General features: G+C 38.1%; 49 protein-coding genes and 1 rRNA gene (1 of these 50 running past the window's edge). 29 read left to right on the top strand and 21 right to left on the bottom strand.

The genetic code is table 11. The annotated features are described in order from the left end of the window. Positions 1-103 (top strand): 5S ribosomal RNA (gene rrf / locus F0919_RS18315); the annotation flags it as partial. Positions 104-264: 161 nt separating this feature from the next. Continuing rightward, a complete protein-coding gene (locus F0919_RS18310) occupies positions 265-2055 on the top strand; it encodes a DUF885 domain-containing protein (protein ID WP_235903543.1) in 1791 nt (596 codons plus the stop codon). A 21-nt stretch (positions 2056-2076) separates the two neighbouring features. Here F0919_RS18310 and F0919_RS18305 read toward each other — a convergent pair whose 3' ends face one another. Then, positions 2077-2655 (bottom strand): Crp/Fnr family transcriptional regulator, encoded by a 579-nt coding sequence (locus F0919_RS18305; protein ID WP_150034367.1) that lies wholly within the window; start codon positions 2653-2655, stop codon positions 2077-2079. Positions 2656-2773: 118 nt separating this feature from the next. Here F0919_RS18305 and F0919_RS18300 point away from each other — a divergent pair, with 118 nt between their 5' ends. Further along, positions 2774-3055 (top strand): DUF6496 domain-containing protein, encoded by a 282-nt coding sequence (locus tag F0919_RS18300; RefSeq protein WP_150034365.1) that lies wholly within the window; start codon positions 2774-2776, stop codon positions 3053-3055. A 127-nt stretch (positions 3056-3182) separates the two neighbouring features. Here F0919_RS18300 and F0919_RS18295 read toward each other — a convergent pair whose 3' ends face one another. After that, positions 3183-3509, bottom strand: a complete 327-nt coding sequence (locus tag F0919_RS18295; protein WP_150034363.1) for a DUF6686 family protein — start codon at positions 3507-3509, stop codon at positions 3183-3185. Between the two features lie 110 nt (positions 3510-3619). Beyond that, the gene (locus F0919_RS18290) at positions 3620-4828 is read right to left on the bottom strand and encodes an NAD(P)/FAD-dependent oxidoreductase (protein ID WP_150034361.1); all 1209 of its coding nucleotides are present in this window, start codon (positions 4826-4828) and stop codon (positions 3620-3622) included. 535 nt (positions 4829-5363) lie between these two features. Between F0919_RS18290 and F0919_RS18285 the strand changes: the two genes are divergently transcribed. Then, positions 5364-5672 carry a hypothetical protein gene (locus F0919_RS18285; RefSeq protein ID WP_150034359.1) on the top strand — a complete coding sequence of 103 codons (309 nt, stop codon included), beginning with the start codon at positions 5364-5366 and terminating at the stop codon, positions 5670-5672. 89 nt (positions 5673-5761) lie between these two features. Next, positions 5762-7093, top strand: a complete 1332-nt coding sequence (locus F0919_RS18280; RefSeq protein WP_150034357.1) for a sigma-54-dependent transcriptional regulator — start codon at positions 5762-5764, stop codon at positions 7091-7093. 2 nt (positions 7094-7095) lie between these two features. Here F0919_RS18280 and F0919_RS18275 read toward each other — a convergent pair whose 3' ends face one another. The 12 genes from F0919_RS18275 to F0919_RS18220 form a co-directional block, all read right to left on the bottom strand. After that, positions 7096-9003 carry an AAA domain-containing protein gene (locus tag F0919_RS18275; protein WP_150034355.1) on the bottom strand — a complete coding sequence of 636 codons (1908 nt, stop codon included), beginning with the start codon at positions 9001-9003 and terminating at the stop codon, positions 7096-7098. A 42-nt stretch (positions 9004-9045) separates the two neighbouring features. Continuing rightward, on the bottom strand, positions 9046-10026 hold the full coding sequence (locus F0919_RS18270; protein WP_150034353.1) for an ABC transporter ATP-binding protein: 981 nt from the start codon (positions 10024-10026) through the stop codon (positions 9046-9048). Between the two features lie 87 nt (positions 10027-10113). Continuing rightward, entirely contained in the window at positions 10114-10827 is a 714-nt protein-coding gene (gene pgl / locus F0919_RS18265; RefSeq protein WP_150034351.1) for a 6-phosphogluconolactonase, read from the bottom strand. 2 nt (positions 10828-10829) lie between these two features. Beyond that, positions 10830-12353 (bottom strand): glucose-6-phosphate dehydrogenase, encoded by a 1524-nt coding sequence (gene zwf / locus F0919_RS18260; protein WP_150034349.1) that lies wholly within the window; start codon positions 12351-12353, stop codon positions 10830-10832. 25 nt (positions 12354-12378) lie between these two features. After that, entirely contained in the window at positions 12379-13815 is a 1437-nt protein-coding gene (gene gndA / locus F0919_RS18255; RefSeq protein ID WP_150034347.1) for an NADP-dependent phosphogluconate dehydrogenase, read from the bottom strand. 6 nt (positions 13816-13821) lie between these two features. Beyond that, positions 13822-15831: a transketolase gene (tkt, locus tag F0919_RS18250; RefSeq protein ID WP_150034345.1), complete on the bottom strand. Its 2010-nt coding sequence runs from the start codon at positions 15829-15831 to the stop codon at positions 13822-13824. 157 nt (positions 15832-15988) lie between these two features. Next, positions 15989-16567, bottom strand: a complete 579-nt coding sequence (locus F0919_RS18245) for a DUF4142 domain-containing protein (RefSeq protein ID WP_150034343.1) — start codon at positions 16565-16567, stop codon at positions 15989-15991. A gap of 226 nt (positions 16568-16793) precedes the next feature. Then, positions 16794-16976, bottom strand: a complete 183-nt coding sequence (locus tag F0919_RS18240; RefSeq protein WP_150034341.1) for a hypothetical protein — start codon at positions 16974-16976, stop codon at positions 16794-16796. 29 nt (positions 16977-17005) lie between these two features. Next, positions 17006-17278, bottom strand: a complete 273-nt coding sequence (locus tag F0919_RS18235; protein WP_150034339.1) for a hypothetical protein — start codon at positions 17276-17278, stop codon at positions 17006-17008. Between the two features lie 145 nt (positions 17279-17423). Then, the gene (locus F0919_RS18230; RefSeq protein WP_150034337.1) at positions 17424-21278 is read right to left on the bottom strand and encodes a T9SS type A sorting domain-containing protein; all 3855 of its coding nucleotides are present in this window, start codon (positions 21276-21278) and stop codon (positions 17424-17426) included. Positions 21279-22069: 791 nt separating this feature from the next. Further along, positions 22070-23575, bottom strand: a complete 1506-nt coding sequence (locus F0919_RS18225; protein WP_150034335.1) for a poly(R)-hydroxyalkanoic acid synthase subunit PhaE — start codon at positions 23573-23575, stop codon at positions 22070-22072. A gap of 753 nt (positions 23576-24328) precedes the next feature. Then, entirely contained in the window at positions 24329-25252 is a 924-nt protein-coding gene (locus tag F0919_RS18220) for a helix-turn-helix domain-containing protein (RefSeq protein ID WP_150034333.1), read from the bottom strand. A gap of 193 nt (positions 25253-25445) precedes the next feature. Here F0919_RS18220 and pgi point away from each other — a divergent pair, with 193 nt between their 5' ends. The 9 genes from pgi to F0919_RS18175 all read left to right on the top strand — a co-directional run bounded on the left by pgi (position 25446) and on the right by F0919_RS18175 (position 36040). Continuing rightward, the gene (gene pgi, locus F0919_RS18215; protein ID WP_150034331.1) at positions 25446-27095 is read left to right on the top strand and encodes a glucose-6-phosphate isomerase; all 1650 of its coding nucleotides are present in this window, start codon (positions 25446-25448) and stop codon (positions 27093-27095) included. Positions 27096-27269: 174 nt separating this feature from the next. Beyond that, positions 27270-27611: a PadR family transcriptional regulator gene (locus tag F0919_RS18210; protein WP_216629450.1), complete on the top strand. Its 342-nt coding sequence runs from the start codon at positions 27270-27272 to the stop codon at positions 27609-27611. Further along, a complete protein-coding gene (locus tag F0919_RS18205) occupies positions 27611-28756 on the top strand; it encodes a hypothetical protein (RefSeq protein ID WP_150034329.1) in 1146 nt (381 codons plus the stop codon). Before F0919_RS18210 ends, F0919_RS18205 begins: the two co-directional genes overlap by 1 nt. Positions 28757-28871: 115 nt before the next feature. Continuing rightward, a complete protein-coding gene (locus tag F0919_RS18200; RefSeq protein WP_150034327.1) occupies positions 28872-31409 on the top strand; it encodes a penicillin acylase family protein in 2538 nt (845 codons plus the stop codon). A 108-nt stretch (positions 31410-31517) separates the two neighbouring features. Further along, a complete protein-coding gene (locus tag F0919_RS18195; RefSeq protein ID WP_150034325.1) occupies positions 31518-31862 on the top strand; it encodes a four helix bundle protein in 345 nt (114 codons plus the stop codon). A 69-nt stretch (positions 31863-31931) separates the two neighbouring features. Beyond that, complete coding sequence (locus tag F0919_RS18190; protein WP_150034323.1) at positions 31932-32879, top strand: stage II sporulation protein M; 948 nt, start codon at positions 31932-31934, stop codon at positions 32877-32879. Positions 32880-32967: 88 nt separating this feature from the next. After that, entirely contained in the window at positions 32968-33840 is an 873-nt protein-coding gene (locus F0919_RS18185; protein ID WP_150034321.1) for an alpha/beta fold hydrolase, read from the top strand. A 16-nt stretch (positions 33841-33856) separates the two neighbouring features. Further along, positions 33857-35617, top strand: coding sequence for a DUF885 domain-containing protein (locus F0919_RS18180; protein WP_150034319.1), 1761 nt, complete (start codon positions 33857-33859; stop codon positions 35615-35617). A gap of 177 nt (positions 35618-35794) precedes the next feature. Further along, entirely contained in the window at positions 35795-36040 is a 246-nt protein-coding gene (locus tag F0919_RS18175) for a hypothetical protein (RefSeq protein ID WP_150034317.1), read from the top strand. Positions 36041-36101: 61 nt separating this feature from the next. Here the strand turns inward: F0919_RS18175 and F0919_RS18170 are convergent, their stop codons facing one another. Both F0919_RS18170 and F0919_RS18165 read right to left on the bottom strand, forming a co-directional pair. Further along, the gene (locus F0919_RS18170) at positions 36102-36809 is read right to left on the bottom strand and encodes a response regulator transcription factor (protein ID WP_150034315.1); all 708 of its coding nucleotides are present in this window, start codon (positions 36807-36809) and stop codon (positions 36102-36104) included. Positions 36810-36812: 3 nt separating this feature from the next. After that, entirely contained in the window at positions 36813-38225 is a 1413-nt protein-coding gene (locus F0919_RS18165) for a sensor histidine kinase (protein WP_150034313.1), read from the bottom strand. A gap of 286 nt (positions 38226-38511) precedes the next feature. Between F0919_RS18165 and F0919_RS18160 the strand changes: the two genes are divergently transcribed. Genes F0919_RS18160 through F0919_RS18150 form a run of 3 tightly spaced genes read left to right on the top strand, consistent with a single transcriptional unit; the run spans position 38512 to position 40887 of the window. Next, complete coding sequence (locus F0919_RS18160; RefSeq protein ID WP_150034311.1) at positions 38512-39162, top strand: TatD family hydrolase; 651 nt, start codon at positions 38512-38514, stop codon at positions 39160-39162. After that, positions 39162-39884 carry a tRNA threonylcarbamoyladenosine dehydratase gene (locus F0919_RS18155; protein ID WP_150034310.1) on the top strand — a complete coding sequence of 241 codons (723 nt, stop codon included), beginning with the start codon at positions 39162-39164 and terminating at the stop codon, positions 39882-39884. Before F0919_RS18160 ends, F0919_RS18155 begins: the two co-directional genes overlap by 1 nt. 10 nt (positions 39885-39894) lie before the next feature. Next, positions 39895-40887, top strand: coding sequence for a phosphotransferase enzyme family protein (locus F0919_RS18150; RefSeq protein ID WP_150034308.1), 993 nt, complete (start codon positions 39895-39897; stop codon positions 40885-40887). A gap of 217 nt (positions 40888-41104) precedes the next feature. On the opposite strand, the gene F0919_RS18145 is transcribed toward F0919_RS18150, so the two are convergent. The 4 genes from F0919_RS18145 to F0919_RS18130 all read right to left on the bottom strand — a co-directional run bounded on the left by F0919_RS18145 (position 41105) and on the right by F0919_RS18130 (position 43320). Further along, positions 41105-41485 carry a helix-turn-helix domain-containing protein gene (locus tag F0919_RS18145; protein WP_150034306.1) on the bottom strand — a complete coding sequence of 127 codons (381 nt, stop codon included), beginning with the start codon at positions 41483-41485 and terminating at the stop codon, positions 41105-41107. Positions 41486-41504: 19 nt separating this feature from the next. After that, complete coding sequence (locus F0919_RS18140; RefSeq protein ID WP_150034304.1) at positions 41505-42044, bottom strand: porin family protein; 540 nt, start codon at positions 42042-42044, stop codon at positions 41505-41507. A gap of 31 nt (positions 42045-42075) precedes the next feature. After that, complete coding sequence (locus tag F0919_RS18135) at positions 42076-42690, bottom strand: hypothetical protein (RefSeq protein ID WP_150034302.1); 615 nt, start codon at positions 42688-42690, stop codon at positions 42076-42078. Between the two features lie 111 nt (positions 42691-42801). Then, entirely contained in the window at positions 42802-43320 is a 519-nt protein-coding gene (locus tag F0919_RS18130) for a hypothetical protein (protein WP_150034300.1), read from the bottom strand. A 124-nt stretch (positions 43321-43444) separates the two neighbouring features. Between F0919_RS18130 and F0919_RS18125 the strand changes: the two genes are divergently transcribed. The 12 genes from F0919_RS18125 to F0919_RS18070 form a co-directional block, all read left to right on the top strand. After that, positions 43445-43726, top strand: a complete 282-nt coding sequence (locus F0919_RS18125; RefSeq protein ID WP_150034298.1) for a hypothetical protein — start codon at positions 43445-43447, stop codon at positions 43724-43726. A 442-nt stretch (positions 43727-44168) separates the two neighbouring features. Next, on the top strand, positions 44169-44369 hold the full coding sequence (locus F0919_RS18120; protein WP_150034296.1) for a hypothetical protein: 201 nt from the start codon (positions 44169-44171) through the stop codon (positions 44367-44369). Positions 44370-44426: 57 nt separating this feature from the next. Continuing rightward, on the top strand, positions 44427-44606 hold the full coding sequence (locus F0919_RS18115; protein ID WP_150034294.1) for a hypothetical protein: 180 nt from the start codon (positions 44427-44429) through the stop codon (positions 44604-44606). 71 nt (positions 44607-44677) lie between these two features. Continuing rightward, positions 44678-44989, top strand: a complete 312-nt coding sequence (locus F0919_RS18110; RefSeq protein WP_150034292.1) for a hypothetical protein — start codon at positions 44678-44680, stop codon at positions 44987-44989. An 84-nt stretch (positions 44990-45073) separates the two neighbouring features. Beyond that, positions 45074-45286 (top strand): hypothetical protein, encoded by a 213-nt coding sequence (locus tag F0919_RS18105; protein ID WP_150034290.1) that lies wholly within the window; start codon positions 45074-45076, stop codon positions 45284-45286. Positions 45287-45315: 29 nt separating this feature from the next. Continuing rightward, the gene (locus tag F0919_RS18100) at positions 45316-47403 is read left to right on the top strand and encodes an AAA family ATPase (RefSeq protein WP_150034288.1); all 2088 of its coding nucleotides are present in this window, start codon (positions 45316-45318) and stop codon (positions 47401-47403) included. Positions 47404-47491: 88 nt separating this feature from the next. Further along, entirely contained in the window at positions 47492-48331 is an 840-nt protein-coding gene (locus F0919_RS18095) for a recombinase RecT (RefSeq protein WP_150034286.1), read from the top strand. Beyond that, the gene (locus F0919_RS18090; protein WP_150034284.1) at positions 48328-49062 is read left to right on the top strand and encodes an MBL fold metallo-hydrolase; all 735 of its coding nucleotides are present in this window, start codon (positions 48328-48330) and stop codon (positions 49060-49062) included. The genes F0919_RS18095 and F0919_RS18090 overlap by 4 nt, the downstream gene beginning before the upstream one ends. A gap of 1 nt (position 49063) precedes the next feature. After that, positions 49064-49816: a 3'-5' exonuclease gene (locus F0919_RS18085; protein ID WP_150034282.1), complete on the top strand. Its 753-nt coding sequence runs from the start codon at positions 49064-49066 to the stop codon at positions 49814-49816. Then, on the top strand, positions 49816-50250 hold the full coding sequence (locus F0919_RS18080) for a hypothetical protein (RefSeq protein WP_150034280.1): 435 nt from the start codon (positions 49816-49818) through the stop codon (positions 50248-50250). The genes F0919_RS18085 and F0919_RS18080 overlap by 1 nt, the downstream gene beginning before the upstream one ends. A 389-nt stretch (positions 50251-50639) precedes the next feature. Beyond that, a complete protein-coding gene (locus F0919_RS18075; protein WP_150034278.1) occupies positions 50640-51383 on the top strand; it encodes a hypothetical protein in 744 nt (247 codons plus the stop codon). Next, positions 51380-51770, top strand: the 5' portion of a protein-coding gene (locus F0919_RS18070) for a DEAD/DEAH box helicase (RefSeq protein WP_216629449.1). It continues 770 nt past the right edge of the window; 391 of the gene's 1161 nt are visible here — the first part of the coding sequence; its start codon is at positions 51380-51382; the stop codon falls past the right edge of the window. Before F0919_RS18075 ends, F0919_RS18070 begins: the two co-directional genes overlap by 4 nt.

Genomic DNA, 51770 nt, shown 5'->3' with positions numbered 1-51770 from the left:
GTATTGCCGAGGGTGTTCACCTCTTCCCATTCCGAACAGAGAAGTTAAGCCCCTCATGGCCGATGGTACTGGTTAACTCCGGGAGAGTAGGTAGCTGCCATATTTATTACAAAACCTTCAACTTAAATAGTTGAAGGTTTTTTTGTGCACGAAACTTTGACCTATCGAATAAACGTACTGGAATTCAAAGAAGAAAGTAAATAATAATACCAATAAATTTATAAATTTGGTCTCCATTAAATCTTCACATCTCAACAGACCAAAATGTTCAAAGCAAAAAGTATGTTGCCGTTATTGTTAAGCTTATCACTTGGTTTTACGGCCTGTAATCAAAATGGGGCAACTTCTGAAAGGAAGGCAAGTCCTGCTTTGGAAGAAATATTTAAAAATTATTACCAGGAGCGTTTGGCCCTTTTTCCAATAGAAGCTACTTCGAATGGAGATAATCGTTTTAACGATAAACTATACGCGGATTTTACAGATAGTTACCGTGATAAACTTGCCGCTTTTTACAATAAATACAAACAAGAGATTGAAAAAGTTAATCGTGCTGAATTAAGTACGGAAGAACAAATCGATTACGATTGCTTTGTGTATGATGTAAATCAGAGCCTTGAATCTTTCAAATTTCATAGCAATTACATGCCTTTGGGGCAGATAGGCGGATTTCATTTATTGTTTGCTCAGATGGGCAGTGGTACTTCCATCCAGCCTTTTAAAACGGTTGCGGATTATGATAATTGGATGAAGCGTATGCAGGCTTTTGGCCCTTATATGGATAGTGTGATTGTTTATTTTAAGAAGGGCGTAAACACACATTGGGTATTGCCCAAAGCATTGGTGTCAAAGATGATTCCTCAAATGGAAAGCATGCAGGCAAGTGATATTACAACTTCCCTTTTTTACAAACCTATCCAGAATTTCCCTAAGGACTTTTCAGATGCAGATAAGCAAAGACTTCAAAAGGATTTTACTGCAACTATTACAGATGTAGTAATGCCTGCCTATAGAAAAGTAGGCGATTATCTGAAGAATGAATATCTGCCGCAGGCAAGGAATACAGCAGGCGTATGGGATTTACCTGATGGCGCGAATTTCTATAATTTCTGTGTGCATCAGGGTACATCAACTGATATGACTGCTGATGAAATTTATAATCTCGGCTTATCAGAGGTTGCACGTATTAAAGGTGAAATGGAGACAGTTAAAAATAATACCGGATTTAAAGGTGATTTAAAATCATTCTTCACTTATCTCGATACTGCAAAGAAATTTACTCCATATACCACTGATTCACAAATACTGAATGCTTATCACGATATTTATAACAAGATGCAGCCGCAACTTAAAAAGTTGTTTGTGAATACGCCTAAAACTCCATTTGAAATAAGACAGGTAGAAGCTTTCAGGGCTAAGAGCGCATCATCGGAATATAATCCGGGAAGTCCTGACGGAAGCCGTCCCGGTATATTTTACGTCCTGATTTTAGATCCTGCAAAATACAATGTTGTTGCAGAGCAAATGGAAAGTCTGTTTTTACATGAAGCTATTCCGGGTCACCATTACCAGATTTCATTGCAACAGGAGGATACGGGCTTACCTGATTTCAGGCGCTTTTCATTTGGCTATAATGCTTATATAGAAGGCTGGGCTTTGTATTGCGAAAGCCTTGGCAAAGAACTTGGATTATACACAGATCCGTATCAGCACATGGGTGCGCTTGGCGCAGAAATGCACCGAGCTATCAGATTGGTTGTGGATGCAGGTATGCATTCCAAAAAGATGACAAGGGAAGAGGCTATTAAGTATATGATGGACAATGAACAGATTAATGAAGAAGGTGCGACCATCGAAATTGAGAGATATATGAACTGGCCGGGGCAAGCTTTGGGTTACAAAATCGGTTCTATTACTATTGCACGTTTGCGTAAAGAATGTACCGAAAAAATGGGTAAGCATTTCAATATTTCAGCCTTCCATGACGAAGTGCTTAAATATGGTTGTATGCCGCTGAATGTATTAGAACAACATATTCATAGCTGGGAAGCAAAATAAAAAATCAGGTAAGAGCCAGGTTCATTGTTTAGCAAGCCTGGCTCTTACTTTACTAAGAAACTCCGGCGTAAAACCAAGAAAAGATGCTATATAATGCTGTGCCACGCGTTGCGGAATAGTAGGGTAGCGTTTCAGAAAATCCAGATACTTTTCTGTTGCGGTTGTTGCAATGGTTTTGAATAATCTTTGTTGCAGATTGGCAAGATTCTTTTGCACCATTAAACGAAATATTCTTTCAAATTTCGGGATCTCTTTTAATAATATTTCTTTGTTTTCAAGTGTAAGGGTCAATACTTCTACATCTTCCAAGGTTTCAATAAACATATGACTTGGCACACGATCATGGAAACTTGTAATGTCGCTTACCCACCAATTTTCTATGGCGAACTGTAAGGTAACTTCATCTCCTTTTTCATCGATATAATAGTTACGGATACAGCCTTTGTTTACAAAACTTTCAAAATGGCAAACATCGCCTTCCTTTAACAGCATTGTTTTTCGCGGGATTTCCTGAAGCAAAAGCAAATCGTTGAAACGATCTAATTCCTCATTGCTGAAGGCAGCGTATCTGAGTACGTATTGATTGATGGCTGTATACATGCTTTCAAATTTACTAAACAATATTTTTTATTTGAAAAATATTAACGCAGCTCATGCATCCTTAATATAGGTTGATTGTTTAGATAGAAAGATTTATTCACAACAATAAATTTATATCATGGTAAAGTACTCAGAAAAAGCAGGCAAGAAAGTAGAAAGGGCAATGCACGAAATGCATGAAGGCACATTAAAAAGTGGTTCCGGTAAAAAGGTTACGAGCAAAAAGCAGGCTATAGCTATCGGTCTTTCCGAGGCGAGAGATGCGGGTGCCAAAGTACCAAAGAAAGCTGCAGCGAAAAAATCTCCCGCAAAAAAGTCTGCTGCTAAAAAATCTGCTCCAAAAAAATCTGCAGTGAAGAAGTCGGCCCCAAAGAAATCTGCCCCTAAAAAGAAAGGATAAAAAACAATACCTGCAAAATATTTGCAGGTATTGTCTTTTTAGAATTGGTGCCGGTGCAAACCATTTTACAATTGAATCATGTTTGTGCGTTGTGATTAAGATTGTCAGTTTGCCCGGGCTTTATATTTTACAGATGGAACAGGGCCATCAATTGTTGTGCTTTTTCTTCGGTGTCGGCAGCTTCCAATATCCGGTGAAAGCTGTTGACTTCTTCTTTTGTAAGCAATATAAACAAACCTGCTGAAGGAGTTGGTATCACTATGTTCCGTGTATTTTCAAAAGAAGCATAATCAATATCATTACACTTCTTTTTAACAACTTTACGAAGTGTGATATAATCCTTTGTACTTAAAGAAAGCATTGTGTTTCCGAATGCCACCTGATAATAGCCACAATCTTTGCATTGTGCCACATAGCCATCATCGCTGTAATATAAAGATTGAAATTCGCACATAAGTTTATGTTTATGAATACAAACTTCAGCTTTGCATTGATAAAATGATGTCAGTTATGGGAAATATTTCTTCAAAAAAGGGAATAGATTTTGTGTGAGTTAAACAGATCTCACTTTCTGTCAAAGCCAAACACCATTTCTCTGCTATCGCTTTGCCCTTTTATTTTTTTGCGGATTATTTGTGCTGCTATCATGCTGAATGTAATGCCGTTTCCGCCATAGCCGAGGGCGAAATACATCTGCTTCATTCCGGGGTATTCTCCTATGTAGGGCAAACCATCTTTGGTGGCACTGAATGTTCCACACCATGACATGTCAACTTTGATTTTTTTATCAGGGAATAGTTTTTCAAAATTTGAAATCAGGTTGTTTGTTTTGCGGTCCAGTAAAGCGTCCCGTAAGTTTTCATTTTTGAATTTAATGTCTTCACCGCCCAACATGATTCTATTGTCTCTTGTTGTCCTCATATAAAAGTAAGGTCTTGCTGTTTCCCAGATAAGGCATTCATCTTTCCATAAGGCTTCCTTGGGTACTGGTTCTGATACTAATGCATAAGTGCTGAGCAAATCCATTATTTTCTTCGGAAGGAATTTGCCCGCTTCATATCCGGCGGCTATTACAAGGTATTTGCAATGGATTGTATGGCCTTGCTCTGTACTTAGCTCATATCCGTTGCTGTTTTGTGTATAACTCGTTACCGGAGTGTATGGATAAAGTTTGAGATCGTTGTGTTTACGATGATAATCCAAAAGCAGGATAGCAGATTTGTAGGCATCCATTTGTGCGGATTCGTAATTTCTTAAAGCACCGGGTTTGTCAATACTGTATTCGCTTTGCAAAAGAGTATGGTCAAGAAATTCAACGGGTAAGTCGTATTGTTTCCTTACTTTATATTCTTTCTCAATTTCTTTCAGCCCTTTTTTATCTGATGCTAAATATAAGGTTGGCTTACGTTCAAATTCGGCATCCAGTTTCGTTTGCTGAAATACTGCCTGTATATCCTTAATAGATTGCAAGCTTGACTGATAAGCGGTTACAGCAGTTTGTTCCGATATTTTTTTCAATAGCTGATATAAGGGAATGTCAATTTCATATTGTAATTGTGCTGTACTTGCGGCAGAACTTCCGGTACATAACGGGCGTTTGTCAATCACTGCACATTCTATTCCGTGACTGCATAATTCGTGCGCTACCAAAGCGCCCGTAATGCCTGAGCCGATTATTGCCACATCGATATTTATATTTTCCTTTAAAGCATGCTCACTATTAAACAATGGATTTTTGATAAGCCAATAAGGTAGTCCTGCGTATAAATCCATATTTTTTATTTGATTATGATTGTCTGTTAATTTTCAGCTTTATAACAGTATTAAGTGTTTTTAGTTGAAGGCAATAATGGCGAAAAGCAAGCAGCCGATCTTTTAACGCAATGATATACCGCTGGATAGTATTATGTATCGTTGAGGTTGTTATGTGTCGGACACCTTCGAGGTGTACGACACATAACAAATGTCCATGTATCGCTCCTGCAGGGTCATGTACCATTCTTACAGGGTCATGTATCGCTTGGACAGCATTCTGTATGGCTTGGACAGTATCGTTGAGTCAGTATGTGTCCATATATCGTTTGTCAGCAGCAAAATAACACATCGAAAGTGTCTAATATATTGTAAATTACTTTAAATTGTAGGATTTATTTGTAGGAAAATCCAACAGGTTGCAGGAGAATCCAACAGGTTGAAAATGATACGTGTTTTCTTAGTTTGTTGATAATGAGCTTTTTGCATTTAAATTTATTTTCTGGCACGATTTTTCGATATAGTATAGTATTACTTACTTAAAAAATATCGTTTTATGAAAAGAATCGTTTTAGCCACTTTGATTTTGGCATCTGTTTCGTTTGTTAGTGTAAATGCTCAACCATCTGCAACACAAGAAGTAACAGCTGTTGCTGCTACTACAGCAGACGAAACTCCGATTAAACCCGCCGATTTACCGGAAACAGTAAAGAAAACACTTGCATCCGATGCTTTTGCAAAATGGACTGTATCTGCAGCTTCAGTTGTAAAAGAGGGAGAAACTGAATATTTTAAAGTTGATTTGGTGAATGGTGAAGAAAAGCAAACCGTAAAGCTTGATAAAGAGGGGCAAATTATCAAGTAATTTTTTGGCATGCTTTTACAAAGGCTGTGGAATTTTCCACAGCCTTTTTTTATATTTTTGGATGCTTCAAATTAATTATGACCGAATCCATGCACCCAATACTTGTAGTAGATGATGACCATACGTTTGCCAAAATTCTGGAAAGCTTTTTAAGCAGAAAAGGTTATATAATTGATGTTTGCTATAATATAAAAGAAGCTGTCGCTGTTTTGGACAGTAAATTATATGCTTTGCATTTGTTGGATTATCGCCTGCCGGATGGTACAGGGCTTGATATATTGAATGCAGCACATAACAAAGGGATAAAGACGCCTTCTATTATCATGACGAGTTTCAATGATGTAAGGACAGCGGTAAAAGCCATGCATTCGGGGGCTTTCGATTATATTACGAAGCCTGTGAACCAGGATGAGCTGCTGATGCTGATAGAGCAGGCTATTGAAAAGGAAGATGTCGTAACGCCAGATGTATCTGTAAATGCACCGCCTCATTTTGTTGAGGGTGAAAGCGCTGAGTCAAAGCGGCTTCATGAACAGATAAGGCTGATTGCTCCAACGGATATGTCGGTTATTATCAATGGTGAAAGCGGAACGGGCAAGGAGTATGTGGCAAGGCTTATCCATACATTGAGTGACAGGAGCGATAAAACGTTTATTGCCGTAGATTGCGGCACACTTTCAACGGAACTGGCTGCCAGCGAGCTTTTCGGACATATGAAGGGGGCCTTTACGGGCGCTTTGCAAAATAAGACGGGTAAATTTGAAGATGCTAACGGGGGTACATTGTTCCTGGATGAAATAGGAAATCTTAGTTATGAGGTTCAGGTAAAGCTTTTGCGTGCTTTACAGGAACGTGTCATTACTCCTGTTGGCGGCAACAAGGAAATTAAATTTGACATAAGGGTCATTGTTGCGACAAATGAAGATTTGAATAACAGGATTAGCGAGGGCAAATTCCGCGAGGACTTATACCATCGTTTAAATGAATTTAAAGTGGTTGTACCGCCTTTAAGAAAGCGGGGGAATGATATTATATTGTTTATAGATTATTTCATCAGAGAGTCGAATGCTATCCTGAAAAGAAATGTAAGGCAGTTGTCGCCCGAGGTTTTGGATATTTTCAGGAAGTATGACTGGCCGGGCAATATAAGGGAGTTAAAGAATATTGTGAAGCGATTGGTATTGCTGGCTAAAGGGGATATGGCGGTTAAAGAAGATCTTCCGGAGGAAATGTTATTGGATATGGAACAATCCCAGCCAAAGGAGGGAACTGATTTAAAGGTATTGCAGGAGAACAAGGAACGGGAATTGATTTTACAAACGCTCAAAGAAACGAAACATAATAAGTCTAAAACAGCAAAGCTCCTGAACATTGACAGGAGCACGCTTTATGCCAAAATGCAGAAGTATAATATTGAGTAGGCTTACAAATCTGAAAATTCCCAACAGCTTTGCCATGCGTTATGGGCTTCGGCATAAGCAATGAAACCTTCATAAAAAGGAATGGAAGCCAGGGTGGAACTGTCGCCGATAACAATCAGCTTTTTTCTTGCGCGGGTCATGGCAACGTTCATTCTCCGTGTATCTGTAAGGAAGCCCACATTGTTATCTGTATTGCTTCTTGTCATGCTGATATAAACTATGTCACGCTCCTGTCCCTGAAAGCTGTCAATGGTATTTACTGAAATTTTATGCCTGTATTTAAGCATTAATTCATGTTCCCGCATGAGTTCCTGAAGCAATAATACTTGTTGCTTGTATGGTGATATAATACCGATTGTCGGGAAGTTATCCTGATTATAATGTGTTTCCAGCCCAGTAATAAATTGGGTAAAATGTTTTATCAGAAAGGCCGCTTCTTCCGGATTGCTGATGCTGCTACCTTCCTGTTTTTCTTCAAAGCCGCTTCCTGCGGTGTCTATAAAGGTTAATGGTAAATCTTCCGGGAACAATAGATGCTGAGCGACAGAGATGTGCGCTTTCAATGCATTGTTATAAAATACAGCAGAGGAATAACCCATAATCTGTTCATGCATTCTGTATTGTTCTTCCAGTAAAACAACCGCGTCAGGAAACAGTTCCACACATTTAGCCATTAAGGTATGTTCCAATCCTTTTTTTGCGGCTTCCTGCGATTTTATGGTAGGTGGCAATTGATTGTGATCACCTGCCATTATTAATCTTTGTGCTTTCAGAACCGGAATCCAGCAAGCAGGTTCAATGGCCTGTCCGGCTTCGTCAATAATAACGGTATGGTATTTCCTGTTTTTGATGGAATAATGATTGGAACCAACGAGTGTGGCTGTAATAACCTGTGCTTCGTTGAGCAATGCTTCGGTTATATATTGTTCTGTCTTCTCCGCTTCTTTCATCACTTTATGCGCCTCGTCGAATAATGCTTTGCGTTGTTCCCTTTCTGCTTTCCCGAAGTTGCGTTTATATTTATGTGCCATATCCCTGAAAGATTGCGCCTGTTTTTTTAAGCGTTTCACTTCTTTCATACGGGTGTCTTCGGCGGTTTTTCCGTCGAGGGTTAGGGATAATAACTTTTCGGTTACCCGGGCAGGATTGCCTGCGCGCACTACTTTCAGGCCTTCATCGGCCAGCTTTTCGCTTAACAAATCAACTGCTGCATTGCTGGGCGCAACAACCAGTATTTGTTTTTCTTCTTTTTGAAGAATGGCTTTTATGGCTGCTACCAGGGTGGTTGTTTTACCTGTTCCGGGAGGACCGTGCACTATAGCCAATTCATTTGAAGCGATGATTTTCTGAACTGCATTGTTTTGAGAGGCATTAAGCTTTGAGGAAGCAGGTGTGGTTACTGCATTATTAAATGTGGGGTGTTTGTTGCCAATCAATGTCTGAACCAGATGTCCTTCTTTGTCGTTGTCACTTAAATCTCCTGCTGCTTTAAGTGCAATAAACATTTCGTCATAACTGTTTTCATCAAACAGCAAATCTATACCGAGCTTGCCATTACGGCTCCATTCGGGCAATTCTTCCGTTCTTAATGCAAGTTTTAGTTTATTGCCATATACATGGGATACAATTCCTTCAACTCTGTCTTCTTTTGCATTATGATTGGAAAACAATGCAGCGGGCATTCCCGACCTGAACTGGTGTATAATATCCTGATGGGTGGTGCGCTCCAGTTCAACAGTTACGTAATCGCCTTTACCGGGTTCCACACCTTTAATAGCTAATGGATACCATGTAATGCCATTTGTTCTTCTTTCGGAAACAGATGCGGTAGCGTTCATTTTTATGAAGCTATTCTTGTCTTCTTCCTGTTCTATCTTTAATAAATCCTGTAATTCCTTAAAATAATTCATTGGATGAAAGCTATGCTGATAATGGGTTTGTTGTGGTATTTATTATAATGTCCAATAATTCTTTTCTTCCTTTAATTGTATTGCTATTTTTTGGCCGGCTTCAAAATCGCCGGAGGTTGTAATAAGGCTGATGATGTTTTCATGAATACGGATTTTTAATTCATGATAGTTGCCCCAGAAAACAATCTTTTCAATAATACCGGCTACTCCGTTATTTCCTTTTGTTGCAACAGCAAACTGTTCGGGCCTTACGAATAAATTTTTGCCGTTTAGGGTTAATGAAGCATCGAATAAGCGGGCTGTTGCTTCATTGAGCAAATTATATTTTCCGAGTAATGCACCTGCATAGACATCTACGGGTTTGAAGTAAATTTCCATCGGGCTGTCTTCCTGTAATAAGCTGCCTTCTTTTAAAATAATCATTTTATCTGCCCATGATAAAAGATCGAGCGGGTCATGAGAAGCTATTATACAGGTAAGACCGAGTTCGGTGCCAATATCTTCGAGTATGTTTTTCAATATAGATTTATGAATCAAGTCGAGATTGGAAAAGGGCTCGTCTAATATAAGCAATCGCGGAGCAGTCAACAGTAGTCTTGCCAAAGCTATTCTTTGTTTTTCTCCGCCTGAAAGCTGAAAGGTTGTGCGTTTTAACAGATGGCTTATTTTGCACAGATCAAACAATTGCATTGCTTTTTCTTCTGTCATGGTATTTGCATAGGACAGAATTTCTTCCATTCTCTGATGGTTGCGTAATTCGTAATGCTGCGACAAATAAGCTATGCCGGGCTGCCCGGGAATGAGCCTGTATTTTGGTCCTTTTACTTTTTTTGAATCAAAATAAACAACTCCTGCGTCGGCATCATCCAAGCCTGCAATTATTTTAAGCAAAGTACTTTTGCCGGAACCTGTAGCACCTGCAATGCCAAGTTTTTGGCCTGAATGGAGTTTAAATGAAATGTGCTTAAGAGAAAAAGATTCCGCGATATTTCTTCCGACTTCCGATACTTCTAAGATGGGCATGTGGTGCTGGTGCAATTGTATCAATCGTTTATTACAAATGGCAAAAGTAACGACTAAAGCAATAATAGCATAAAAAGCATCGGGGCATTATAAACCAGTACCGGCATCTTTATCTATAAACCAATGTACACGTGGGGTTTTAATAAGCTGTACGGGAAATGCGTCCGTATCTATCGGGCCTTTAAGCGCCTGCCGGATGGCGGATGCTTTGTTTTTACCTGAAACGAGAAAATAAATGCACTTTGCTTTATTGATTAGGGGGGCGTTCATTGTTATCCTGTATGCGTTTTTATCATCTGTTTTGACAGCCTTTACGGCGGGTTCTGTGTCATGTAGAATTGCGGTATGGGGAAACAGGGAGGCGACGTGCAGGTTCTCGCCAAGCCCTAATAATATCAGGTCAAAGGACATTTCACTGTTGCCAAAGAAACTTTTTAGTTTTTGCTGATAAAGTTCGGCAGCTTTATTTATTGCAACAGCGGTATCTATAAAGAAAATCTGTTCGGGAGGGATTTGCAAAGGGGTAAGTAGTGTTGCTGCAGCCATTCTGTAATTACTTTCTTCGTCTGTAGGGGGAACAAAGCGTTCATCGCCAAAAAAGAAAAATACTTTGGACCAGTTTACGGCTTCATTGAATGGCGGGGCAGCAAGCAACTTGTAGAGTTCTTCAGGCGTCTGGCCACCGGATAATACTAATGTGAAAGCATTCTTTTCTGCAATATTTTTTTTAGCAAGGGAGACAATATGCAATGCTATGGAATGGATTGCTTCTTTTTTTGTGGGTGATATACTCAGCATCATATTTATTCCTGTTTGCTGTCTTTTAAAGGAAGGGTGAACCAATGGAAACCATCTCTTGCTATCAAAGCTTCTGCTTCTTCGGGTCCCCAGGAATCGGCTGCATAATTGGGAAAATGTATGCTTTTTCTGCCCTGCCATGTATTAATGACAGGCATCAGCAAGGCCCATGCGGTTTCAACCTGATCGCCTCTCATAAACAAGGTCTGATCGCCTGACATAATATCGAGTAACAGGGTTTCGTAGGCTTCCGGAGTTTGTGTGGTATAAACACCATTGTAGTCAAATACCATATCTACGGTATTCAGCATCATATCCAGACCAGGGCGCTTGGCCTGTAGTTGCAGCCTGATACTCATTTCGGGCTGTATGCTTATTACCAACCGGTTTTGTTGCCAGCTTTCCATCGTTTCGCCGGGAAATACTTTATGGGGTACGTCTTTAAACTGAATGGATATAACAGAAGATGTCTGATGCATTCTTTTACCGCTGCGCACATAAAAAGGAACGCCTTGCCAACGCCAGTTATCGACATAGAATTTTAATGCTGCAAAGGTTTCGGTATTAGAGTCTTTGTCTACATCGGGCTCCTGTCTGTAACCGGGCACTTCATCGCCCTGTACCCAGCCTTCAGCATATTGACCCCGTACGGTGTTTAATCTTATTTCTTCTTTTTCAAAGGCCCTCATGGCATTGAGTACGGCTACTTTTTTATCTCTTATTTCATCGGCATTGAAACTGATAGGGGGCTCCATGGCCACAAGGCAAAGCAGCTGCAAGACATGATTCTGAATCATGTCTTTTAATGCGCCTGCATGTTCGTAGTAAGCCCCGCGGCTTTCCACGCCTAATTGTTCTGTTACTGATATCTGTACGTGCTCAATGAAATCGCGGTTCCATAAAGGTTCTATAATGCTGTTGGCAAAGCGGAATGCCAGGATGTTCTGAACGGTTTCTTTGCCTAAGTAATGATCAATGCGGTAAATCTGTTTTTCATCATACATTTTTTCCAGAAGCTGATTTAACTCCCTTGCGCTTTCAAAGTCATGGCCAAATGGTTTTTCCAAAACAATGCGGGTATGTGAGGTGTCTTTCATCAGGCCGGCTTTGTAGAGCTGCTGGCTTATAACGGGAAATAATTCGGGTGAGACGGCGAGATAGTAAATGACTTGTACAGATTTGCTTTTCCACTTTAGCTTTAAATCGTTAATCTGCTTACCTATTTTTTCATAAGATGAAATCTGCTTTACATCAGCAACTGCATAGGTGATATGTTGTGCAAAGGAGGTCCATTCTTTGGTGTCAACTTTGTTTCTTCTTGAAAATTTGCGGACGCTGTCTTTTAATGTTGCGGCAAATGATTTGTCCGTCATTTTGGTTCTGCCTGTTCCTATTATGCAGAAGGTTTCGGAAAGCCAGCTGTCGAGAAACAGATTATATAATGCAGGCGCGAGTTTGCGCTGGCTTAAATCTCCGGTGGCACCAAACAAAACGAATATTACCGGCTCGCGATTGAGGTTATTATTCATCACGGATTTTTTGAATGAAGAAAAATTATTTTGAAGATTTAATGCCGGTCCATTGTGTATGGAAAGTACCGGAAACATTTATCTTTTCATATTGATGCGCACCGAAAAAATCTCTTTGAGCCTGAATAAGATTACTGCCTGAAGATGCTTTTTTTAAACTGTCAAAATAGCCGAGCGAGGCTGCAAATGCGGGCATTCCCAAACCATTGCCTATTGCAGTTTGCAATATACTCCTGATGCCTGTTTCTGTCTCTTTCAGCTCGCTTTCAACATTTTTATTCATGAACAGGTGATCAAGTTCTTTATCATTGCTATAGGCTTTATAAATAGTGTTCAGAAATTCAGAGCGGATGATACAGCCGCCACGCCAGATCCTTGCGATGTCAGCAATATTCAAATCATATTTGTAAGCTTCAGAGGCTTTTGAAAGCAGGTGCATTCCCTGGGCATAAGTGCTTATCATGGCAAAATAAAATGCATCTTCCAATAGCTTTGTCTGATGGCCGATGTCCACTGCCTCTTCGGGATGTGTTTCAGTCTTATACTTATCTCCCAATAAGGTTCTCAGGGATTTATATATGCTGAGGTTGCGCATTGCAACCGCAGTATCTATTGTAGGTATAGGTACATCCAGATCCATAGCAATCTGTGACGTCCATTTGCCGGTGCCTTTTGCTTTTGCTTCATCTTTGATGTCATCAAGGAGGATATGATTTTCGCCTTTCTCTTTATAGGTGAAAATTTCAGAAGTTATTTCGATAAGGAAGGATTGCAATCTGCCGTTATTCCATTTCTCAAATAGTGCGGCAATAGCAGCATTGTCAAGTTTGAGAAAATATTTAAGGTATTCGTATGTTTCAGCAATGAGTTGCATGAGTCCATATTCAATGCCGTTGTGAACTGTTTTTACAAAGTGACCGGATGCTTCGGGTCCTATATAGGTTACGCAGGCTTCGCCATCTACTTTGGCTGCTATGGCTTCGAGTATTGGTTTCATGACTTCGTACGCGGTTTTATCGCCTCCGGGCATCATGCTGGGGCCATAGCGTGCGCCTTCTTCGCCTCCTGATATGCCCATTCCGAAAAAATGAAGTCCTTTGGATTGCAGATAAATATCCCTGCGTCTTGTATCCTGAAAAAAGGAGTTGCCACCGTCTATCAGAATGTCGCCTTTATCCAGTAGCGGTATCAGCTCTTCCAGCACATCGTCCACAATTTTTCCAGCAGGAACAAGCATCATGATGGCACGGGGCGGTTTGATACTTTTTATAAATGCTGTGATATCATCAAATCCTTTTGTGTTATGATCTTCGTCTTCTTGTTCCAGTAGTGGAATCTTGGTTGTGTCTTTGTCATATCCTGCGCCTTTTATGCCGTGTTCAGACATATTCAGCAGCAAATTACGCCCCATTGTACCGAGGCCTATCATTCCAAAATCAAAGCCTGCTTGTATTGTTTCCATTGATCGCTATTTTCGGGATAAAAGTTCTTTTGCTTTGTTTACTATGTTTTCAACTGTAAAGCCATATTCCTTAAAAAGGGCATCGGCGGGTGCGGATGAACCAAAGGTATCTATGCCGATTATTATACCATCATCTGTGGCATATTTTTGCCAGCCTAAGGATGTGCCTGCTTCAACAACCAATCTTTTCCTTATTGTTTTTGGCAAAATCTTTTCCTTATAAGTTTCCGGTTGTTTGTCGAAAAGTTCCCATGAAGGCATGCTGACAACATTTGCGTCTATTCCGTCTTTTGATAAAACGGTTTGTGCTTCTAAAAGTAAATGTACTTCAGAGCCTGTCCCGATCAAAATGAGTTGTGGTTTTTGAGCAGCCTCAGATAATGTGTAAGCGCCTTTTAAGAGCCCGGAAGCTTTTGCGTATTTTGACTGGCTGATTACGGGAAGATCCTGACGGGTCAATACCATTGCTACCGGGCCTCCTGTATGTTCCAACGCAGCCTGCCAGGCCGCAACTGTTTCATTTGCATCAGCGGGTCTTATAAGTGTCAGGTTAGGGATTGACCTTAATGATAATAGTTGTTCAACGGGTTGATGTGTTGTTCCGTCTTCTCCTAAACCTATGCTGTCATGTGTGAAAATGAAAATGGGTTTAATCTTCATAATTGCAGCAAGCCTTATGGGCGGCCGCATGTATTCGGAGAAAATAAGAAAGGTAGCTCCGTAAGGAATGATGCCGTTGGTGAGGGCCATTCCGTTTAAGATAGCTCCCATCGAATGTTCTCTTACGCCGAAATGAAAATTACGGCCGGATCTGTCTTCGGGGGAAAAGTCGTTGAATGCTTTAAGCTGAGTGTCTGTGGATGGAGCCAGATCTGCGGAACCGCCTATTAATCCTGGAAAATAAGAAGCTATTGCGTTGAGTACTTTACCGGAAGCTTTTCTGGTGGCAATCTTTTCAATGTCTTTAAAATCGGGCAATGCTTTATGCCAGTCGGGTTTTGGTTTTCCGTCACGCAGTTGTTCAAGTTCTTTTGATAACTCCGGAAATGCTTTTTGATAGTTCTTATATAATACGTTCCATTCTTTTTCTTTCCGGATGCCTTCTTCTTTTACTTTTTCGTAAAAGTCCTTTACGGACTTGGGTATTTGAAAATATTTATCAGGATCGAAGCCCAGGTTTGTTTTTGTTTTTTTTACTTCGTCTTCGCCAAGAGGTGAACCGTGAGCATCTGCTTTATCTATTTTATTGGGACTGCCATAACCGATTTGGGTACGGACTTTTATTAATGAAGGTCTTTGAATCTCTACTTTTGCATTTCTGATGGCATTGGAAATAGCTTCAAGGTCGTTGCCATTTTCTACGATTTGCACATGCCAGTTATAGGCTTCAAATCTTTTACCTACATCCTCGTTGAAAGCCAGGTCTGTGCTGCCTTCTATGGATATATGATTGTCATCGTAAAGGTATATAAGGTTGCCCAATTCAAGGTGACCTGCTATGGAAGCTGCTTCCGAAGTAATTCCTTCCATCATGTCGCCATCGCTGCAGATGGCATAAATATGGTAATCGATGATTGGGAATTCAGGCCGGTTGTAATGTGCTTTCAAATATTTTTGCGCTATGGCCATGCCTATTGCATTTGCAAAGCCCTGCCCCAAAGGTCCGGTGGTAACTTCCACTCCGGGTGTCAGGCCATATTCGGGATGACCGGGTGTTTTGCTATGCAATTGCCTGAAGTTTTTTATATCATCTAATGAAAGGTCATATCCTGTAAGATGTAGCAAACTATATTGAAGCATGCATCCGTGTCCTGCAGACAATACGAATCTGTCCCTGTTAGGCCAGTCGGGATTTTCCGGATTATAATTCATATACCTGGTCCATAAGACGTGTGCCATGGGCGCAGCACCCATGGGCATTCCTGGATGGCCTGAATTTGCTTTTTGTACTGCATCGGCTGCCAAAAGCCTTATTGTATTAATGCAGTGCTCTTCAATGTTTTGATCTGAAAGCATAAACTGTCTTTAATAATTGTATAACAACACAATATGGCTATAAGTTGTATTGGCCGGCATCAATAACAAACCAATAATATTTTCATGGATTGGGTGTAAATTAAAGAGAGGGCTTCAAACAGAAGCCCTCTCTAAGTTATTATTAACAAGCGATAATTTACATTTTAGACTGCCATGCTTTTGCATCATCCAAATGTTTTTGTAACACAGGAATTGTTTCTGCTGTAAAGGCTTTTAAATCACCATCTGTAGTATTTGTATTTTCTTTCTGGAAAGCATCAACTGCATCTTTATGATCGCTTACCATCATGTCGATATAAGCTTTGTCAAAGTCTTTTCCTGTTTTTTTACCAAGGTCATTGATTTTATCCTGGCTATCGGTGCTCAATACAGTTGGTACAGATATATTTTTTGAAGTAGCCAAGGCACCTAATTTTGAACCAGCTGCAGTATGTTCGTCAATAATCATCTGGGCATACTTTTTCACGTTTGCATTGGAAGAAGTATTTAGAGCAAGTTTGCTTGCTTCAATTTCGGTCATGCCTGCATTAGTAGCCATTACTGCAAAGTCTGCATCTTCTGTAGATGCGGCAGGAGCAGTGTTGTCTTGTGTGACTTCGTTCACTTTCTGAGCTGAATCGACTGAATCATTTTCGGGAGTTCCGCTGTTACAAGCCGTTAAACCACCGATTGTGAGTGCCATAAAGCCAAAAGCATAGATTGTGTTCTTTTTCATAATTGTTGTTTTTAAGTTTGATTAGGATAGTAACGTTCAAGGAAATCAATTGTTCATTCAAATCAAAAAATGTTGAGATTTTATTTGCATTCATTGCTGATACACAAAAGAAAATGTTTAAATAATAAGCAGCATTACTGCTGTACTTATCATTTAAACATCCGTAGTTATTTTTTTGTTTTGTTAAATCTTTATGCTAATACTGAGGTTAGCAAGATCCTGATATTTATTGACTGAAGCGATCAAAAATTGCTTTCGGGATATTGAAATATTTGAGCGCTTCTTTCTCGGTCATGATATTGCTGTCAATAAAAGATTGTGCAAGCTTGACTGTTGCCTTGATATCTTCATTTTCATCCTGTTCATCGCGCATGCGGCGATTGTTTTCATCATTCAGGTCTAATTCCATAAATCTTATAAAGCTGCAAAGATGTGCAATTATTTACCGACAACAAACAGGGTAGGAATGACAGTATTATTTTCCTGATTCCAGTGAATATCTACAATTTCCCAATGAGCAGGCAACTTAATAATATCGATATGCTCTTTTATTAAATCGGCAATGAAGCTAAATGCGATGAACTGACCTTTGCCGGGAAGGACGGGGTAACCCCATTCGAGCGAATAGGCATGGTTTTCATGAAACCAGTCGTCGTAATTGACTATAAGGGGCGCGTATTCGGGAGCTGTGAGACTGAGTTTTATTTTCATACATTGATATTTATAAATTTCAGAACAACGAAAAATACAGATTGTTGTATATAAACAGTGTAATGATATAAAGATATAAAGATTTAAAACATAAAAATGGGCTGCCAATGAAGGCAGCCCATTTTATAATTCCATTTTAACAGAATTATTGTTTGTTTAATTTAATTGTTTTGGTCAGATTATTATCAACGTATTTAAGGAAATATACACCATTCGCGACTTTTGTCAAGTCGATATTGATTTCATTGCCTTTTACTTTACTTTGATAAATAACGCGTCCTGCAATATCTGCCAAAGTAATGTCTCCATTCTGAGAGCCGAATACTTTTACGTTTACATTGTTTTTAGCAGGATTAGGATAAGCTTCTACAGTAAAGCTTCCTTTTACGTTTACTGTTGCTTCGACAACTTTTGAATAAATGAATTTACCATCTTTATTGATCAATTTTAAACGATAGTAATTTTCATTTTCAAACGGATTATTATCGTAGAAAGTATAATCAGAAGGTCTTCCTTTGGAATTTATCTTAGCAAGGAAACTGAAATTTTTTCCGTTGCTGCTTCTTTCCAGTTCAAAATAATCGCCTGTTTCTTCTTTAGCAGTAATCCAGTTTACTTGATTGGCATTTCCGATATTGGTTGCGCTTATAGATTTAAGATCGATAGCCAACGGTGTAATGCCTCCCATTAAATAGAAATTGGAGAAACTTGAGGTTGAAACCTGAATCCAGCTTACGCCATTAACAGAACCGTTTAAATTTTGCAAAAGAATAGAAGTTGCTCCGTTACCATCTGCGTAGTTAGCGTTACAGGTATTGCTTTCCTGCTTTGTTACATTCAGGTTTGAAAGATTGGTTGCATTAGATGTAACACCTGCCAAAGTCGCAATTTCACCCGGATGGAAATAGAATCTTACATCAACAGGTGTGCTGATGCCGGGATTGCTGATCATGTAATTTCTGCTCAGGTAATATCTGCCGTTTGCATCTTGTCTCGGTGTTCCGAACCCGTTACCGTCAACATTATAGGAACCACTGTATTCATTTGCCTGACCACCTGCTGTATTACGCACATTTGCTACAAGTGCCCCATCTTCATCCAATAATGTGATCCAGCCATTGTAAGCAGGATTATTGCCCACAGGTGTTTGTAAATCAGCACAAGAAGCGGTACTTGATAACATGGTAGGATTTATTTCTGTTACTTCCAGGCAGAAAGTTCCCTGGTCACTGTTACTATATCCGTCAACCTCAACATAATATGTCTGGCCACCAGTAAGAGCAGTTGTAAATATGGTTGAAGTATATCCGTCATCAATCACACCATTATCATCGTCACATGCAATCAGGTTAAAAGTCGAATAGTTGCTCGCTTCTCCTACAGAGAATAGTCCGATTTTAGTGTCGGTCAAAGTTCCCAAAGTGCCGATATCGGTAGATATTTTTACACCACCGCTTGTCGGAGCCACAAACTGAAACCAAACAGAGTGTTCTCCCTGACTTTGAATCTGACAGTTTGGATATGGTTCACCGGGATTATGATTGGCAAATTCGTTTGTAAAGGAATTGCCTGTACATGGCTGGCCTACATTTATTACAGTTGCACCTGTCGGCACATCGTTTGTCGGAGAAGGAACTACCGTAAAGGAATATACGGATGATTCGCAACCTGTGGCTGCACCTATTGAGTTTACAGGCTGCACATACCAGTAATAAGTACCTGGTGCCAATGCAGCGGAACCTGTGTATTGAGTTTGGGTTGTTGTAGTGCCATATAAAGTTGTCGGTGTTGTATTCATGTCCAGGTATATGTTATAGCTTTCAGTGTAGTCAGCTGCGCCCCAATTTAATGTAGGGAAATTACCGACGGTGCTGCCGTCATCCGGTGAATTCAAATAAGTACAGTTAGGAGGTAGTGTTGCCGCAGAGGTTGTAAATGAGAATTCATTGGATACGCATCCTGTTGCCGGTCCGCCAGGGCCAACCGGAACAACATACCAATAATAAGTAGTATCGATGGTCAGGCCGCTTATTGTTGTGGAAGTTCCTGTTACGTTTCCGATGTTGGTTTCTCCTCCTGCGGTTGTTCCCAGATAAACATCATAAGAAGTGGCTCCGCTTTCAGCATTCCAGCTAAAGGAAGGATCAGTTCCGGCGTCAACTATTATATTGGTTTCACCATTTGTAGGGGAAATATTTGTGACACAACCAGGAGGTGGTGGCGGTGAAGAAATAGAAATGCAATACTCACCTACGTCACCACTGTTACCATCAAGAACAATGTAATAGGTCTGGCCGGCTGTAAGGGTGCCTGAAAGTGAAGACGTTAATGAACCGTTTACACCATCAGAACCAGCCTGACAAGTATTTGCGCTGAAAGGAATTTGTGTGTATGCAGGCGAGCCACATGGATCAGTTACGCTATACATAAATACCCAAGCATATAATGGATCTCCTGCAGCAGGATCTTTAATATTTACCAATACAGGTCCGTTTGTAGCTGGCGTAAATTTGTACCATACCGTATTGTTGGGAGTACTGCAGTTATTAATATCACTCGGATCATTATTAGCAGTAGCGGTTGCCGTATTTTGGCAGTCAGTCGGCCCGTCAATAGTTAATGTTATAGCATCACAGATTAAATCATTAGGCACAGGAGTTACCGACTGCACGCAAACATCAAAATTGTAATCAGAGGTAACCTGGTTAAAATCAACATCTGCAGCAAAATCACTATGAACCCTGATTAAATAATCCTGTCCTACAGTTAAGCCAGACACTAATAATGGATCATCGCTAATATCTGTATCGAAATAGTATGAATAACCACAGTTAAGAGGGGTACCTAAAGCAGCGCAGTTCGCTTCATAAACGGAAAATCCCACTTCTCCGATGATGGCATCACTATTGGAAGGTTGCAAATTAGATACTTTGACACTTGCCAAAGCAGTAGTTGCAGTAAAACTAAACCAGACATCATTACCTGCTTCTGCATCTATACATCCCGGGTCAACAGACGGACTTGATACGGTAGCCCCAATAGTACTACCGCTTGTAGGAGTACAAGTTGTTGAAGGAGTAACCGAAGCAGCGTATTCACAATTGTCGTTTGGCAAGCTGCAGTTATAAGATATTTGAGACGATTCAAGATTACAATAAGCACTTGCATTGTGAATCAATGTGATAGTCTGAGTAGTACCACTTGAAAAAGGGCCGGCAGTATAAGTTCCCGTGGCTGTAATCGGAGAGCCATAAGTAGTAGTTCCATCGCTTAATGACAAGCTGGTTGCACTACCCATATTTGTAACGTTAACGCTTACAGAAAATTGACTGTTAGCACAATCAAGGGCAGCTGTAAAGGTTGCAGCAGGAGCTGTACAGGAAATAGCCGTAATCTTTACGTTGTCTATCGCCCACCAGTAATCCCAATCACCCTCGTAATGAAATCTTACTTTTGCAGCAGCGGAATTACCTGTTCCTGCTGTAATATTAATAGACCTGTGTACGGACGGATCTTCATCGCCATCGCCGTCGCCTGTTGATGGCTCTGAAAAAACGGTAGTCCATGTAGTTCCGTTAAAAACCTGTACTTGTCCAACAGCGCCACAGCATTGTTCCCAGTTGTCATCAAATTCCAAAACATAACTTTGTGTTGTATTTGATGCACTGAAGGCAGGTGTAACGAGGTTACTGTTTTGAGTATTACCATTACCTTCGTCATCAGAATCTATTATGGCAAACTGCCCGCTGAAGCCGGGAGTGCCTCCTGTAATATTTCTTCCCCCAGGATTATTAAATGTCCAGATTTGTTGTCCATCAGAACCGCCTGCATCCTGGTTAAGCCAATTGGAAGGAGGTACAAGACCATTTGCAGTACTAAAATCTTCATTAATCAGTATTTGTGCATTAATTTTTTCATTTGGCCCCAAAAGTGCACCGAGCAATAATAAGGAACCTGAAAGCATCCGGGTTTTTAAATGTGTAAAATTTAATTTTGGCATAGATTCGGTTATTTCGCCTACTCTTGAAAGGTTTTCGGCATTCCCCTATGTTTGGTTATTGGTATTATCGGTGCGTCGCAGTTTTTCAATCAGTGTAAGGCCGGTTAAATTGGATATCAATTTCGCTGGGTACGAAATATTTAGTTATTTTTCATGTCAAAGTACAAATTTGTCAGGGTAATGTTTAACGTCATATTTGTATTAAAAAAATAACCGCATATTTATGCGGTTATTTTTACTTTAAATAAAACAATTTAAACTACAATTATATTACTTTAAAAAACAATGTTAATATTATTTATTATTATTGACCATCAACGCTTTGGTATAAAATTTGATTAAATAAATGTTATTTAAAACAAAATAATGGCCAACTCAAAGGAATGGCCGTTACCAATTGTTTAATTAATTGTTAAAAAAATAACAATCAACATGGCATTAACATAATCACGACAATAAAGTACATTCCCTGGTTTATAACTATTGTTTGTTGACTTTAATCATTTCATTTAAAATTTTATTTACGTAATGCATGGAGTAAAATCTATCAGCCAGCAAATTCATATGTAATTGAATTTTATTTCCATTCATTTTTGAACAAAAATGACTTTCACGGAAATATCGGAGAGAGTGCATACGTTTCAGAACGGCATTTCTGTCATTGGGAGGGGGATGATTATTGCAAATTAAAAAGCATTGCATTTTTCAAGGTTCCTTTTAACATAAAAAAAATCCCGGCTCATTGAGCCGGGATTTTTTTACTCTTTAAAATATTTAATCGGATGACGCGATTATTTCTTAACAGTTGTTTTCTTCGCAGCAGTAGCTTCAGGCGCAACAGTTTCAGTTGAATCGATTTCCATCATTTTTTCCAGTTGACGTACTTCTTTTTTCAAATCATAGATAACTTTATAAAGTTCGTCCATTTCGCTGCGGGTAGCTACAGGCAAACCACCTAACATTTTTTCAGCCTGAAGATCCATTTCTTTACGTAGTTTCATTTGCAAAGCGCTTACTTCAGCCATTAGTTTGCTGTATTCATCGCTTTCAAATAATTCAACATAAACTTTATCGCTGATGTTCAACCACTCCTGATACAATGCAGTCATGCTGCTGATTTCAGTACCGTTTTCAACTTTGTTGGTAATGTTTTCAACTAATTTGTCCATTACCTTATTGCCTTGTTGGTACATCATGTATTGCAACTCGGAATTCTTGATGTTGAAGATTGCCATACGGTCAGCAATGTCAGACCATTGAGCAGCACTTTTTGTAAATTGGTTTGGAGTAACCATTTTAGCAATGGGAGCAACTGCATTCTGGAATGTTGATTGCAGTTGTTGGTAACCGTTCATCATGTTTTCAAAAACATTCTGACCTGCAAACGGGTTCATATTGTTCATGAATTCACGACCTTGGGCAAAACCGTTTTTACCAAAATCAGTAAAACCTTTTGTGCCGTTATTCATCCATTCAGTTGCTTGTTGCATGTACTGACGGCTATTTTCAGGCATAAAACCGAAAAATTTATCCATCATTTCTTTATATGCACCAGCATTGAAGGTTTTTTTGAATGCATCAGCATTAAAACTTTTGTCCTGGATAGACTTGAAGAATGGGGCCCAGATTTCGCTGAATTTACCAAAGCTGGAAGCTGCATTCATCATATTACCATAAACATCTTTAGAAGTACCGTTTTGCATATTCTTTTGCATTTCTGCGAAAGAATTGTTCAACATTTCAAAATATTGATTGAAAAGGCCGGTATAATTTTCTGTAGCTTGTTTGAAATTTTCAGAAGCATTAGCAGGAGAAAATTTTTGCATCATTTCCATCCATTGGTTAGCGTAATTTGTTGCTTCGTTTGCCTGATTCATCCAGCTTTGCATTTTGTTCCAATTGTTGCTCATTGTATTGAACATTTCCATTGGGTTAGCTGCAGTTTTGAAACTATCGGCGTTTGGTGTATTATTTTTAATGAAGTTCTGATTCATTTCCCAGGCTTGTTTAACCCAGTTGATTTGATTGTTCAACCAGTTTTGGTTAAACTCATTTACTTTATTGATGTTCTCTTTAGCAGTCTCCTGAACAGTTTCAGCTTTTTGGTTTACACCGCTCATCACATTTTTTTGTTGCTCCATCCACTTTTTGTAGGTTTCGGTGCTTTTATCAATTGCTTCATTGATAAAGTTGTTACCGTTGGTTACTTTTTTGGTATTTTCAACCATATTTTCAACCAAGTTTTTTTGTGCATCAAGTACTGATTCCACAAAGTTTTTGCCGTTTTGAGTAGCCATTTTTATTTTATTTAAAAGAATGTGTTCAATATTTGTTTTACAATGTCAAAATTAAGTTGCAATTCTAATTTACATTGTTACATTATTATCAATTAACCCGAGCAAGAATTCAACGCCTCCAAAAACCTGAATAAATTATCAATAGTTTTTCGCTTTCGGGCGCAAAGGTATGGAATAATTTAATTTTAAGCATAATTTTTTTTCACAAACTGTATTTTTTTTACAATTAACAGACTTGAGATAGTGTTATGCATGCCCAGTAAGCTTTTGGTATTTTGTTAAAAAATATTTTTACACGATTTGAGGCTGAAACGTCTATAATGGCAAAGATCCTATAGAATAAACTATAGGACCTAATTGAACCAATCTAATAAACAACGCAAAAACTTCTGTAATTCTGAATTCCTTTTCTTTTTTAATAACGCTATTTAGTAAGACTTTTCCGCAAGAAAGCGGGTAATTTTGGTTTGGTTTTGATGTCTGGTTTCGCTGTATCTTTAAATAATCTAAATTCCCCTGTTCAGATATATGCAAATGTCACACCAATCAGAGATTTAAAATCATGAATTCGCAACTAATAATGGTGAAAAATGACTAAATTTATCATCCTTTATTGTATGTACACGTATTGTTGATAAAAGTGCATTTTCAATGTGATAGAATAGCTTAAATTATCTTGATTTATGTTAAGGTAATTTAAATAAAAGAATGCCGATACTATGTACCGGCATTCTTTTATTATAAAAATTGTTTTTATAAATCACCATCCTCATCATCGCCACCTTTATATTCCAGTCCGGCAACACAATTATTGATCTTGAAATTTTTGGGAGAGATACCGGTATGTTGCTGGAAAAATTTTACAAAATTGGTTGTTTCAGAAAAGCCCAAATCATAGCTGAGTTCCTTAATGGACATTACATCAAAAAGCAATAGCCTCTTGGCTTCTCTCAATAATTTTTCCTGCATGATAGCCTTTGGAGACCAGCCTACACCTTTCTTGCAAATCAATACCAATTGCTTCATGGTCACATTCATCTGATCTGCATAAAATTGCAAAGAACTTTCTTTCTTGAAATATACGTTCAATAGTTGAATGAACTGTACAACCTGGCTTTTAGCCAATGGTTCCACCAAATCCATAGTCTGGCCTTCTCTTTCCAATTGTAACTTGTGCAGATAAAGAATGACACCAAGCAACATATTGTGCAGCAAATCAAATTTAAGAAAGACATCTTTACCAAACCTATATTCCCAGCCGAACATAGTTATTTGCGACTGTATGAAATTCAGCCCTGTTTCATTGCTATCCAGTTGGAAAAAGCAACGCATATTAGGGCCGTAAATAGTTTTGTAAAGCAGTTGTTCCTGAAGGTGGGTCCTGCAAAGAAATTCTTCGGTGAAGATTAATACAACTCCCTGAACCAATTGTGTGTCTTTCAATTGAAGAAAGGCAAAAGGGTTTACCATAAGTATGGACCCCGGCCTTAAGGGAATTTCATCTGTGTCAATCCTGCAATTGCCATTGCCCTGTTTGACATAGATAATCATGTAAGCAAATTTCTCTTCAGATAATCTCCTCGGTTCGGTACCAAAATCTGTGGTAAAATGGCTTATTGTCCTGTACTTAATAAGTTCATCTTTCTCCAAGATTTTTTCTTGAATTGTTACGCTCATTCTTAAATGTTTGGTAAAGTCTAACCATTGAAATGGTTATTTATGTCAAATATAATAAGATATAACTTATCGGCAACGATCGAAGAGATTAGGTATAGAAATAATTTATTGATTAATGGTGGAAAAATATTTTTACAGCGTTTTTAAAATGTGGATTCGTTAATTTCACATCTTCATTTTAAAAGACTGATACATGTTCCCTGCCATAAATTTTACCACAACAACGGCATATAAAAAGCTGCAAGCGCATTTCGGATTTCATAAAGAAAGAAGCATTAAAAGCTTGTTTGAAACGGACCCAGACAGAGCAATACATTTTGGTGTGGTTTTTAATGAAATCTACTTTGACTTTGCTAAAAACAATGTTGATAATGAAACGATAGCATTATTATTATCACTTGCAAAAGAATGTAAAGTTGCAGAAGCAATTGAAGCCATGTTTGCAGCCGAAAAGATAAATGCTACAGAGGACAGGGCAGTATTGCATACGGCACTAAGAAACAAAAGCAATAATCCTGTTTTATTGGACGGAAAAGATGTAATGCCTGAAATTAAAGCTGTGCAGGGTAAAATGAAAAGTTTTAGCAATGCAGTTATTAACGGCGAACATAAAGGTTATACCAATAAGAACATTACCGACGTAGTAAATATTGGCATCGGCGGTTCCGATCTTGGCCCGGTTATGGCTTATGAATCGTTGAAGGCTTACCGGAATCATTTGAATATACATTTTGTGTCGAATATTGATGGAACGCATATAGCAGAAACATTGAAGCCATTGAATCCTGAAACAACTTTGTTTCTGGTTGCGTCCAAAACATTTACGACGCAGGAAACAATGACTAATGCTAATACCGCAAGAAACTGGTTTCTTAAAAGCGGGGCAAAAGAAACAGACATTGCGAAACATTTTGCCGCGTTATCTACCAACAAAGAAGGTGTTACCAAGTTTGGTATTGACCCGAACAACATGTTTGTGTTTTGGGATTGGGTAGGAGGGCGTTATTCGCTTTGGAGCGCTATCGGCCTTTCTATTTGCCTCGGCATTGGTTACGATAATTATGATCAGTTATTGCAAGGTGCTTATGAAACCGATGTTCATTTCAGGAACACGGCGTTTGATAAAAATATACCCGTATTACAGGCTTTGATTGGTTTCTGGTATATGCAATTTTATGGAGCCGCTACACATGCTATCTTTCCATACGATCAATATATGCATCGTTTTGCGGCTTATTTCCAACAAGCCGATATGGAAAGTAACGGTAAGCATATGGACAGAAACGGTGCGTCTGTTACTTATAATACAGGGCCGGTTATATGGGGAGAGCCCGGTACCAATGGCCAGCATGCATTTTATCAATTAATACACCAGGGAACAAGATTGATACCCTGCGATTTCATAGCGCCTGCCATATCCCACAATCCGATAGGGCAACATCATCCAATATTGCTCTCCAATTTCTTTGCGCAAACGGAGGCTTTAATGAATGGTAAAACAGCGGAACAAGTAAGCAAAGAGATGATGGATGACGGAGTAAGTGAAACTGATATAAAAAAAGTGCTTCCCTACAGAACATTTGAAGGCAACAGACCAACCAATTCATTTCTGTTGAAAAAAATAACCCCGAAAAATCTGGGTTCTTTAATTGCTTTATACGAACACAAGATTTTTGTACAGGGTATTATCTGGAATATTTACAGCTTTGACCAATGGGGTGTTGAATTAGGTAAACAACTTGCAAAAGCCATATTGCCGGAATTGGAAAACGAAAAGGAAATTGATACACATGACAGCTCCACCAACGCGCTGATTAATAAATATAAAGATTGGAGGAAATAGGAGCAATAATATTTTCAGGGTTCTGAAAATGATAAAGCACATTCTTATTGCCCGGTAGTGATTTTAATAGCATCTTTTGGTGCTATTTTTTTTGTTTAAAAAAATATTTTATCATTTTTATACAATGCATCTGATTCAGATGTATCTTTGTCTTAGGTTATTAAAAATAAGCTCATGATCTTCTCTACAGAATTAATTAAAGGAACTCTTAAGACTATAGTATTAAAGCTGCTTTCAGACAATAAAAAGATGTATGGTTACGAAATTACGCAACGCGTAAAAGAACTTACAATGGACAGGATACAGATATCGGAAGGAGCCTTGTACCCTACATTACACGCTTTGGAGGTGGAAGGTTTGCTGACCACTGAAACGGAATATATTGGTAAACGCGTAAGGAAATATTACAGCCTTAGTCCAAGCGGAAAAACAAAAACCAAAGAGAAGATAAGTGAATTGACAGAATTTATGGAAACCATGAAATTTTTGCTTGACCTTAAATTGAAAACAACCTAATGTATCAAATCACCGAAAAGCAAGTGAATTATATCCTGGATGACATTAGACGTAATGGAATCCAAATGGAGGACCTGCAGTTAAACCTCCTGGATCATATTTGCTGCCTCGTTGAATATAACCTCAAGGAACAGGATGACTTTGAGGAATTCTATCATCGTGCCATAAAGCAATTTTATACAAAAGAGCTAAAGGAGATAGAAGATGAAACCATCCGATTATTAACATTCAAAAATTACTTTATGATGAAGAAAATAATGATTGCAGGCGGTGTATTTTCAACATTTGCCTTTTTGTTCGGCTCCTTTTTTAAAGTTATGCACTGGCCGGGAGCCGCTGTTCTGTTGACTCTGGCTGTAGCGGTGTTTAGTCTCTTGTTCCTGCCTTTGTTGTTTATCATCAAAGCTAAAGAGGTAAATTCCGGGCTTGAAAAATTGGTTGTTGCATTTGGAACTATTCTTGGTATTATGTTTTGTCTGTCTATTCTGTTTAAAGTACAGCACTGGCCGGGAGCGAGTCTATTGGTTATTACTATGGTAGCTTTTTCGTTTTTCATTTTTATTCCGCTTTATTTTTTCAGCGGATACAGAAAACCGGAAACACGATTAAACACCAGCCTCACATCTATTCTATTAATAGGGTTTACAGCTGTAACATTTTTATCGGTGAATGTTAATGGCCCGACTTCCAGACAAGTAGATGATTGGATTGCCTATTCGCAAAGTGAAATGATTTGGAACAAGATCAACGCAAAACAACATGTCAGCGATGAGCCGGAAGTTATGGCAGTATTGCAAAGCAGCGATAAATTAAAGAATGCGATTCTGGACCTGACTTCTTTGCCTAAGCCTGATAATTATACAATTCCAACGGAACTTAAAGTGGATGCGTTAAGCTATCTGGGCAGAGATGGCCGCTATGGAAAAGTATTGGAGCTATTGCAGGACCTACAGGTGAATGTGAAAAAATACAACCAGGCTCAACTTGTAGCAAGCAATAAGATTCCCGATGGTTTTGCATTCCTTGATATTGACAAGCAGGAATTCAGCAGGATGGAGAACGTTTATGCGTTAAACAACCTCACACAATTACAGATTTACGTTGCAAGCTCCTGCTCCGACAAGACTGTAATGGCGATAAGATGATTTGGATCTGACAGGTAAAAGAAAATGGAGATAGCAGGTTTATTGTGCTGTTTCCATTTTCTTTTGTGTTCAAAATCCCCCTTTGTAATCTCTGTTTAATCATTAACTTTACGCTATGCGTTTCGTTAATCTCTTTGTTGCTATAGCGTTAAGTGCCTTATGGATTTGGTTCCTGAATGCACCCAAAGGTAGTTTGCCTGCATTGGGCAAATTGCTCGATCCTTACAACGGCTTTTGGGGAAATGCAGAACCGGTAAAAGATGTTGCAAGCGAGTTTCATTTTCCTGATAAAATATCAAAAAGCATTAAGGTTGATTTTGATGGAAGATTAGTGCCTCATGTTGTTGCGCAAAACAATCATGATTTGTATCTGGCACAAGGCTATATTCATGCTTATTACCGTCTGTGGCAAATGGATATGCAGACCCGTGCTGCAGCTGGCAGGATAAGTGAAGTAATTGGAGATAAAGCTTTTGATTTTGACAGGAAGCAAAGAAGAAAAGGCATGGTCTGGGCCGCTGAAAATTCATTGAAAGCAATGGAAGCAAATCCGCTTACTCGGGAAATGTTGAATGCTTATACCGAAGGCGTTAATTTGTTTATTCAGCATTTACAATACAAAGATTATCCTTTAGAATATAAATTGATGGGGTTTGCTCCCGAAGCATGGACAAACCTTAAATGTGCCTTGTTATTGAAATACATGGCCGATGACTTAACGGGAAATGTTGATGATATAGCTATGACCTATTTAAGGGATGCAATGCCTGCAAATGAGCTGGACGATTTATTCCCTGATAAAATCAAAATGAACCAGCCGGTAATCCCTGCGGGTACTGCATTTAATGCACCGTCGCTCGGAATACCTTCCGTTCCTCAAGGTGATTTGTTTGCACATTTTGATACGGCAGCATCTAATGCAAACCTGAAAAATCAAAAAGAGCATCCGACCGCTTTCAACTGGGATGAAAATTCAAAACCATCTTCCGGCATCGGCTCTAACAACTGGGCTATTGGTGGTAAACTGACATCAGACAGTGCAGCCATACTTTGTAATGACCCGCATCTGGGTTTGAATCTTCCTTCCATTTGGTATGAACAACAATTGACGGCACCGGGCATTAATTGTTATGGGGTTTCTATCCCCGGTGCACCCGGCATTATCATTGGTTTTAATGACAGCATCAGTTGGGGATTTACCAACAACTACAGAGACGTAAAGGATTATTACGAAATCAAATCAACTGATTCACGCCTATATGTTTTTGATGGTAAGGAAGTCCCTTTCAATGAACGCTACGAAAAAATTTATATTAAGGGAAAGAAAGAGCCATTTGTAGATACAATCCGTTTCACTATTCATGGGCCTGTGATGTACGATAAAACTTTTCCGGAACCTTCAGGCAGCGGTAAAATGCTTGCAATGACCTGGATGGCACATAGAGGAACCAATGAACTGCTATCTGTTTATTTATACAATCGTGCAACCGATTATGATACCTGGGTAAATGCTATTCAGCATTTTGAGTGCCCTGCTCAGAATTTTGCTTTTTCCGACCGGCATGGTAATGTAGCTATCTGGGGACAGGGCCGATTCATCAACAAATGGAAAGACCAGGGAAAGTATGTGATGCGTGGCGATATAAGTGCAACGCTTTGGGGCGATACCATTCCGATGGCCGAAAATCCGCATGTCTATAATCCACCACAGGGCTATGTTGCAAGCGCCAATCAAAATGTTACAGATGAGACGTATCCTTATTATTATAACGGTGATTTTACGGAGTTCAGGAGTTGGGAGATAAATCAAGGATTAATAAACCATTTTGTTTCATATGGTATTAATGCGAAAAAAGTTGATACTACTTTATTTTTGAAAGCTTTTCCATACAATTTATATAGTCCATATTATTTTCAATTGCCTTATGAAGATAATATGCCAAAGGAAGGTGATTTGGATTATAATCAGAAATTACAGAATTCTACTTTTTCTATTTTAAGACTTGCACTTTTGAATAGATCAATGTATGAGAATAGGACAATTATAAGATTTCCTCAAAGTGAACCATCTGTAAAGCCAGAACCACCTGGTGAAAATTTATTAGCAAACTCGAAATATGCTACTTTTTTCCAAATCTTCTGGTCAAATCTCTACCAAAACATCTGGCAGGACGAATTTCAAAATTTCCCGGATAAACTATATCCTTCATCAGAAAGAACGATGTTTTTAATTCTTGATGATACAACTTCTAAATATTATGATGATGTAACAACTGCCAATAAAGTAGAAACATTGAAAGACATGGTAACGTTGAGTTATAAGCAGGCAAAAGATAGTTTTGATGTTTTGGAAAAAAACGGTGGGGCAGAATGGTATAAAGTAAAAAACACTTCCGTTACGCATCTGGCAAAGCTTCCGGCCTTTAGTTATGATCATCTTAAAACAGGTGGTTGGGGTAACACCATTAATGCCATGAAGCAAAATCATGGGCCGAGCTGGAGAATGATAGTCCAGATGAACCCTAAAGCTATTCATGCTTATGTCGTTTATCCCGGCGGACAAAGCGGGAATCCCGGAAGTAAGTATTATGCTGATTTTCTGGATTATTGGGTAAAAGGCAAATATTATGAGGCTAATTTTATTAGTCATTAGTGGATAGTCGATGGTCGTTAGTGTTTTATTGGTGGTGAGTGCTTTTTTGAAAACTGGCACGCTTTTTGCAGGTGGTTAAGTATTGAACATCTTTACAAAACATCATCTATGATTCAAAAATTTGAAGATTTAATTGCCTGGCAAAAAGGACAGGATTTGGCGGTAGATATTTATACCTTATTCAGTATTAATAAAGATTATGGTTTCAGAAATCAGATTTGTGATGCCGTTGTTTCCATTTCTAATAATATTGCAGAAGGTTTTGAAAGGGGAAGTAAAGCATCTTTCGCCCATTTCCTTAAAATTTCCAAAGGTTCTTGTGTAGAAGTTAAATCAATGACTCATTTAGCAGCCAGAATTAAATATATTAACAAGGAAGAAAGAGATGAGATTTTAGAGAAATGCAATGAAGAACTGAAAATATTAAATGGATTAATTAAAAGTTTAAAATAATTAGTCGATAGTCGTTAGTAAGAAAATATTCACCTATCAACTAACGATTAACGACTATCAACTAAAGCAATGCGCGAAGGCCAATTTATAAAACAAAACAAAGAACGTTGGGATAGTTATCAGGAACCAACAGATGACCCTGATGAAATGGCAAAACGGTTTACTTATCTGGTAGATGATTTGGGTTATGCAAAAACGCATTACCCTTTCAGCAAAATCACTAAGTATGTCAATGGCATCGCCGCCGGAATATATCTTTCCATATATAAAAATAAAAAGGAGAAAAGTCATCGTTTTATCACTTTTTTCAAAACAGAATTGCCGTTGATATTGTATCGTAACAGAAAGGTATTGCGCTTCGCGCTGTTATTTTTTGTTGCTTTTATGATTATCGGTATTTTCTCTGCATGGCAGGATCCGAGATTTGTGAGAAGCGTTTTGGGAGATGGTTATGTAAACATGACGGAAGATAATATAGCCAAAGGCGATCCTTTCGGCGTGTATAAAAGTGAAAATGAATTTGTGATGTTTCTAAGCATCGCATGGAACAATATCAGGGTAACCTTGATGTGTTTTACATTAGGCATTACCTGTTCAGTAGGTACCTTGTGGTTTATGTTCAATAACGGACTGATGCTGGGTGTGTTCGAGCAGATGTTTTTTGCGCATGATTTGGGCACCAAATCTGTTTTAGTCGTTTTTATTCATGGTACATTGGAAATTTCAGCTATTATTCTTGCCGGCGGGGCCGGCATGGTTATGGGCAATTCCATTTTATTTCCCGGTACATATAGCCGGCTTATCTCATTTAAGCGCGGCGCCAAGGAAGGTATTAAAATTTTAATATCACTTATCCCGGTATTGATTGTGGCTGCAACCTTTGAAGGTTATGTTACCCGCCATACTGAGATGCCTATATGGCTAAGCATCTCTATATTAGCCTGTTCTCTGGCTTTTATCTTGTGGTATTTTGTTTTTTATCCGGTTAAAATAAATAAACAACAAACAGTAGCATAAATTTTATAATAGTGGATTGCAGATTCACTATTGTACCTTTGCCGCCTCCGAGTTGAAAAAACTCATTTTTTTCACCAATAATATTTGAATGATTGAATCCGTAGTTTATCCTTATCCTGTTCACAGGCAAAAATTGATTAATGACGCCGTTGATATTGCTTTTGTAGATGAAGGAACAGGAGATACAACTTTACTATTTGTGCATGGCCTGGGCCATTCCTTGTTGGGTTGGGCAAAGAATATAGATTACCTGAAACAATATTACCGTTGCATTGCCATTGATTTACCCGGTAACGGACTTTCAGCAACAGGAAAGTATCCATACAGCATGCATTTCTTTGCTGAAGTTATTCATCATTTTATGGAAGCAAGGCAATTAAAGAATGTAGTTTTAGTCGGACACTCCATGGGCGGACAAATTGCCATCACTTATTCTTTATTACACCCACAGATCCTGAAAGGGCTGGTGTTGTGCGCTCCTGCCGGTTTTGAAACATTTAATGACTGGGAAAAAAGCTTGTATCGCAATACAATGTATTTTGTGGATATGGTAAGCAATGAAGAAAGCAGTTTGCGCAAGGCTATTCAGAACAGCTTCTATATTATGCCCGATAATGTACCCTCGTTTACACAACAATTGGTAAACATGATGAAATTACAGGAGAAAGGGCATTACAGATATATGCTGGATGGTTGTATTGGCGCTATGCTGGACGAACCGGTATATCAAAGGCTGGGTGAAATAAAGATTCCTGTTTTGATTTTGTTTGGTGAACGTGATAACCTTATCCCTAATAAATTTATTCATCCTACATCTACCAAAAATGTCGCAAATACTGCAGCCAAACAATTTAAAAACGCTGAAGTAGAGATTATTTCACAATGCGGGCATTTTATCCAATGGGAAAAAGCTGCACAGGTAAATGGTTTTATCCGTTCTTTTGTGAATAATATTAATTAACAGAAAATATTTTCAGATGAAAAACAGTTTTTATATCGCAGCATTTGCTTTAATAAGCTTTGCATCCTGTAACAATACTCAAAATGCAAAACATGCTGCAACACCCAAAAATGACGACAGCCTGAACATCAGTTTTGACGATTATAGTAATAAATTTCTGACGGAACTTTGGAAACAAGAGCCTGAAATGGCTACCCAACAAGGCTATCATCTGAACGACTCTGTTTTGAAAATACCGAATGATGCATATTGGAATGAAGGGTTGGCTTTTGTCAATTCCAATCTTGAAACATTAAAAGCATTCGATACTTCAATGCTTACGCCTTCACATCTTACGGATATGAAGATGATTCAAAATTACCTGGAGTCAAAACAATGGGGTATTCAGACTTTAAAGCAATTTGAGTGGGACCCTTCTGCCTATAACATTACAGGATTGATTGCATTTATGGTTGCATCGAACGATCAACCTGCAGATATTCGCCTGGAAAATGTTTACAAACGTATGCAACAAGTGCCTGCTTATTATGAAGCGGCTAAAGCAAATCTTAAGAATCCTGTAGATGAATTAAAATCATTAGGTATTGCTCAAAATGAAGGCGGCCTTTCAGTGATAGAAAGTGATTTTGTGGATTCAGTTAAGGCAAGTAATTTTTCAGAAGAAAAAAAATACAAAATGTTATTAGCTGCAAAGAATGCGGCTCATGCAATAAAAGGTTATGTTGCTTATCTTAAATCCATGAAAGGCTATACGCCACGTAGTTTCAGGCTGGGCAAAGATTTATATGCAAAGAAATTTGAGCTGGATATTCAATCGAATTTAACAGCGGAAGAAACTTATAAAGCGGCTTTGGAGCGTAAAGATTTTCTTCATGGTGAAATGGCTAAAATCAGTAAGCAGCTTTGGCCGAAATATTTTGGTAGTAAAACAATGCCTTCCGATAACCTGCAATTGATTGCTGCAATGATTGATACACTTTCAATGGTGCATGTAAAGCCCGAAGATTTTCAATCAGCCATTGAGAAAGAAATTCCGACATTGGTACAGTTTATCAAAACCAAAAACTTATTGTACATTGATTCTACCAAACCATTGGTAATAAGGAAAGAACCGGCTTATATGGCAGGTGTTGCAGGTGCTTCTATCAGTGCGCCCGGACCTTATGACAAGGAAGGGAAGACTTATTACAATGTTGGTTCCCTTGAAGGTTGGCCTGCCGACAAAGCAGAAAGTTATTTGAGAGAGTATAACCAATACATACTTCAGATACTTTGTATTCACGAAGCTATTCCCGGCCATTACACGCAACTGGTGTATGCCAATAGATCGCCAAGCCTTATCAAAGCTATATTTGGTAATGGTGCAATGGTTGAAGGCTGGGCCGTTTACACAGAGCAAATGATGCTCGAAAACGGTTTTGGCGATAATGCTCCTGAAATGTGGCTGATGTGGTATAAATGGCATTTGAGAACCGTTTGCAATACTATATTAGATTACAGCGTTCATGCAGGAGATATGAGTAAAGAACAGGCAATGAATTTATTGACCCAAGAAGCATTTCAGCAACAAGCCGAAGCCGAAGGCAAATGGAAAAGAGTAAGCGTTACCAGCGTTCAGCTTACCAGTTATTTTGCAGGATATAAAGCCATTTATGATTTACGCGAAAAGATAAAAGCAAAAGAAGGCAAACGGTTTGACCTGCGCGTCTTTCACGAAAAATTCCTGAGTTACGGCAGTGCTCCGGTTAAATATATAAGCGCATTGATGTTAAATTGATTTTGAAACAAAACTGTATAAAGGCCGGTTCATTTGAATCGGCTTTTTTATGTAGCTGAAAGTGCATGTAAAACGGTTTTGTAAGTTATAAATACAATTGCTAATTTATTCCGGCCATTTGCTCCTATAAATTCAAATTAGTTTTTATCTTGTGTATACAACCAAAATCAAATACCGATGTCTCACAAAACGCATTACAAAACATTTACGCAGCCGACATTGTCTGCATTGGAAAAAGATGTAAATGATTTCATCCGGGAATTATATAAGGATGAAAAAACAGAAGATGTCAAAATAAATAACATTACCACAATGACACTGAACAGTGCTTTCATTGCTGCAATGACCTATTCTTACGCAAAGAAAAAGAAACCTGTTATGGATGATGCCGCTACCGAATCCATACCCGAACCGCAGGCATAATATATCATCTCTTGATAATAACAACAGTGCCGATCCTGCACTCTTGTTATTATCAAAGTGCTTATGTTCCTTCTACACTAAAATGATAGCCCTTGCCTTTTAGCGTAATGATTTCAACACCTTTACCTGTTGCAAAATAGTCCCTTAATCTTCTTATGTAAACATCCAGGTTCCTGCTGATAAAATAAGAATCATCTCCCCATACTATCTGCATCAATTCCCTGCGGTCGATAGCAGTATTGAGATGCAGGCAAAATATATTCATGATTTCAGCTTCACGGTTGGACAGTTTTATAACCTGTCCGCTGTTGAGCAACTCCATTTTTTGCGGACTATATACGAAACTGCCCAAAACGAAATTTTGTCCCGTAGCCTTAGGAGCATGATTTTCAGAGTGTTTACCTTGTCTCAGCTGTATTAAGTTTTCCATTCTCGCCATCAATTCTTCCATGCTGAATGGCTTTTTGAGATAATCGTTTCCTCCGGATGCAAATCCTTCCAGAACATCTGCAGTCTGGCTTTTTGCCGTAAGAAAAATAATGGGCATGTCCTTATATATCTTCCTGATGTTATTGCCGATGCTGAATCCGTCGAGATAAGGAAGCATCACATCAAGCACGCAAATGTCAGGCTCAAAACTATTCATAAGGTCCAGTATTTTCACGCCATGTGTTTGGTGCAATACCGTATAACCTTTTAGCTCCATAGTTTCTTTTACTATGCCAGCAAGGTGCTCTTCGTCTTCTATATATAATACTTTATAGGACAAGGGTTATGATTTTGGAAGTGTTACGGAAAAAACGGTTTCGTCGACCTTACTCTCCAGGTTTATATTTCCGCCATGCGCCCTTACTATATACTGCGCATAGCTAAGCCCTAATCCATGCCCTTTTACAGTGTGTCTATTGCCATGCGGAATCCTGAAAAATTTCTCAAATACTTTATCCCTGTATTCTGCATCTATACGGTTACCGTTGTTCATAATGTTTACAGTAACCCAATCATCTTTTTCATCAACAGAAATCTTCACGATACCGGAGCCATATTTAACAGCATTGTCTATAAGATTATAAAATACGCCGGTAAGATGCACTCTGTCTGCTTTGACAAAAATGTCATGTTGCATTACCTCTAATGTAAATGCTATTTTATTTTCCTGTAGTATGGGTGATAAAGTTTCAGCCACTTCTTTGATTAACTCAAAAAGATTCAAGCTTTCTAATTCTAAATGCAGCAATCCGTCTTCTGTCTGTAAAGTATTCAGCACGCGGTTAATCAATGCTGCCAGTCTGTCCATCTCCAGCATGGCTACTTTCAAATATCTTTTGGTTCGTTCCGGATCGTCAATGGCATGATAAGTACTTAAAGCTTCCAAAGCCACTTTGGTCGTGGCCACCGGCGTTTTCAATTCATGTGAAATATTGCTGATGAAACTATCTTTTTGCGTAGCAAATCTTAATTGCCTTTTCATGTTTCTGTATGCCATCCAGAACGCGATACCTGTAAGGCCTGATATAAAAATGGTAAAACCTATTTGCGGCAAAATTGCAATAAACAAGTAATGTTTGTAACCGTTAACCTGCAGAGCTTCTTTTTCAAGATTTGCAGGTCTGTATTTGAACTTATGGTGTGCAGAATCTTCAATCCATCTTGCATCAAGTCCCTGATAATTTTTATGAACCGAGTTTAAGAATTCTTTCTTTAGAAGTATCGAATCAACCCTTGTCTTTACAATAATATTGCCTAATGATTGATTGAGTACCACCCGCAGCATTTTCTTTACATCGGGAGGCACCGGCGCACCTGTATCGGAAAAAGCAGCACCTTCATTGAAATTTTTGATGAAATAGCTGTCAGTGCGTGTGGTTTTTATTCCTTGTACTGCCGGACTTTTTATAATAACTGTTTTTGTAAAATTACCTGATGGCTGCATGCGGAATGCTGCAATAGTATCTTTGGAATTTAAATTGCCATCCATTTTTATGTGAAAGGCAACAGGTTTCTTTGCAGCATTGTCGTGTAAAATTGAATCGACCCTTATGTCGAGTATATTATTGGTGAGTTTTTCATAGCTTTTGTCAAACGCAAGCTGTAAGTCTTTGTCCATGTGGGTTTCCTGCAACTCATATTGTCCCCATATCCATACGCCGATGAATAACAGCAACACAAATTCGCTTGCAAGCATTAACAAGCCAATTCTTTTAAGTTTTTTATGTTGTAACGCAGGTTTCAATATCTATATCATTGGTTGCTTAACCGTAAATTCATTACGTAAAATAATAAAAAATTTAATAGCCGGGATTATGTTGATAACCTGACTATAACTAACAAAGCAAAAATAGTATAGCAAGCAATTCAGGAAGTTAAGCGCAGCCCAAATAACGTTAAATAAGGTTAACTCTTTTAATAAAATTGAATCTGTCAGTTATAAGAGAAATGAATAGATTTGCCTGAAATCATAAGTCGTTATCATGCTTCTTCAGCCTTATATTGATATTCATAAACATGGAACCGAACATGATAACGATGTATTGACTATTTATAGTAAATACGATACATTTCAGACTCTTTTACCTGAAAAGCAGTACAGCATTGGTATTCATCCCTGGTATATTCAGGATTTTGAGTCTCAGTTCAATGACTTGAAAGAATCCATTAATCAGCCGAATATAATAGCAATAGGAGAATGTGGCCTGGATGCGTTGCGTGGCGTTTCACTTGAATTACAGGCGGAAACATTTCGAATGCAAATTCTTCTGGCAAATGAATGCAATAAACCCTTAATCATTCATTGTGTACGTGCCTTTCCTCAGACTCTTTCCTTATTGAAGCAGGCAAAAGTTCCGGTCATTTTTCATGGGTTCAATAAAAAGTTATCGGTGGCGGAAGATATATTGAAACAAGGCTATTATCTGTCTTTCGGTGCAGATTTATTGAAAGAGCATGCTGCTGCTTATGCAGTATTTAGTGCAGTGCCGGTTAAGCAAATCTTTTTTGAAACGGATGACAGCATGGTTGATATCAAGGAAATCTATAAAGCCGGTGGCAGAATTCGGAAAACTGCGGAAGATGCGATTATTTTGCAGGTTCAGGAAAATTTCAAAACCGTATTTAATATATAATGGAAGATACCGCATGGTTGTCGAGGACAGAGTTATTAATTGGCAGGCAAAAGCTTGAAAAGCTGATGTCATCACACGTTTTAGTAGTTGGTTTAGGTGGTGTCGGTTCTTTTGCGGCGGAATTTATTTGCAGAAGCGGAGTAGGGGAAATGACCATAGTAGATGGCGATATTGTTGACCCGAGCAACCGTAATCGCCAGTTGCCCGCACTTGCCACAACACATGGCCAAAGCAAGGCGGAAATCATGGCAGAAAGATTAAAGGCTATTAACCCCGAATTAAAACTCCATGTTATTAAGGACTTTGTAAAACCTGAAGCCGTTGCAGAAATATTATCGGGGAATTATGATTATGTGATTGATGCTATTGACAGCGTAACGCCCAAACTCACTTTTATGAAAGCTGCTTACGACAAAGGTTTGAGGATTGTAAGCTCGATGGGTGCCGGAGGAAAAGTTGATCCCACGTTATTAAAAGTAGATGACATTTCTAAAAGCTATAATTGTCCTTTTGCACAACAGGTGCGTAAGATGTTGAAGAAAGAAGGTATTTATAAAGGTATTAAAGTGGTTTTTTCGCCTGAAGAAACAGATAAAAATTCTTTGATGCTGACAGATGGCTCCAATTATAAGAAATCTGCTTATGGTACTGTTTCTTATATGCCTGCAACCTTTGGCGCTACTGCTGCTTCGGTTGTTATCCGTGATTTAATTGCAATTTAATTATACCTCAATGGAAATTTTTCCTGCCCAATATTCCACATTATCGGCATCGGCTTTGAACATTGCTTTACAGAAGGCTTATGGGTTGAACGACACCACCTGTCGTTTGCTGATTCGTAATGTAAGCGATACTTATATTCTTGAAAACGAAACTTCAAAATACATCTTCAAGATTTACAGAGATGCGCACCGTTCTTTAGAAGAGATTAAAGGAGAACTCGCATTGCTGAATGTATTAAAGGAAAATGGAGCAAAAGTTGCTTATCCGATAACAGATTTGGAAGGTCAGCAAATTCAGCATTTTCAGGCTATTGAAGGCATCCGTAACGGTGTATTGTTTGCTTATGCCAAAGGTGAAGTCGCTTATAATTTGTCAGATGAACAGTTAGCTTTGCTTGGAACGGAAATGGCAAAGATTCATAACATTACTTCCTCTGTCGAACTCCCATTTTACCGCAAAGAATATAATGTACAGACAACTTTATTTGATCCAATAAAAGTTATCAGGCCCGCATTTGGAAATCTGGAGGCTGAATATGAATACCTGAATAATACCGTATCATTTGTGGCAGAAGAAATGTCTAAGCTGGATATAAATAAATTCGGCTACGGTTATTGTCATTATGATTTTCTTCCTAAGAACTTTCATTTTGAAAATGCTGAAAACATCACATTTTTCGATTTCGATTTTGCCGGTAAAGGTTATTTGATAAACGATATCACCTCTTTTTTTATTCATTATTTTCTGGAAAATGTAAGCAACAAAATTTCAGTAGAAGAAGCTAAAAGATGTTTCGCCGTTTTTGTAGCACATTACAGCGCTATTCGTTCGTTGTCAGATGATGAATTAAAAAGTATAAAATTATTCGGATTCGGGTTTTGGATGTTTTACTTTCAGTTTCATTTTGAACAATTTGATGACTGGTCAAGCATTTTTTTTAATGAACGTTTTATAAAGGGCAGAGTAGCTTTAATAAAGCAATGGATGGAATGGGATTTTTAGCGGGGTTTTATTCAAGCAAAAAAGGATTGCTTCTTTCGAAACAACCCTTTTTTGGGGGAGGATAATGGGTCTCGAACCCACGACCTTCGGAACCACAAAAGGAAAAAATGTGTTTTTGTTTTTCTAAGTAACTGATAGTTAATTTTTTAGTCTTTGATTGTTTACGTCGGTTTATATATTTTTTATGCGATTTTTATACCTTCCTATTTGCTGAAGATTACTTCTTTTTATTATAAGCACGTGCGTTAGTATTTGTTTTCGGCCCATAGGCAGTATCAACTGCTATAACCGCTTCTTTCAACAATTCTAATGCCGTTTTATCCTGGCTCCTGAACATATTCTCAGTAAATCCAAAGAGCCAGTTCACATCGACATTGAAATACCTGCATGCATTTAGAATCTGAGCCGTGGTAAAATGTCTTTCTCCTTTTCTGATTGGCGCAATTCCTCCCTTTAAAATTCCGATTGCTTCGCAGAAGTCCTGCTGGGTAGTGACATCTTTTAAGTTCACTGAAACAATGTGTTTCATTAACTCCAGCATTCTTTGATCTGCTATGAATAGTTTTGGTGTTGCTTTCTTTTTGGTTACCCTTTCCAAGTCTTATTTGTTTATCGAATTAAAAATAATAGCCCACTGAAAGTACCATGGCATTATTATTGTAATTAGTTGGATTTTCTACGCTGTTTACTAAAACTTTGAAGTTTGTATTTACAACCTTGGCGCTAAGATAAATACCGGCATATTTTGTAAACTTGTGTCCAGCTCCTGCACCGGCAGCATAGTATAAACCATATTTTTCCGATTCGACAAGGCCATTGATTGTCTTAAATGTTTTGCCTATTTGTCCGAGTGCGAAAAAAGTATTCTTCTTGTAATCATATTTTGGTTTGATATCGATATATGCACTCGTCATTGAAAAGTCTCCATTGAATCTTACTGAATTATAAGAATAGAGAATTGCGCCTATACCTACCTGCAGATACTTAATGATGCTGTAATCAATAGTTGCTGAACCTCCAGCCGTAAATGTTCCGCTCTTTCCATTTTCTCCACCATTATATGTTAAACCAATGTCTACATACGGACTAAAGCCAGCGATTTGAGCACTTGCAAATGCTGGAGATATAATTAGTAAAGTGAATAGTAGTTTTTTCATTAGCAAGTTTTAAAATTTATTGCTTAATAATTTACTTAAGCATAAAATTATTTATAAAAACAATTCCCTTGTAATCACTTGGAGTAAAACTGCAACCCGCAACAGGTCCTTGTCCATCATAATAATCACTAGTATTTTTATAAATAAATGCAGAACTCATTTTTGGGAATGAACATTCTGGATTTTCTTTTATTGTCATTAATGCATGCTCTGCAAGGTATTTAGCAGCAAAAGCTAACTCCGATGTATCATAAGACTTTGTTTTTAGTAACATGTGCAATTGCTTTCTGTTACACTTCTCCTCTTGATCATCAATCCTAATAATTTCCCAAGTTCCCATCTTGTAAAATCTAACGGAATCATTGAAGGTAATTTCTTTCTTAATTTCTGCATCTTTTGTAGAATCAACTTTATATCTGTTAATCCAAAAGTTGGCTTCTTTTATTTGTTTTGTATCAAATCCTTCAGAATCAGATGAAATTATTAATGCATAACTATATATTTCGTATTGATTTGAGTCGTTTATAGCTGCTTTAAAGTCCGTATAAATATTATTATATAGATTTTCTTCTTTTGATTTACATGATGAAAATGTCGTTAGTAAAGCAAATAGAAAATAAAAGTTAAATGTAATCTTTCGTCCCATAATTAATTATTTACATAACGCCATTTAATGGCGTACACGTACTGTTGTTTTGCATTTCGTTTTTTATTAGCATGAAAAAAATAACACCAATATCTAATTCAATTAAGAACTCTATTTCTTCTCGGAAGCCTTACGTTTTACCGGAGGGTTCCTTACGCTCAATTTTCCAGCAGCAAGATCCGCCTTTAATTTTGCGACTTCTCGTTCGTCATCAGAATTGTGAGATACATCCAAAAGCTTTTCTTGACTTGTTTCAGAAAGAACCTGTATATTCTTTAAATTAGTAATTAAATCTTTTTGGTCATTTCTAATAAGTTCTAGTAAGGACATTATGCCTTCACTTATTTCAACCACTTTTGAATTATTGGTTTCATTTTCGTTTGAACATGAGTCAATAATTATTTTTTTTTGTTCCTTCTCAAACATACTTCCCTTTCCTAAAATGAACCACTCGAAATTTATTTCGAATTTATTCATTACCGATTGTATAAAATCAAGTTTTGGCTGGGTTCCCTTTAAGTAATTACGGATTTTGGCTTCATCAGAGTTTACTAATGATGCAAATCTTGAATTATTACCTTTTGCGAACTCGTTTATAAGCTCCTGTAATCTATTTTGAAATAATTTCATTATTAATTAATATGTAATTATATCGAAAAAAGTTTCGAAATAATTTTTTAATTCGAAATAAGTTTCGAATATTTGCATTGTAATTGAAACGGTAATTCAATTACAAACTACAAATGTAATTGAAATGGAAAGTAAAGATAATAACATAATCAATAAAATGTCGGGTTCAATCGAAAATACCCATCGTTCGGTAGATGTTCTGCCATCGTTCAGGAGATTGATTAAAAGGAAATATAGCAAGCGGGGAAATGCGGTATTGATGGAAGAGAAAACAGGCGTTTTGAGGCAGACTTTCAAAAACGTGATTGACGGGAAAAGGATTCAACGTAAAAGTCTTGAAACGCTTGTGAAGTACTTCAAAGGAGACGATGCCAATGTTGATGACTATATAAAAGAAGCGATATGATAACCAGGGTTTACAAATTTCCTTTTAATGACAGGATTAAAACTGAATCGCAAGCAGAAGCAATAGCATGGCTAGATCGATTGAAAAAAACTATACAAGATGAGTTTACAAACGATCAAAAAAGCTGGGTAAGTATCGGAGCAATTATAGTTGTTTCCAATTCAAACACCGATGTTCAAATAGTCTCTGATTCAGGTTGATCAAGAAAAGGAAGGTCATCAATTTTTGACTCCATAAACTTTTGAAAAGCCTCACAGCATGTTTCGATTTTTAATGACCCATCTGAGCCAAAAGATATATTAGGCTTCTCATTGCAAACAGGACATGTGAATGCAGATAATTTAGAAACAATAGAATTACTCATACAAATAAGGTTTGGTTACTGTAAATGTATGATAAAGCCCGAAAGGCAACAAGTAGGGCTTTTAAACTTATAAACAAGATGGCAGCATCATTTAAAAATACTGATGAAGAGATATCATTTTGCCTGAAACAGGTAAGTATCTATTCCAACCGTGCTACACTTTTATTAAAGAGAAAGGAAGAGGTTTCTACCTCTTCCCCCCGAAAGGGGAAACGGATAAAGAAACAGTATCTATCCGATGAGCAACGGGATAAACTATATCAAAAAGCAATTTCTTAAAATAAAAAAAGCCCCCACGGCAATGGAGGCAATTATTCACTCTCTAAAGTTATAATCATGCAAAGTAACGAAGAAAAATTCCTACAACAAAAAGCTTTTCTTGAAAAAGCGCAAAAGCAGCTGCAGCTTCTATGGTCTGAATCAATGATTTTAGATCTTGATAATGCCGATAAGCTTCTGGACAAATGCCATACAGAGATTACCTCTATGAAGGTAATTCATGAAACGCTCGGCTAGCGCCAGTTCAGAAGAGTTCCTCATGGGGTTATTCCTGATACTCCGATTACTCACCATTCAAATTTCTTGTCATGAAACGTCTTTACAAACGCTTTATCAATTGGATATTCTATAACCGGAACGCAAAAAGGTTAATGCAGGATAGAAGATTTGCTTATCTGTTCAAGCAGCTTTATGCATGCAAGACATCGGAGCATCTGGAGGCATTCCGCTTTTGCGCTGAGAAAGTATTGCAGCCGAAAGATTACAGCTGTGTAAGGTTCAAAGATTTGGTTCACGAAATCGATATGATGGATGCCTTCATAAGTAAGGATGAAATAAGGTTGCAGGAACTAAGAGTTGAATACGGTGATTATATACTCAGGCAAAGTAAGCTAACATGATAACCTACCTGATACCATCTATCGCGATATTCTCTGGCCTTCTTATTCAAAACCAACTTTTCAAAACCATAAATTATTTCACAAATGAATTTCATACCTCATTCAGTAAGCGAAGAAAAACAAATAAGAGAAATGGACGCTCCTCAGCTTTTGGAGTACGCAACTGAGCTCAATACATTATTAGAATCTGATACGGCACCTGTTGGTACAAGTGAGTTGCTTGCATTGGCAAGAATTCAATATAAACACATCACCGGTGTGCCACTAACCCTAACAACTCTTCAAAAGGTAGTATAAAATCCAATCACAGCATAAAATCAATACACATGAAACTTATACTTAAATCACTCCGGATAACAAATTTCAAAGGCATATCTGATTTTTCAATCCAATTCAATGAGAAAGAAAATTTCGTGTTTGGTGCCAACGGTTCAGGCAAGACTACTATATCCGACGCTTATCATTGGTTAATGACAGGCAAGAATAGTAATGACGAAAAAGACTTTGAAATAAAACCTATTGACCAAAGCGGTAACCGTTCCCAAAAGCTTGACAATATCGTTGAAGGTGTGTTTGAAATGGATGGTGAAGAAATAACGCTTAAAAAGGTTCATTCCGAAAAATGGAAAAAACCAAAAGGCCAACTGGAGGATGAATTCAAAGGCAATGAAACTACTTATTTCTATAATGGCGTACCGGTTAACATGAAGGAATACCAGCTAAAGATTTCCCAATTCATACCCGAAGATAAATTGAAGCTGTTCAGCAATACAGGTTATTTCAATTCGCTAAAGTGGAATGAAAGACGAGCGGTATTAATTGACATGGCCGGTGGTGTTGATACAAATGCATTGATTGCCTCAAACCCGAATTACTCTTTCATTGGTGAATTCTTAGGGCAAAAGAAATCATTCAAAGAGTTTAAAACACAGATAGCGGCTGAAAGAAGAAAGGCCAAAGATGAACTGGAATTGATTCCATCACGCATTGATGAAGTCCAACGAGCCAATAACAGCCTTCAACATCCTTTTGAAAGGCTTAAAGCAGAAAAGGCAAAGCTGGATGAAGAATTATCCAGTATTGAAAATGCCATAAACAACAAGAATGAAGCCAACAGCTTGCAGGATAGAAAAATTGATGAACTTAGGAAAGAACGTTACAACCTTAGCAGCCAGGCGCAATTAATATCCGATGCTTTAAAAACAAGCATTTCAGCAAAATATAATAGCCCTGATGAAACTAAGATGAAGTTTGAACAGGAAATTAAAACAGATGTCCAACTCGTAGATGACGCAAACAAAGACCTTATATATCTTAACCAACGGATTGAATCGGGTAATGCCAAAATTGACACCTGTAACAAGGATATCAAATCATTAAATGAGTCTATTGCTGATTATCGTTCAAGGTGGATTGAGTTAAATGGTAAGACCATCACTTTCGACGAGAAAGAATTCTGTTGCCCGACGTGTAAGCGTGGCTATGAAGAAAGTGATATCGCTATAAAGAAGCAGGAACTTATTGAAACTTTCAATATCACAAAAAAACAGTCATTGGATTCTTTCGTTGAAAAATCGGATGCAGAAAAGGATAAATTGAAAGCAGAAACTGATAAGCTTTCCGAATACAATGAGGCAATAACCCTTATCAAAAAAGATATTGTTGAAAAGGAAAAAGAAGTAAGCGATATCAAATTGCGAATTTCCAATAATCAAAATACATTACAAGCCCATCTTAATAAGCCTAAAGAAGACAGGCAATCTCCTGATGAAGTGTTGAACGAAGCCCTTGATAAAAACGAGGAGTACAAAATCCTTACGGCTAAGGTACATGAAATCGACGCTGAACTTGCTGAATTCAAGCCGGTAGATAATAGCGTATTGATTATCCGTAAAAATGAAATCAGGGCATCCTTAGAGGTAATAAGCAAGGACCTACAAAACGAAGTGCTTATCAAAAATAACCTTCTCAGAATTGAAGAGCTGAAAGCTCAGGAAAAAATATTATCCCAGCAAGTGGCTGACCTGGAGAAAAAGGAATTTTACATGTTACAGTTCAGCTTAAAGCAGATGGATGAGGTAGAAAACATTGTAAACAAAATGTTCAGCTACGTTTCATTCAAAATGTTTAGGACACAGATTAACGGTGAAATTGATGAGGATTGTGAATGCCTCGTAAATGGCAAGCCTATCCATGGCGGCGCGGTAAATACTGCTTCAATTATAAATGCCGGTGTGGACATCATCAATACGCTCAGTAAGCACTATAACATCTATGCGCCGATGTTCATAGATGGCCGAGAATCGGTTACGGAGCTTATCGACACTGTTACCCAAATAATCAATCTTATTGTTTCACCTGCTCATGAAAAGCTAACCATAACCGAATCGGTTGGCATGCTGGAAGCAGTATAACCTTTTTTCATGGTGAATTGGTTTAGACTGGCTGTTTATACAGCCGGTTATTAAAAACAACTCTTTAAAAATTTAAAATCTTATAGCTATGTCAGCTGATAACAATAACCAACAATTACAAAAGTCATCCATAGACAAATTAAAAAGTGTCCTTTCTGCCGAAAGCGTAACAGTTCAATTCAAAAATGCATTGAAAGAACATTCAGATATGTTCATTGCATCCGTAATCGATTTATATGGTAGCGATTCAAGCCTTCAACAATGTGATGCCGGAGCCGTAGTAAAAGAATGCTTAAAAGCTGCTGTACTTAAACTACCGATCAACAAATCCCTGGGCTTTGCTTATGTGATTGGTTTCAATAATACAAAGGGAAAGGATGCTGAAGGGAAGTGGATTAAAGTCATGGAGCCTACATTTCAATTGGGCTATAAAGGATATATCCAATTAGCAATGAGAACCGGGCAGTATAAAATCATTAATGCTGATTTGGTATATGAAGGTGAGTTCAAAACAAAGAATAAGCTCACCGGTGAATTTGATTTGACAGGTGAGAAGAAAAGTGAAACTGTTATAGGCTACTTCGCACATATTGAGATGCTGAATGGGTTTTCAAAGACTTTATACATGACTAAGGATAAAGTAGATGCACATGCAAAGCGATACAGCAAATCCTATAATTCAACCAGCAGCCCTTGGAAATCAAACTTTGATGAAATGGCTACAAAGACAGTCTTGCGTAATCTTTTATCCCATTATGGTTTCTTATCGGTAGAAATGGCTGGAGCAATGAATCAGGACATTGATAATGATGCGGCGGTTGAAAGCGTAAAAAACGATATAAATGACAATGCCAATTCCGGAACGATGTCATTTGATGATGCAGAAGAAATTAAAGATGGTGAAGGTTCAGATCCCTGTCCAATATGAGGTTAAAAGTTTTAGGTACCGGCAGTAATGGGAATTGTTACATCCTTGAAAATGACATAGAATCATTGGTAATTGAACTGGGTATTCCATTCAGCAAAATTAAGCAGGGTTTAGGTTTTGATTTATCAAAGGTTACTGCGGCTCTTTGTACCCACAACCACAATGACCATTCGAAATCATTGTCAGACGCTTTAAATGCCGGTATCAAAGTGATTGTCAGCAAAGGAACCACCGAGGCCAAGAATGTGCAGCATCATGGTATAACTCATATCAGAAAGGGCCAGAAAATAAAGGTTGGAAATTTTGAAATACTGGCCTTTGATATACACCATGATGTTCCGGAACCACTTGGATTTTTAATCAGGCATGAGGAATGTGGTTTGGTGTGTTTTTTGACAGACACTACTTATTGTAACTATAAGTTCCCCGGCTTAAACAATATAATAGTTGAGGCTAATTATTGCGAGGATATCATTTATGAAAAATTGTTAGCAGATAAGAAGTTTTTAAGGGATAGGGTTATCAACTCTCACATGAGCATCAACACCTGCAGGGATTTTCTTTTAGCCAATGATTTAAGTGCCGTAAACAATATAGTATTGATACACCTTTCGGATAGCAATAGCAATGCAATGGAATTTGAGAAGAAGATAGTTGCGGCCACGGGAAAGAAGGTGACAATTGCAGACGCCGGGATAGTAATTGAAAATTTTAATAAATCAGCTATTTAAAATGAAACTACAACTTAAAAGACCAATTGTTTTCATAGACATTGAAGGTACTGGTATCGATTGTGATGTCGATCGTATAGTTGAATTATCGCTTGTCAAATTACACCCCAATGGCGAACGAGAAATAAAAACCAGAAGGATAAATCCAATTATACCAATACCTGAATCTGCAACAGCAATTCATGGAATTACTAATGATGATATTGCAAACGAGCCGACATTCAAACTACTTGCCAAGAGTCTAATTGACTTTATATCTGAATGCGACTTTGCAGGATTCAATAGCCTAAGATATGATTTCCCACTTCTTTACAATGAGTTCAGACGGGCGGGAATAGAATGGAATTACAAAGCATCATACCTCGTTGATGTAGGAAATATTTTCAAGATAAAGGAACAGCGTACACTTACCGCTGCTTATAAATTCTATTGTAATAAAGACTTGGAAGGTGCGCACGGTGCGGAGGCGGACACCGTTGCTACCGCTGAAGTGCTGGCATCTCAATTGGATCGGTATGAAGATTTGCCCAGTGATGTTTCCGAATTGGCGCTGATAAGCAATTATGATAGCCCAATACTAGACATATCCGGGAAGTTTACTAGCAATGATGCCGGAGATATACTGATAAACTTTGGAAAATACAGGGGGCAACCAGCAAGTGAGCATCTGGATTTTATTCATTGGATGTATTTCAAGGCTGATTTCAATCCGGATACGAACAATATATGTGAAATGCTGCTTCAAGGTTATTAATGGAAAAGTTAGAATTGAACGGACATGTATTAAATGACGGCAGGTTGAATATTCCGCTAAGGATTCAATTAACTGATTGGTTATTCAAGAATAAGGGCAAGGACGTAAAGCTCACTGTCGAAATAAAGAGAAGAAACCGTAGTACTGTACAAAATGCTTATTACTGGGGTGTATGTGTCCCATTAATACAACAGGGCATTAATGACTTAGGCCATAACCTGCTAAAAGAAGAAGTACATGAATTTTTAAAGAAGGAATTTAATCTGAAGGAAGTGGAATTGGACAACGGGCACACTATAAAAGTACCTGGTTCTACAACAGAAATGACAACGGTTAATTTTATGGTTTACGTAGAAAGGATTCAATTTTTTGCAGCCAACATGTTGGGAATAAACATTCCAAATCCCAATGAACAGACAACATTTGATTATTAAGAAGCTGTATATGAGTGAGTGTTTACCCTGACTATTTCTATGGTGTAAGGGTTTAAGGAATTTAATTTTTGAATGAACCAACCATTAAAGGTTCCTGATGTCGCAAACGATAAGGTTGGGCGAAACTGAAGAAGGGAATCTCAACAAAACATTGCAGAATGAAATAGTTTAAGTCTTTACCTGCAAGGATAAAACAGGATTTCATCACACAAACTGAAATGAGCCCGCTATGCATGGGCGGGCTTATATGGGTGCCTTGGATAGGTGGTTATGTTGGCCGAGACACGCGAAGTAAATCAACGGTAATATGACAGGTCCTTTATTAGTCAATGTTGGTTCGAACCCGATATCGCCCGCAAGCTATTTTTCAAACAATAAATTAAAACAAAATGAGTAGAAAAAAACTAACCGTCACTTTAGGCAATAATTCAAAAGTAGTTGCATCGGTAGCGGAAGCTTTAGGATTGAAAGAAACAAAACGTCCTTACAAAATTGTATCGGCCAGCATCAATGATGGATTCTGTAATTATGGATTCGAAGTGACCGAAGGTGTTGGCTTAGGTGACCAGCACCCCAACGTAAAAGGAGCCGGCCTTTATAAAAACGATTTGGGGGAGGCCTTTGGAAAGCTACATGTCCACTTCGCATGTATTGATGATGTATTCAAGCATAGCAACACCGAAATTGATGACATCGATAAGTTTCACATCCACGAATTAACCTCGCTTTACCACGTTACCAGTATAAAGATTGTAGGAGCTGAAGAAAATGAAACGGTCGTTATAACTGGAAGTAAACATATTAGCTGTACCGGCGGTAGAACAGGTTTCTCAACCCCTCGTATTCCTTTTGATGAGTTATCATCTTATCAGTGGCACAACGAGTTAAGAGCATTAATAAACCTTATCCGTGAAGAAGTTTCTCTATACAAAGAAGGGAAATATACGCTTCCTGATTCAGAAGATGAAGAATTATCTCACAAAGAAAAAGGTAAGCATATTAAGCAACGTACCATTTTAGACCAGATTAAGGAAACGGAAGGAGAGAATAGTGACACAGGTACCGATGACGAAAGCGACGAAACCGAAGGTTTAGATCCTGCAGATATTGACCTTGAAAGCAACAGGGTGTGATATTCAGTCCAAGGTGGTACCAGCAGGAAGGGATTGATATAGCTGTGTCATTTTTCAATAATTACACAACATATCGTAATACGTTACAAATCTATCCTACCGGTTCCGGAAAATCTGTAATCATCGCAAACATCGCGAAAGGTGCCCATGGTAAGACATTAGTACTGCAGCCGTCAAAAGAAATTCTTGAACAGAACGTTGCCAAATACAGGAGTTACGGTTTTCGGGCAGGTATATACTCTGCATCAGCCGGCCAGAAGTATCTGGATGTTGTAACGTTTGCAACGATTGGCAGCATTGCAAAAAAGGCACACCTTTTTAAAGATGTCAAAAATATCATAATCGACGAATGCCATTTAGTTAATTCAGATGATGGTATGTACAAAC

The organism is Taibaiella lutea, assembly GCF_008629695.1.
GTDB classification, from domain to species: Bacteria; Bacteroidota; Bacteroidia; order Chitinophagales; family Chitinophagaceae; genus Taibaiella; species Taibaiella lutea.
Note: the sequence above shows the minus strand (reverse complement) of the source record. Positions and strands in the feature narration are given on the sequence as shown.

What these genes read in the sequence shown, in the direction of transcription:
- F0919_RS18270 (WP_150034353.1), bottom strand. Translation starts at nt 10,026, where the DNA reads ATGCCCATCTTAGAAGTATCGGAAGTCGGAAGAAATATCGCGGAATCT.
- F0919_RS18140 (WP_150034304.1), bottom strand. Translation starts at nt 42,044, where the DNA reads ATGAAAAAACTACTATTCACTTTACTAATTATATCTCCAGCATTTGCA.
- F0919_RS18120 (WP_150034296.1), top strand. Translation starts at nt 44,169, where the DNA reads ATGGCAGCATCATTTAAAAATACTGATGAAGAGATATCATTTTGCCTG.
- tkt (WP_150034345.1), bottom strand. Translation starts at nt 15,831, where the DNA reads ATGCTTTCAGATCAAAACATTGAAGAGCACTGCATTAATACAATAAGG.
- F0919_RS18185 (WP_150034321.1), top strand. Translation starts at nt 32,968, where the DNA reads ATGATTGAATCCGTAGTTTATCCTTATCCTGTTCACAGGCAAAAATTG.
- F0919_RS18085 (WP_150034282.1), top strand. Translation starts at nt 49,064, where the DNA reads ATGAAACTACAACTTAAAAGACCAATTGTTTTCATAGACATTGAAGGT.
- F0919_RS18130 (WP_150034300.1), bottom strand. Translation starts at nt 43,320, where the DNA reads ATGAAATTATTTCAAAATAGATTACAGGAGCTTATAAACGAGTTCGCA.
- F0919_RS18230 (WP_150034337.1), bottom strand. Translation starts at nt 21,278, where the DNA reads ATGCCAAAATTAAATTTTACACATTTAAAAACCCGGATGCTTTCAGGT.
- F0919_RS18175 (WP_150034317.1), top strand. Translation starts at nt 35,795, where the DNA reads ATGTCTCACAAAACGCATTACAAAACATTTACGCAGCCGACATTGTCT.
- F0919_RS18135 (WP_150034302.1), bottom strand. Translation starts at nt 42,690, where the DNA reads ATGGGACGAAAGATTACATTTAACTTTTATTTTCTATTTGCTTTACTA.
- pgl (WP_150034351.1), bottom strand. Translation starts at nt 10,827, where the DNA reads ATGATGCTGAGTATATCACCCACAAAAAAAGAAGCAATCCATTCCATA.
- F0919_RS18280 (WP_150034357.1), top strand. Translation starts at nt 5,762, where the DNA reads ATGCACCCAATACTTGTAGTAGATGATGACCATACGTTTGCCAAAATT.
- zwf (WP_150034349.1), bottom strand. Translation starts at nt 12,353, where the DNA reads ATGAATAATAACCTCAATCGCGAGCCGGTAATATTCGTTTTGTTTGGT.
- F0919_RS18305 (WP_150034367.1), bottom strand. Translation starts at nt 2,655, where the DNA reads ATGTATACAGCCATCAATCAATACGTACTCAGATACGCTGCCTTCAGC.
- F0919_RS18160 (WP_150034311.1), top strand. Translation starts at nt 38,512, where the DNA reads ATGCTTCTTCAGCCTTATATTGATATTCATAAACATGGAACCGAACAT.
- F0919_RS18275 (WP_150034355.1), bottom strand. Translation starts at nt 9,003, where the DNA reads ATGAATTATTTTAAGGAATTACAGGATTTATTAAAGATAGAACAGGAA.
- F0919_RS18200 (WP_150034327.1), top strand. Translation starts at nt 28,872, where the DNA reads ATGCGTTTCGTTAATCTCTTTGTTGCTATAGCGTTAAGTGCCTTATGG.
- F0919_RS18210 (WP_216629450.1), top strand. Translation starts at nt 27,270, where the DNA reads ATGATCTTCTCTACAGAATTAATTAAAGGAACTCTTAAGACTATAGTA.
- F0919_RS18090 (WP_150034284.1), top strand. Translation starts at nt 48,328, where the DNA reads ATGAGGTTAAAAGTTTTAGGTACCGGCAGTAATGGGAATTGTTACATC.
- pgi (WP_150034331.1), top strand. Translation starts at nt 25,446, where the DNA reads ATGTTCCCTGCCATAAATTTTACCACAACAACGGCATATAAAAAGCTG.
- F0919_RS18155 (WP_150034310.1), top strand. Translation starts at nt 39,162, where the DNA reads ATGGAAGATACCGCATGGTTGTCGAGGACAGAGTTATTAATTGGCAGG.
- F0919_RS18075 (WP_150034278.1), top strand. Translation starts at nt 50,640, where the DNA reads ATGAGTAGAAAAAAACTAACCGTCACTTTAGGCAATAATTCAAAAGTA.
- F0919_RS18115 (WP_150034294.1), top strand. Translation starts at nt 44,427, where the DNA reads ATGCAAAGTAACGAAGAAAAATTCCTACAACAAAAAGCTTTTCTTGAA.
- F0919_RS18165 (WP_150034313.1), bottom strand. Translation starts at nt 38,225, where the DNA reads ATGCTTGCAAGCGAATTTGTGTTGCTGTTATTCATCGGCGTATGGATA.
- F0919_RS18295 (WP_150034363.1), bottom strand. Translation starts at nt 3,509, where the DNA reads ATGTGCGAATTTCAATCTTTATATTACAGCGATGATGGCTATGTGGCA.
- gndA (WP_150034347.1), bottom strand. Translation starts at nt 13,815, where the DNA reads ATGGAAACAATACAAGCAGGCTTTGATTTTGGAATGATAGGCCTCGGT.
- F0919_RS18080 (WP_150034280.1), top strand. Translation starts at nt 49,816, where the DNA reads ATGGAAAAGTTAGAATTGAACGGACATGTATTAAATGACGGCAGGTTG.
- F0919_RS18190 (WP_150034323.1), top strand. Translation starts at nt 31,932, where the DNA reads ATGCGCGAAGGCCAATTTATAAAACAAAACAAAGAACGTTGGGATAGT.
- F0919_RS18195 (WP_150034325.1), top strand. Translation starts at nt 31,518, where the DNA reads ATGATTCAAAAATTTGAAGATTTAATTGCCTGGCAAAAAGGACAGGAT.
- F0919_RS18300 (WP_150034365.1), top strand. Translation starts at nt 2,774, where the DNA reads ATGGTAAAGTACTCAGAAAAAGCAGGCAAGAAAGTAGAAAGGGCAATG.
- F0919_RS18095 (WP_150034286.1), top strand. Translation starts at nt 47,492, where the DNA reads ATGTCAGCTGATAACAATAACCAACAATTACAAAAGTCATCCATAGAC.
- F0919_RS18285 (WP_150034359.1), top strand. Translation starts at nt 5,364, where the DNA reads ATGAAAAGAATCGTTTTAGCCACTTTGATTTTGGCATCTGTTTCGTTT.
- F0919_RS18150 (WP_150034308.1), top strand. Translation starts at nt 39,895, where the DNA reads ATGGAAATTTTTCCTGCCCAATATTCCACATTATCGGCATCGGCTTTG.
- F0919_RS18310 (WP_235903543.1), top strand. Translation starts at nt 265, where the DNA reads ATGTTCAAAGCAAAAAGTATGTTGCCGTTATTGTTAAGCTTATCACTT.
- F0919_RS18220 (WP_150034333.1), bottom strand. Translation starts at nt 25,252, where the DNA reads ATGAGCGTAACAATTCAAGAAAAAATCTTGGAGAAAGATGAACTTATT.
- F0919_RS18180 (WP_150034319.1), top strand. Translation starts at nt 33,857, where the DNA reads ATGAAAAACAGTTTTTATATCGCAGCATTTGCTTTAATAAGCTTTGCA.
- F0919_RS18245 (WP_150034343.1), bottom strand. Translation starts at nt 16,567, where the DNA reads ATGAAAAAGAACACAATCTATGCTTTTGGCTTTATGGCACTCACAATC.
- F0919_RS18205 (WP_150034329.1), top strand. Translation starts at nt 27,611, where the DNA reads ATGTATCAAATCACCGAAAAGCAAGTGAATTATATCCTGGATGACATT.
- F0919_RS18100 (WP_150034288.1), top strand. Translation starts at nt 45,316, where the DNA reads ATGAAACTTATACTTAAATCACTCCGGATAACAAATTTCAAAGGCATA.
- F0919_RS18235 (WP_150034339.1), bottom strand. Translation starts at nt 17,278, where the DNA reads ATGAAAATAAAACTCAGTCTCACAGCTCCCGAATACGCGCCCCTTATA.
- F0919_RS18290 (WP_150034361.1), bottom strand. Translation starts at nt 4,828, where the DNA reads ATGGATTTATACGCAGGACTACCTTATTGGCTTATCAAAAATCCATTG.
- F0919_RS18225 (WP_150034335.1), bottom strand. Translation starts at nt 23,575, where the DNA reads ATGGCTACTCAAAACGGCAAAAACTTTGTGGAATCAGTACTTGATGCA.
- F0919_RS18125 (WP_150034298.1), top strand. Translation starts at nt 43,445, where the DNA reads ATGGAAAGTAAAGATAATAACATAATCAATAAAATGTCGGGTTCAATC.
- F0919_RS18240 (WP_150034341.1), bottom strand. Translation starts at nt 16,976, where the DNA reads ATGGAATTAGACCTGAATGATGAAAACAATCGCCGCATGCGCGATGAA.
- F0919_RS18105 (WP_150034290.1), top strand. Translation starts at nt 45,074, where the DNA reads ATGAATTTCATACCTCATTCAGTAAGCGAAGAAAAACAAATAAGAGAA.
- F0919_RS18110 (WP_150034292.1), top strand. Translation starts at nt 44,678, where the DNA reads ATGAAACGTCTTTACAAACGCTTTATCAATTGGATATTCTATAACCGG.